This window comes from Clostridium sp. AN503 (genome assembly GCF_040719375.1).
Taxonomy (GTDB): Bacteria; Bacillota; Clostridia; order Lachnospirales; family Lachnospiraceae; genus Brotaphodocola.
Map to the genome: position 1 here is coordinate 2,362,353 of NZ_JBFDTP010000002.1, position 57,671 is coordinate 2,420,023.

The following is a 57,671-nucleotide window of genomic DNA, read 5'->3' on the forward strand; positions in this document are numbered from 1 at the left end:
AACTATGAAGCCATTAAGGGAACCCTGGTACGTTCCCATGTGGGTGAGATCACCCATGTATTTTTCCATTCCCTTGTTGTGGACAACAGTAAAGCTTTTGACGGGGACGATGATGAGAAGGGATATAACCAGGTGATGACCACTGTGGGGGAATTCAAAAAGATTTTACAGAATATGTACGATAAGGGCTATGTGCTGGTCCGACTCCACGATCTTGCCTACGAGACTACAGACGAGAGCGGCAACACGGTCATGAAGGCCGGAGACATCATGCTGCCGGAGGGCAAGACTGCCTTTGTCATGTCCCAGGACGACTTATGCTATTACCCTTACATGACCGGCGACGGTTTTGCCACCCGCATGGTCATCGGGGAGGACGGAAAACCCACCTGTGAGATGAAGATGGAGGACGGTTCTGTGTCCACCGGACCCTATGATCTGGTGCCGATCCTGGAGGAATTCATACAGGAGCACCCTGACTTTTCCTACAAGGGCGCCCGCGCTGTCCTTGCATTTACCGGATATGAAGGTATCTTAGGCTACCGCACCTCCTCCGCCTACAAGGATTCCGCGACCTACGAGCAGGACCGGGAAGCCGCCGCAAAGGTCGCCCAGTGCCTGAGGGACAACGGATGGGAGCTGGCCTCCCACAGCTGGGGACATTTGAATCTCGGCACGGTGGAGTGGGACCGCTTTAAGACCGACACGGATAAGTGGGAAACCGAGGTGGAATCGCTGATCGGCCCCACCGACATCATCCTCTACCCGTTTGGCGCCGATATCAATGACTGGCATCCCTACACCATGGAAAATGAGCGTTTCCGCTATCTGCACTCCGTCGGGTTCCGCTATTTCTGTAATGTGGATTCCAACAAGTACTGGGTACAGATCGGCGATGATTTCCTGCGCCAGGGCCGCCGCAACTTAGACGGCTACCGGATGTGGAAGGATATCACCGCGGAGGACCCGTCCCACCGGAAACTGGACGATCTGTTCCGGTCGGAGGATGTGTTTGATAAAGACAGGCCTACGCCGGTGCCGGAGATGTAGAACACTGCGCGTCCGCCGGGCGCACAAAAAACAAGAACTCCCTTTTGCGAAAGAGGGAGTTCTTGTTGATTTACTGATCCAGCTTATCTGCCAGATCCGCTTTTCCAGGCAAAATATCTTCCCGGAATATCCGTATCATCTTATCTGGCTCCTCATAACACGGGCTGTGTGCTGAGTCCTCAAATGTATAAAACCCTTTTACAGGAGCTTCTATGGCCTGAACAAAGTCTCCCACCAGCATACCTTAAATAACTGCTCCAACCCGGTCGGGTTATCCTGAGTAAAAGCGATCTCGGGGCTGCCCGGCCCTCCGTGCAGGAATAAAAGCACCGGGTTTTGGATATCATCCATATTCTTTTATTTTCGTTCCCGACAGGACTGTCAGACCACAAACCCACGCCTGCGGATATAATCCTTGATGGCCTCCACCGTGCCGTCCACCCCAAGCTTTGCCGTGTTCAGCATCAGATCGTAGTTCTCCACGTCCTCCCAGCTGCGCCCGGTATAATATCTGTGGTAGTCCCGGCGCTCCTTGTCGATCCGCTTAACATTCTTCACAAGATCCTTTTCTTCATACAGCTTCTTCTCCCGGATCCGCGCCACCCTTGCTTCCAGATCCGCATAGAGGAAGATCCTCACCAGATCCTCGCTTCCCTCCAGCACATAATCCGCACAGCGCCCGATGAACACGCAGGATTCCTCCGCCGCCAGCTTCCGGATAACCTCCGACTGGAAACGGAATAAGTTGTCCGCGGATACCAGGTCTGAACCGAAAGAAGGGGCGCCCCGGTCCGGCACCAGGCTGTCAATGATCTTGTAGAGCAGCTTGTTGCCTGCACGCTCGTCCGCCAGATGAAAATAGCTCTCCTTGATGCCGCTCTCCGTGGAATTCATGCGCAGAATGTCCTTGTCATAGCAATGAACCCCCAGGGCTTCGGCCAGTTTCTTACCAACCTCACTTCCGCCGCTTCCATACTGCCTGCCAATGGTCACAATCAGTTTCTTTCCTTCCATAACCGCAGCCTCCTTTCTCCATTTCCCCTGACGTTGCCTATTTCACTGCCTGTTCCCCTGCCCGTATATGGTGCAGCGGTTCTTCCCCTCACGCATCCCTGCGAGCAGGACCCTCCTGATGTCTTCCGGAGAAAGCACAAACCCCTGTTCTCCGATCCCAATCCCGATCACCTGATCTGAAATACAGCGAAATACCTTATCGATATCCTGGGACACCAGACCGCCATCCACAAAGTCCTGGAAAACCATCTTGATCCGCTCTTTGTCCGTCATATGAATCCCCTCGCCCTCTCTTTCTTTCATTATATCTTTTCGGTATTGGTTTTGCAAGGCGATATCCGCTTGAATTTCCGCATTTTGCAGCGGCATAAGGACCGTATGAGGAGTATGAGGATAGAAAACAGCAAGAAAAATACCCTTCCCGCGACAGACCGCTTTCTCCACAGCGGTCCGTCACAGGAAGGGCCTGCCAGCACAGCTCCTGTCACATTTTCTCTAGTTTTCCACGCTCATAGCCAGGTAACGGATCGCATTCTGATGAAAGGCATCCATCCGGATGGCTTCTCCGAATGCCCCTGCCGCCGCATCTATATCTCCCATCCCAAGCCTTGCAAGACCGATCAGATAGTTGCAGTGCGCCTTATTCCTCCGGTTCAGGTCCTCATCAAAGATCAGGAATTCCGGCAGGGATACAGCAAAATACTCCACCCGCATCTCGTCAAACATATGCTGCTCTCCATAGTCGAGAAGCTTGTTAAACCGCGCCTTCGCCTCCACCGTCCGTCCCAGCTTTTCCTTCGCCAGGCCCTGGTAGTAGATCATGTCTGCCGGCTGGTCATTGTAGTACATCATACCGGCCGGTTCATCGGTTCCAACGCTGGCCTGCTCAAAATATTCCTTTGCCGCATCCAGATCTCCAAGCGCTTCCATCACCACACCCAGGTAATAATTGATATGGTTATCTTTACACCCGATCAGTTTTCCCTCTCCCAGGTTCTCCGGGTAATACAGAGCTTTTTTCAGATATTCCTCCGCCTGCTTCCACGCCTTATCCGCCATAGCTGCGCGGGCCAGCTCGATCAGGGCCACGGTGTACTGGGTCGTCACCTTCCCCTCGCCGCCCTCCCACGGGTGGAAGCGGTTGGCCATGATGAAACGGTACGCCTCCTCATAATGCCCCGTCAGGTTCAAAAGCGTTGCGTACTCGATCATCAAGTCGTCCCGCTGCATGAACACGCTTCTCTGCGCCTCATACCGCGCCAGACGCTCTTTGGCCGTCATCTCAAGCTTCTTGTAGAGCTGATCCAGCTCCAGGAAGATCCTCGGGTCCTCCGGGTTGATGTGGTAAGCCCGTTCCATAGCTTCTTTTGCCCGGTCCTTATCTCCGCGTTTGTTGTAATAAGCCAGGGACAAATTTCTCCACACGATCGCAAACTCCGGATCCCGCGCAGCGGAACGCTCCCAGTTATCGATCGCTTTATCATACTGATACTTGTCATAATACAGGTTGCCGAGATAATAATATGCATTGGCCCCATCGGGATTCCTGCGGATTGCCGCCTCAAGCGCCTGGATATCCTCCAGCTTGTTGGGGAAGCAGTAATCCGTGTCTGCAGCCCTCGGCCTGCGCCAAGATTTCTGTTACATCTGCGTCCACATCCATCAGCACCTGATAATAAGCCTTGTAATAGCCAAGCATGGGCCATTCCTCCGTGCAGAGATCCAGGGCGCCGATGGCGTCCTCATAGGCTCCGTACTCTGCATAGTCCCTGGCTGTCATCAGGATATTTTCATGGAAATCCCTCATCAGGCCGCAAACCTCTGCGATCACGCGGTCGTATTCCGCGGAATTGCTGCCGTTTTGACTCAGATCTGTCAGCTTTGCCAGTTCCGCCAGCTCCAGCCTGGACACATAATCGAAGGGATCTACCTTAAGATTTTCCCGGATCATCGTCTCCGCCTCGCTGTACCTTCCAAGCTTTCTCAGCACATAAACCTTCAGTCCCCTTGCCTTGATATTGTGCGCGTTCTTCACCAGCCCCTTTTCCACCAGCTCCAGAGCGCTCCCATAATTCCCACGCATGGACTCGATGCATGCCAGATAGTAAAAGCTCATCTCCTGCTGTTCATTGGACCAGGTAGCCTTATAGAATGCATCAAAGGCTTCCTCCATCCTGCGCTGATACCACAGCGACAGCCCCAGGTTGTAATACGGCTCAGAGTTGTAGGGATTCGGATTCTTCCAGGTGGCGCGTTTCAAAGCCCTGCGGAAGTATTTTTCAGATTCCTCAAAACAGCCTCTGCGCATCAGCAGGGACCCATAGGCATTGTTGAGCCTGATATCGCCGGGATCCCGTTTCAGCCCTTCCAGATAGTAGGGGTCCGGACGGTACGTGGCATGACGGTACTGCTCGATATGAAGCCCGGTTAAGTAAAGCTCCTCCGCGGTCATGATCTCTTCCGGCTCTTTCGCCGCCTGGGCCGGCTCCGGAAGCTGCGGGATCTCCTGCTTGAGCGGTGTGTAAGCGACCAGCTCCGCATCTCCGTCGAGTACCCTGAGGGTCAGTTTCGTATCGTCCTCCGCCGCCAATGGTATGGTTTTTTTGTAGGTATCCACGGGGGATAAATGCACCGTCTCATCTAAAACGGTATCGCCGTCATAAGTCAGAAGGATTCTCGCCTGCGGATAATCCTGTGTTCCGTATGCAGTCACCGTCACCGAATCTCCGGCGGTTTCTAAGTTCACGACCGCATGGATGGACGCATTCTTCACCGCGCCGACTGCTTTGTACGGCATGAAATACTGGGTGAAGGTCTTTTCCTCCATGGGCTTTAACCAGGTAAAGTCCGGCTGGTTATCCGTATACACCCCGGTCATCAGTTCAATGTAAGGGCCGTCCTCATCCGTCAGGTTGCGGTCCCAGGCTTTGCCGAAATCGCCGCAGCCCCAGGTCCACTGCTTTTTGCCTGGAGAGATATGGTGATCCGCCACATGCAGGATGCCCGCCTCTTTCTGGTAATCATAGCCGCCCACGAAATTGAACTCGCTCTTTTCCGCCATATAGGACGTGGGCACCGGGATATTTTTATACCGGGAAATATCCACCCCGGCGCTGTAATCGTACTTGTAATACACCCCGGTCGCGATCGGGAAACGGGACACATCCCGCTTGCCATGATCCATCACCGCATGGACATCCGGCGGGAAGACCGACTGGGTATGATCGTTGACCGGAACCGCCGGATTCGCCCACCAGAGGAAGGTCTGGGGGGTGGAGGTGCGGTTGTAGAGCTGCCCCCGGATCTCTATGTAGGCTTTTCCCGGATACAGGGTAAAGCTCGCCTCACCTTTGGTTCCATACATCTGGTCCACGTCGCAGACACGGCAGGTCACGGAACCGTCCTCATTCTCCATCAGCATATGGTCAACCGGCGAATAGGTGGTCGGGCGGTGGTGCTGCGGCCAGTTAAACTCGATGCCGCCGCTGATCCATGGCCCGCACAGGCCCACAAGGGCCGGCTTGATCACGTGGTTATAATACACAAAATCGTACTGGTTCGTTTTATCATAAGCCCTCTGGATCCTGCCGCCCAGCTCCGGAAGGACCATCACCTTTAAATATTCATTTTCCAGCCACACGGCCTGATAGGTCTTATCCACCCTGGTATCGGATATCTTCTCGACCGTGGGATAGGGATAGATCTTTCCGGAACTGCCCTGGTAGACACGGCTCTCTAAAAACATCGGGTTCTTATCCGCCTCGCCGATTTCATAAGTTGGGATCACAATGGATTCTTCCCAGATTTTTGCTGTTTTCATTTTCTGCTCCCTCCATCACATATGTTTCGCTCTTGCTCCATCCGTGGAAGCATTGCTGCTTCTTGCTTATACTATATAACCTTTATCCCCTGTTTTCATTATCTTTAGTTGCTTACTGATTTATAAAATTTGCTCTCATCGTCTTGACCTGTCCGCCGCCTTATCCTATAATGGTATTATTCAGGAAAAAGGAGGGACTGCTATGCTGTCTACGGAAAACGGAGTTGTCTCCGGCTCAGATTATTACATTTACACCCCCAGCACACTGGCACAGGAACTGTTCTTTTATCCTCTGATCACAGGCTGTTTCCAGTATCTTCCCGGCTACAGCATCCGGCGCAGCTCCTTTGACAGCTTCCTGATCATGTATATGCGAAGGGGCAGCTGTGACATCGACATCGGAGGGCGGCGCTACCATGCCCGCAGCGGCCAGGTGGTTTTCTTAGACTGCTATGCACCCCATGCCTACGGCACCACCACCGGATGGGAGGCGGAGTGGCTGCATTTCGACGGAAAAGCCGCACGAGGATATTTCGACGCGGTCTTAGCCGGCGGCAGCCCGGTCATCACCCTGCAGGACACCTACCGCTTTGAGCGTTACCTGCACAAGATCTACCTTCAGTTCCGGGACCGCATGTCCATCCGGGAAGCGCTTTTGAGCAACTACATCGTCAATATCCTGACCGAACTGTTAGTCAGTAAGGATGCCGAGTACTCTGTCAACGTCTCCTCCAGCATCATAGAGGACACCGTAGCGTACATCGGGGAACATCTGACAGAGAACCTCACCTTAGAGCAGTTAGCAGGACACGCCTCCCTAAGCCCGTTCTATTTCAGCCGCCTTTTTAAGCGAGAGACCGGTTTCTCACCCCATGGCTACCTGATTGCCACCCGGATCAACACTGCCAAATACCTGTTAAAATCCACGGACGAATCCATCAAGAACATCTGCTTCGCCACCGGGTTCGCCAGCGAGAGCAGCTTCTGCACCACCTTTAAGAAAGTAACCGGGTTCACCCCTTCCGAATACCGGATCGAGGCCCAGGATCAGACGCACTGACTAAAGGGCGCCCCCTCAGGCCATCTCATGGCCCTGCGGGACGCCCTTTTAGACTGGATTCCTGCTCTTTACTCTGCCGCTTTCCCCATAACTTCCTTGTAGTTCTCCGGAGTGACCACAACTGCGTCAACTGCGGTCTCCATGGTAACATCGCCGCCGTTTATCATGTCATATAACACTTCAACGGAGCCTGCGCCTACAGAGTCGGAGGAGAAGTAAGCGGAAGCCTTTACACAGGTACCGTCAGCACCCTTGTTGTTCCACTCGTCTTTTGCCATGTATCCGCCAAGGCCAACCACACATGCATCTGCATCCAGGCCTGCGCTTTCCAGAGCGCGCGCCGCACCGATACAGCCCTCTTCGTTGGCGCCGGTTACCAGCCATTTCTTGATCTCCGGATGTGCAGTGATCACAGAAGTCGCCGCCACATTGCCCTTCTCAGTGGTCCCGTCATAATCTGCTTTGAAGATCCTGTCGGTTGCAAAATCCGGGCAGGCTGCGGTAAAGTTGTCATATTCACCTTCTGCACGCGGTACACAGGAGGAAACGGTATCCATGGTCATGATCAGCAGTCCGCACTCCTCGTCTGCCACCAGGTTATTGGCCTTTGCATACTCTGCCAGCCAGTCGCCGTTTGCCTGACCGATCACATAGGCGTTGATGCCGACCCACGGAGCGATCTTCTCGCCGGACTCTGTCTGCAGCGCATCATCCGCAGCTACGATCGGAATCCCCGCTTCTTTACATTTATCAACCACTGCCTGCGACATGGTCTGGTCCGGGATACAGGTAACGATACCCTTCGCCTGGTTCGCGATCGCGTTATCGATCGCCTTTAAATATTCTTCCGGGCTCATCTTTGCATCCACGAAGATAAACTCGTCGCCCTGTGCCTCTACCGCTTTCTGTGCCGCAGCGCCCTCATCGATGAACCAGCTCTGGTCCCCTGCTTTATAGATGCCGTAAACTACGCCTTTTTCACCTGCTGCCGGAGCCGCCGCTTCTTTTGCCTCCTCCCCTTTCGTGTCTGCCGGGGCCGCAGCCTCTTTTGCTGCTGTGGTCGCTGCCGCGGTTGTCTCCTCTGTCTCAAAACCGCTGCATGCGGTCAGGCTTGCCATCATTGCTGCTGCCAGTACCAGTGCCATTCTTTTTTTCATGTTACAATCCCTCCTGTTTTTGCTTGTTTTTGTGTTTTGGTCTTTCGTCCCCAATTTAAGTTCTATCTCAACGGAAATCCACCGATTCCCGGATCGATCCCGGTCACACTGCCGCCGTCAAAGATTCTTCATGGACGCCGCCAGCAGGTCTTTTTCTCTCTTCTGCTTTCTGATATAGTCTGTAGTCAGTGCAAACAACAGCAGTCCGCCCTTCGCCACATACTGCCAGAAGCTCGGTACATTTACCATGGTAAGCCCTGTGTTGAATGCCTGGATCAGGATGATGCCCAGGATGGTGCCTCCCATATCGCCGACGCCGCCCGCAAAGGACACGCCGCCTAAGATAACCGCGGTGATGGCATCGAACTCCAGGTTCACGTTTGCCGCCGGCTGTCCGGAGTTCATACGTGCGGCAAATATGATACCGCCGATGGAACAGAGGATACCCATCATGATATAGCAGGTGGTGATGATCCGCTTGGGATTCAGCCCCGCCAGCCGCGCCGCATCAATGCTTCCGCCGATCGCATACACGCTTCTGCCGAACTTGGTCTTTGCCAGGATGATCCCAAATACGATGATGCAGATCAGCATGATCCACACGGAAAGCGGGATATTGGCGATCCTTGCTTTTCCCAGCACCAGAAATACCTTGTTGCTGATGGACACCGGCTTGCCGCCGCAGATGATGTAGGCAAACCCTCTGACGATCGACTGAGTCACCAGGGTCGCGATAAAGGCTTCCAGATGGATCTTATTGACCATAAATGCATTGAAGCAGCCTACCGCCACGCCGCAGCAGATCGTGAGGATCACAGCCAGCCCGAAGGGGACACCCTTGCTCACCAAAAGGGCAGCAACAACGCCGGAAAACGCCGCCAGGGAACCGGGTGACAAGTCATTCTGCCCCGCAATGATCAGATAGGTATGTCCGATCGCAACCAGTCCCACTAAGGATGCCGCGATCAGGATATTGATGATATTGGTAACCGTAAGGAAATTCTTGTTCAGCAGTGTAAACATGATGAACACCACCACAATGGCGGCCATCAGGACCAGTTTGTCCCCGCTGATCTGAAGTCTGTTCTTTTTATTCGCGTTCATGCTTCCTGTACCTCCCCAATCATGCCCAGGCTCAGAAGCTTACTTTCCGTAGCTTCCTCCCTGGAAACTTCTCCTGCAATCTGCAATGATTTCATAACGATGATCCTGTCGGAAAGCCCGATCACTTCAGGAAGCTCAGAGGACACCAGGATCACGCCCAGCCCCTGCTTTGCAAACTCACAGATCATCTGATAAAATTCCGACTTTGCCCCTACGTCGATGCCCTTGGTCGGCTCGTCTAAGATCAGGACCTTCGGATTGGTGCTGATCCAGCGCGCCACGATGCATTTCTGCTGGTTGCCTCCGGACAGCTCTACGATCTTTTTATCCTTAGACGGCGTCTTGATCTTAAACTTGCGGATTCCGTCTTCCGCGTTTTTATCCTCTTTTGCCGTGCTGACGAACCCCAGCCTGTTGGAGTGTTCATCCAGCAGGGAGATATTGATATTCTCACTTACACTCAAGTTTGAAAGGATCCCCTGGAGTTTTCTGTCCTCCGGTACCAAAACAATGCCGTGCTCCATGGCCTCATGAGGAGACCGGTTCTGGATCCGTTTCCCCTCCAGATACACCTCTCCGGTCCTCAAAGGGTCCGCCCCGATGATGGCGCGCATCAGCTCTGTGCGTCCGGCCCCGACCAGTCCTGAGAATCCCAGCACCTCGCCTGCCCTCAGTACAAAGGAATTGGCTTTTACATAATCCGAGGAGACATTCTTCACCTCTAAAAGCACCTCGCCGATCTTCTTGTCCCGGTCCAGATTTTTGTAGATATCTCCCAGATCGCGTCCTACCATCATGCGGATCATCTCCGCCTCCGGGACAACGCCCGTCTTCACCGTATCTACATAACGCCCGTCCTTAAAGATCGCCACCTTGTCCGTGATCCTCTGGATCTCATCCATACGGTGGGAAACATAAATGATGATCTTCCCCTCCGCTTTCAGCTTTGCAATGATCTTAAACAGGGACTCGATCTCTGAATCTGACAAAGAAGCGGTCGGTTCGTCAAAACATATGACCTTTAAATTCTCTCTGGAATACGCCTTCATGATCTCAACCATCTGCTGGTAAGCAATGCTTAAATCCTTTACCTTTGTGGATGGGCTGATCGGCAGCCCAAAGTCCTCGATGATCTGAAGCGCCATCTCATTGGCCCTGCGCTTGTCAATAAATCCGAACCGGTTGACCGGCATCCTGCCAAGATAGATATTCTCCGCCACGGAAAGCTCCAGTAATATCTGACGTTCCTGATAGATAATGGATATCCCTTCCTCTATGGCTTCATGCGGGGACTGAAAATGTTTCTCCACTCCGTCTAACAGGTATTTGCCGCTGGTCGGCTGATAATCTCCGTTCAGCACCTTAAGGAGCGTTGACTTTCCAGCGCCGTTTTCTCCAAGAAAGGCTAAGACCTCCCCGGACCGGGCCTGAAAGGATACATCGTCCAGGGCTTTTACTCCCGGAAAATATTTGGAAATATGCTGAAACTCCAATACGCTGTCCATTTTTGTTACCTCCTCCCCTTTTTGTTTCTGCTTTTCTCTCAAGTCAACTCGTTATCGTAATTTTATTATAACGCGAATTTTATTTTCATCATTACATCAACTTGCCCAGTCGTTTTTAAAAATTGCTCTCACACCTGTTTTTTATTTCATTTTCTTTCTTTTTCCTTTATACTGAAGATGTAATGGAGGGCAAAGAAAATGAAGGTAATAACCAGAAATATGCCAAATAAAAGCAGATATTCCTATTCTATTTATGACATAACCACCAACCTCGGATTGACGGTCTCAATCCTGGAGCTGGGAGCTTCTATTCAAAAAATTGCTATCACATCCCCGGGCGGGGAACCGGTTTATATCGCGCTTGGCTCTCCCGTCATATCCTTTTATGAAGAATGCTGCTGTTATGCCGGCGCAACACTTGCGCCGAATGCAGGCCGGATCCGCGGCGGAAGCCTGCCCGTGGACGGACAGATGTTCCAGCTGAGCCAAAACGACCAGGACAACCAGCTTCACGGAGGATTTCACAATCTCTCCGCCGCGCCCTGGCATACGGATTCCGTCACCTGTACCCAGGATACCGCCGCAGTCATCCTGTCGGCTTTCCAGCCGGACGGCACGGACGGATATCCGGGAAACCGCAGTTATCAGGTGCGCTACTGCCTGGAGGACACCAACTGGCTGACCATAGAGTACCGGGCTTTTACGGACCGTCCGACCTATATCAACATGTCCGGCCACACCTACTGGAACTTGGCCGGAGATTTTACAAAGCCGGCTGCAGACCAGGAGCTGACGCTGTTTGCAAACAATGTCTGCATCAACGATCCCTGCCATCTGCCCGTAGATATCATCCCAGTCGCCAAAACCAGGTTTGATTTCCGGGAGAGCAGGAAGGTCAGGGCCCCATGGGGCTACAACCATGCATTTTTATTGAACCGCAGCCAGCCGTTCCGCACCCTGCGGGATATCCCCGCAGGCAGCCCTTAAAAAAAGCGGCTGTCCTTTTGGACCCTGCAAGCGGACGCACCATGAGGATGATGACGGACGCGCCGGCCCTGGTCCTGTATTCAGGCGATTTTCTTCCGGATGGGATCATGCTTCACGGAGGCCAGCGCTCCTGCGCTTCCTGCGCCATCGCCTTAGAAGCCCAGGATCTCCCGGATGTCATGCACCTGCTTCCGGACTCTTATGTGCTTACCACGCCGGAGCGCCCCTTTCACCGCATCATCCGGTATCACATCATTTGACTGTAAAACAGCCTCTGTTCACACCGCGTTTTCTCTCCACAGCTTCCGGTATTCCGCAGGCGTCGTTCCCGTCTGTCTGCGGAACACCCTGCAAAAGTACTGGGAGCTGGAGAAGCCGCTCATGAGCGCTACCTCTGTCACGGAATATTCCGGGCGCCATAACAGCTGCTTTGCCCTCCCGATCCTGAGCATCGTGATATACTCGTTGCTGCCCATTCCCATCTGTTCCTGGAAAAACCGCCGCACATAGCGGGAACTGATGCCATATTCTGCCGCCAGCTCCTCCATATTCAGCTCCTGGTCCAGGTTTTCATGGATGTGGCGGATGATCTCCCCGACCTGTCCCATCTCCTTTTCACGATCTTCTGCTCCGCCGCACTGCCCTGCAAACTCCTCAGAAAGCATCGCATAGAGCTCCAACAGTCCAAAGTCAAGCTGTACCTGATCTGCCTCCGACAGCTCACCCGCCCTGTGAAAATAGCTGATCCGCTCCAACAGAGGCAGCAGCTTCTCACAGCCGTGAAGCTTACAATAGGGGGAGTCCATGGCAGGAAACGGCAGTCCCTCCGCCATAGCTTCCGGAAACCGGATGACGGCTTCCAGCTGCGTGATCTTACAGGCCTTCTGCATATCCACTATAAAACAGTGGGACTGGCCCGGGGCAATCACGATGCATTCTCCCTGGCGGAGCGGCACATAGTTTTCCTCCACTCCCATAATACAGCATCCCGTATTGATATAATTGATCTCATATTCCCGATGGGCATGGCTCTCAAACCGGTAATTGGACGGAAAACGGAAGATACCGGCTTTCCGGATCCGCGTTTCATACTGCTCTGAGCCAAGCAGTGCAAACAATCTCTGCTCCATTTGATTCATCATAAGCATCTCCCTGTCTTTGAACAGTTATGTTACATGATCCCGTGCCGCTCAAAGGATTCCTTTGCTCCCATACCGCCCCGGATCGCCTCCGCCACCATCTTTTCCCCAGTCGCCTTTTCGTAAGCGCGGGTAATGACCTCATGCTCGATCTCCTTTGGGATGACCAGCACACCATCCAGATCCCCAAACACGATATCTCCTGGATTCACACGGACGCCCTCGATCTCGATCGGCACCCGAAAGTCGATGACCTTTCCCCGCGGCCCCTGATCCTGGGCGTACCTGCCATAAGAAAAGCACGGGAATCCCAGTTCCAGGATCCCTTTGGTATCCCGGTGGAATCCGTTTACTACTGCGCCTGCCGCCTTTAAGATCTGCATCCGGGTGCACATCAGCTCCCCCACCAGAGCATAGGACGGCGATGACCCGGTGCAGATATAGACTTCATTTTCCTTTAGGTCATCCAGCGCCTCCAACATCAGGCCAAAGGGCTTTTTCATGACCGGATTCTGCCCGTCAGAAAGCTCCTCAAATGCATCTGCCTCCAGCACCGTCATGGCCCGGCCTGCCACGACCATATTAAGATCCAGAGGCTGGATCCGCCACGGCAGGAACTGGTGCAGATATCCCATTTTATCCAGGATATCTCCCAGCACTGCAGAGTACAGCTCCTTTTTCATCATCTCAAACAATTCCCTGTCATTTTCCCATGCAACCATTTCACGTACCTCCTCCTTCTACTCCACGACCGCGCCTTCCGCCGCCGATCTCCCGATCCTGCGGTAGGTCTTCAGATATCCGTCCGGAATCTCCTTTTCAGGCCTTACAAAATGCTGTCTTCTCTCTTCCAGCTCTGCGTCGCTCACGCAAAGCCCCAGCCTCCGCTTTGGCACATCGATCACGATCTCATCCCCATCCTCCACCAGGGCTAAGGTCCCCCCTTCATATGCCTCCGGCGAGATATGGCCCACAAAGCATCCCCGGTTGGAACCGGAAAATCTCCCGTCCGTGATGATGGCACAGCTGTCGGACAGGCCCATTCCCTCCAGGCATTTCATCGGACGGTACATCTCCGGCATCCCCGGTCCGCCCTTGGGCCCCTCATAGCGCAGCACCACCATACTGCCCGGCTCCACCCTGCCGTCCAAAACTGCATGGCAGGCTTCCTGTTCACTGTGGAATACCCTGGCCTTTCCGCTCACCTTCATCAGATGCTCCGGGATCGCCGCCGGCTTCACCACCGCACCGAGGGGAGCCAGATTCCCCTTCAGGACCGCCACTCCGCCGGTCCGGGCAAATGGATCTTTGGCTGTGCGTATCACTTCCCGGCGGGCGCTCTCCTGCGCCTTAAGCACATAGTCGGCAACCGTATCCTTCGTCACGGTCAGGCAGTCCGGATGAAGGTATGCACTCAGCTCTTTCATCACTGCGGGAACGCCGCCCGCCTCGTAAAAGTCCACCATATCATAAGGCGACGCCGGATACACCGACGCTATCTGGGGAACCCTTCGGCTGAGCGCATCGAACACATCCAAGTCCAGCCTGCCAAGCCCCGCCTCCTTATGGATCGCCTGCAGGTGCATGATCGCATTGGTGGAGCCTCCGATCCCCATCAGCACCGCAATGGCGTTCTCGATGGACCTGCGTGTGATGATCTGGCGCGCAGAGATCCCTGCCTCCACCAGCTTCATCACTGCCCGCCCCGTCTCATAGGCCATCTGCATCCGCTCGGCGTAGACGGCTGGTATCACGGCGCTCCCCGGCAGACTCATGCCCATGGCTTCCGCCATACATCCCATGGTATTGGCTGTCCCCAGCATGGCGCAGGAACCGCAGCACGGCTCCGCCAGATTTTCAATCCGCTCAAATTCCGCCTCATCGATCTCGCCGCGCTTCTTCCAGCCAACCGCTTCTGTGACAATATTCCCGTCGTAGTGTTTTCCCTTGTAGGAGGCAGGCATCATAGGCCCGCTGTTGCAGAACACCGCGGGAATATCCAGCCGCGCCGCCGCCATGAGCAGTCCCGGCACGATCTTGTCGCAGGACCCCAGGAGCACCATGCCGTCAAACCGGTGCGCCCGGACCATACATTCCACGGAGGACGTGATCAAATCCCGCGACGGCAGGATATAGCGCATTCCGTCATGCCCCTCAGCGATCCCGTCACAGGGTGCAATGGTTCCAAAGGTCATGGCGGTGCCGCCTGCTGCCCGGATCCCACGCTCTGCCTGGGCACAGACTTCATTTAGATTGTAATGTCCCGGCGTCGCGTTGGTGTAAGTATTAACAATGGCGATCAGCGGCTTTTCCAGGGCCTCATCCGTGAATCCCATAGATTTGTAAAGCGCGCGCTTCAGCGCTCCCTCATCCCCCTGGAGCAGGGTATTGTAGTACGTTCTCTCTTTCATGGCTTTCCCCTTTTCTCTGTCCGCTCCACCTTACACAAAGTCATTGGCCGCCACTACCGGGAGCGTGGCTCCCCCGTCGATCGTCAGCGTAGTCCCGGTGATATAATCCGCGTCCTCCGACGCCAGATACACGACGCCCCTTGCGATCTCTGTGGTTGTTGCGAACCGTTTAAACGGCAGCCGCGCTGCAGCCTCGAGACGGATGTCTCCCGGTTCCCAGCCCACATCCGTGTATCCCGGCGCAACCGCGACCATGCGGATGCCCTTCTGCGACAACTCCATTGCGGCATTTTTCGTAAATTTGGAGACAGCCGCTTTTGTGGGGCCATAGATGGTCGCCCGGGGCCAGGAGCCGTCCACCTGGTTGGAGGAAACATTGACGATCACGCCCCGGATCCCTTTCTCCACCATATGAAGAGCCGCGATCTGGCTGCTGAAGTAGAGTCCCTTCCAGTCAATAGCGGTCATCCTGTCAAACATCTCCTCCGTCGCCTCCAGAAAATAGACCTCCGAACTGATCCCTGCATTGTTGACCACCACATCCAGATGGTCAAACGCCCCGATTGCCTCCCGGTACATCTTCCTGATATCCTCCACCACGGATATGTCCGCATATATTGGGAGCGCCCTCGCCCCCCACGCTTCTGCCTGACGGCATACCTCGTCTGCCGCCAGCCTGTCACTGCGGTAATTTACCACGATATTGTATCCCGCCTTCGCCAGCTCCAGCGCGATCTGCCTGCCGATTCCCTTTGCCGCGCCGGTAATCAGCGCCGTTTTTCTGTCCATTTTAAGTCTCCCGATCTCATGATCATTATTTTTCTATGCCGTACCGGTAGCGCCTGCCGCCCCTGATCCCGGTCTCTGCCCGGTAGATCTGCCCGCCGGTCCCGTCCTCCGCCCGCGCCGTGGTGATAAACAGACTCGTTCCATCCCTGCCGCCAAAACAACAGCAGGACACATAAGGTTCCGGCACCTCTACCTCCTCCAGCTTCCTTCCGGTAGACGCCTCAAAGCATACGACCTTGGAGCCGCCCCACATGGCAGTCCAGAGGTTCCCATTCTCATCTGCACACATCCCGTCCGGGCTTCCGTCTCCTTCTGAAACCTGCACGATGGGATGACGGTTTTTTAAATGGATCTGGTCTTCCACCTCATAGGCATCGATCCGGCGCAGCGGCGTATCAATATGATAGAAGATACTTCCGTCCTCATTCCAGTCCAGGCCATTTGGTATGGTGTAGCCCGGATACTCTGCCACGGCCTTTCCATCCCGGATACAGTAAAGGCTCCCGCAGCCCTGGGCGCCGGGCAGATCCTGGGATACTGCCATCGTGCCCACCCAGAGATTCCCGTACCGGTCACATTTCCCATCGTTGTAACGGATCATATCGGGAAAGTCCTGGCGCAGAAGCACCTCTTTTCTCCCGTCAGACCAATTCTGGTACACCAGCTTGTCCGTCACCGCCGCAACCAGCCCGCCATCTCTGTGAAACACCATACACCCGGTCCTTCCATCCTGACGGCGGCTTCGGACCGGCAGATCCTCCGGCTTCACGGACATCTGGTCCGTATCCAGTGCATAGATCACCCCGGCTTCGATATCCGTGAAATACAGCAATCCCTCCTGTTCATTCCACATGCACCCCTCTCCAAGAATACAATTCGGCATATAAACGAGCTCTGCCTTTTTCACGTTTTCCACCTCCCCATTCCTGTCTGTTACTGTTACTATAGCATTTTCCGTGCCTTCTGTCTGTCAATAATTGGACTGCGCGAAAATGTAATTGTAAAATTCGGAACAAAAAAAGAAGCAATGATCACCAAATGATGACCATTGCCATAAAACCATTTAGTATACTGCCCGCTCCCGTACCATCATGGTTGGATATCCCATGCTCCTCAGGGTCTTCTCCATCCATGCCGCATTGTCCAGGTTTAGATACGCGCCGACGCGCACCTTATAAAGCCCGTCGTCCGCCACAATAAATGCCGGCATGCCTTCCGCCTGGAGCTGCTTAAGAAGCTGCTCCGCCATATCACGGTTCTCATAGGCTCCGACCTGAATCTGATAATATTCCGGTCCCGCTTCTGCCTCACGCAGCGTTTCCAACACCCCGTCTGCAATGGCCTGCGCCACCTTCTGGAAATTGGCGTCAAAGAACATGTTGTCTGCCTCATTGTCGATGAAGCCAGCCTCCACCAGCACAGCCGGCATCTCTGTCCGGCGAAGTACGATCAGCCCTGGCCGCTCAATGATGCCTAAGTCCTTCCAGCCCATATCCCTCAGCTGTTCATTGATATTGGAAGCCAGCATCGCCGCCTCCCCCTCATTTGCATATACAAGACTCTCCGTCCCGGAAGCCGTCCCCGGAACCGGCATGGCATTGCGGTGCAGGGACAGGAAAAAATCAGCCCCCCACTGGTTCGCCATCTGCGCCTTCTCAAACGGGCTCTGATAAACGTCCGTCACTCTTGTATATCCAACATCCACACCATTTTCACTTAAAATCTGGCCTACCGCCAGCGCCAGCCTCAATGTATCTGTCTTCTCCTGCCTGCCCTGATAGATGGCGCCCGGTTCCTGGCCGCCATGTCCGGCATCGATGATAACCTTTCTGGAATCCGCCAAAACAAAAAGCTCCTTTCCGCATACTGCTCTACAATACAGTATGGGAAAAGAGCTTAAAATGTTCAATTTCCTGTGTAATTATTCAAATCTTCCCTTCATGAGCAGCTCTCCCTTCCAGAGGGCCCGCTGCCCCCTGGCGATCAGGCTGTCAATCTCAAGCCCGTCCCCCAGGATCAGAAGGTCCGCATCCGCGCCTTCCGCCACACATCCCTTCCTTCCCTCCTGTCCCAGAAGGACCGCCGGGGTGGAGGTCAGAAGCTTCAGCGCTTCCTCAAGCGCCATACCTCTGCCCACCAGGCTCTGGATCGTCCTGTGAAGATACTTGGGGGATGCATAGGTCAGGCCAATGCACTCACCATTTTCATTAAAACGAGGCTGGCTTCCATATGCATCGCTTGATAATGTCACATGGTCGGCCGTGACGCCGTCCCGGCTCAATAACTCCATCAGCTTTTCCGCCTCTGTCTCCAGCTCCTCGTCGTCGCCGCCAGCCGTGCAGTCCATATAACCGCCGCGCCGCACCAGCTCTGCACCCTGGTCGATCAGCTCCGGTGTGCGGAGCATATGGGTGGGAAGCAGATTCTTCACCGGCACGTCCGAGTTGTCCAGCACATAGAATATTGGGTCTAAACCGCCTTTTCCGGAACCCATATGCATGGTCACCAGTCCCGGCGTACAGCTCAAAAGCCCGGCGCGCCGCGCCGCTGTCGCAAGCCGTACCAACTCCTCCCCTGTAGGATTGGAACTTCTGTGGTCAGACACAGCAACCTTTACGCCGATCATCGGCGGGATCATCATGATGTCCTTTTCCACACTCCCCGTGATCGTAGTTGGCGGATAACCATAAGCGCTGGTCAGTGTGTAGGCGGTCATCCCCTCCTCGGTCAGGGCACGGGCCTTCGCCACCAGATTCTCCACGCTGCGGGTCACGCCGTCTGTGCCCAAAAGCCCGACCACCGTGGTGATCCCATTTACCAGGAACACACTGAGCTGGGATTCCGGTACGCGGGATGTCGGTCCCTGCTCCCCACCGCCGCCTGTGATATGCACATGCAGGTCGATATAGCCCGGAACCAGGGTTTTCCCCTCCAGGTCATAGACCTCCACATCAGGAAGCCCGTCATAGCCGGAGATACAGTCATCCATCCGCAGGATCTTCTCACCCTCGATCAGGATATCCTTTTTCCCCAGCGGCTCCGGCGCATATACATTTGCATTTTTAAGTAATTTTATCATATTCTGTCAATCTCCCTCCCTGGCTTCTATTCCTCAAACGTTCCCTTAACCTTCACGGCGCCGCCTTCCACCATGATCCTGCCCTTCGCTACCACCGTATCGATCTCAAAACCATCATCCAGGATCAGCAGATCCCCGTCGCTGCCTGGATGGATACAGCCCTTCCGGGGCCACAGTCCGTTTGCCCGGGCCGGATTCTCCCCACAGACGCGGACCGCCGTCTCCACCGGCACACCGGCAGATACCGCGTCCCGGATCTCCTCGTGCAGGGAGGACAGCCTTGTGACCAGAAGCCGCGCGCTCCCGTCCGGCAGAGGCACGCTCATGCTGCCGTTGCCGTCGGAGCTCATGGTCAGACGGTCCATGGGCACTCCCTCCTCCATGCAGATCCGGATGGCCTCACTGGGTTTGATACAGTCAGAAAACCCGTCGCTCTCCCGGATGCCGGAAGTCAGATCAATATAACCGCCCCTGCGCGCAAATTCCTTTGCCTGCTCAAACAGCGGGAACGCACGGTTCACATGGGTCGGAATAAAATGCCTTGCGGGAATCTCCGTCTCCTCCAGGATCTCAAACAGCAGCTTGAGGCCGGCCTTCCCCACTCCCATATGGAACTGGACCACCCCCGCTTTCCCGGAGAGCATACCGCCCAGCCGCGCCTGGGTCAGGATACGTTTTAACTCATCCTTCGCAGGCTGGGAAGACCGGTGGTCTGAAAGAGCGATCTCTCCGATCCCCAGCACCTTGTCGATCAGGATGATATCCCGGCGCGCATCCCCGGTCATGGTCCGCAGCGGAAGCTCATAGGAACCGGTCAGGATGTAGGCGCTGACGCCCTCCGTCTCCAGCCCTCTGGCCTTTGCCAGAAGTGACTCCGGATGGCGCCCTGTCCCATCGGTGCCAAGGACTCCCACTAGCGTTGTCACCCCGGCGGAAACCACATCGCTTAGGACCACCTCCGGCGTGCGGCTGTAAGGCCCCGCCTCACCGCCTCCGCCGATGATATGCACATGCTGGTCCACATAGCCGGGTATCACCCTCCGCCCGGCTGCGTCCAGTACCCTGACCGGGACGCCGCAAAGGTTGAATCCATCCACAATGCTGTCTGCCATGGGTGTCTCTGTCACCGCCAGGACCTCCCCGTTCACGATCAGGATATCCCTGCGTCCCAGATGCTCCGGAGCATACAGATCCGCATTTTTAACCAGTAATATACCCGGCATCCTACTTCTCCTTCTTCTCCTCATCCTCTAACTTTGCAATACCGAATCCGGTAAAGCCCCAGATGATCGCGAAAATAAATCCTGTATAGCACAGCACCGCCCACGGCAGATAATCCAGGACCTCAACCCCCAGCGTAGCCGTCATATAAGCGCCCGCTGCGGACCAGGGAACCAGCGGGACAAACACCGTACCTGCATCCTCCAGGGTCCGGGACAGGTTCTTTGCCGCAAGCCCTCTCTCCTTGTAAGCATCCCGGAACATCTCGCCTGGGATCAGGATGGACAGATAAGAGTTTCCGGTGGTCAGCGCCATGGTGATACAGGCGGCTACCGTTGCCGTGATCAGCGCGCCGGTGCTCTTTGCAACGCTTAAGATCTTCTGTAAAACAACATCCAGGCAGCCCGCCCGGCTCATGATCCCGGCAAAACAGAATGCACAGAATACCAGAAGCGTAGTGCTCATGATGCCGTTCATTCCGCCGCGGTTTAAAAGCTGGGTCACTGCCCCTGAACAGGAAGCCGGGTCAAACCCTGCCCGCTCGATCATGGAAACATTGAATCCGCTCACAGTGCTTGCCAGCACATTCTTTAACGTCACATTCTGAAGGAACAGCCCTTCCAGCCCAGCCACAAACGTAGATAAGAGCATCACCGGGATGGTCGGCTTGCGCAGGACGGAACCTGCCAGCACGATGACAACCGGAATCAGCAGCAGCCAGTTCCAGTGATACATGGAAGAAAGCTGGTTTAACATGGTCATAACCGTATCGGAGGTAACATCCACCGTAGTGTCCGCATTCAACCCCGCGATCGCATAAACGATCAATGAAAGGATCGTCGCAGGGATCGTAGTGTAAAACATATGTCCGATATGGTCATACAAGTTACTTCCCGCCGCGATGGGCGCCAGGTTGGTCGTATCAGAAAGCGGAGACATCTTGTCTCCGAAGTAAGAGCCTGCAATGACTGCGCCTGCCGTAGCCGGAAGGGATACGCCCAGTGCGCCTGCAATCCCCATCAGAGCCACGCCCATCGTCGCAACGGACCCCCACGAGGTACCGGTCACCACGGAAACCACCGCCGTGATCAAAAATGCCGTAACCAGCAAAAACTTCGGATTCACGATCTGGATCCCATAGTAGATCATCATTGGGATCGTACCTGCGGACATCCATGCCCCCACCATAGCACCCACACAGATCAATATGAGGATCGCCGGCATTCCTTTGGCGATCTTTTCAGAAATCTCCTGCAGCATCTCATCCCAGGTAACTCCCACCCGGAACGCCACAAACGCGGCAACTGCCGCAACCATGATGAGCAGCGGCTCCGTGCTGTACCCGAATACGCCTTTTCCGATCGTCAGGATCACCAGCATGGCGATGATCGGAATCACTGATTCCAGAAATGTCGGCATCCTTCTCCTGCGTTCCTTCTCCTGTTTCATAAGCAAAATCCCCCTTTGTCTTTTTTGTATGTACAAGGATCATTATATCAAAAAAAGCAGGACGCCTCAAGTGCTACATCGTACTAAGGGCAATTCCTGCTTTTTCTGATTTTCTGTTATTTACTTTCCTGTCGCAGCAGTCACTTCCTGCCGCTCACGCTTTTTGTTTTACCAGTAAGGCTTCCAATCCCGCCAAAGACGTACCAGACCCTCCAGGTAATAATAATCCCCCCAGGTGTTGCACTCATCCACACCGCGGTTTGTGCAGGGATTGTTGACTGAATCACGCGCATAAGTCCCGTGGAGCAGCAGGCCGTTGGACTGGGATCTGTTCTTCACCGCGCAGTGCTCCCACAGGGCCAGCATCAGCCGTTTTGCCATATCCGTATAATAGCCAGCCTGCTCTCCCGGCAGATACTTTGCCATCTCAAGCATTCCGCAGGCAGCGATCGCCGCGGAGGAGGAGTCTCTCGGCTCCTCACTTCCATCGTCAAAATCAAAATCCCAGTAAGGGATCAGATCCTGCGGCAGATGCTCCAGGAAATACCCCGTCACCTTCTCAAAGACCTCAATATACTCCGGGTCCCGGATGTAGCGGTATGCCATGGCGGAGCCATAGATGCCCCATGCCTGGCCCCTCGCCCATGCGGACCCGTCCCGGTTGCCCTGGTGGGTCACGCCGCGGAGCGCAGCCCCAGTCTCAGGATCAAAAAAGTAGGTGTGATAGGTAGAGCAGTCCGGCCTGACAACGCATTTCATCGCCGTCGTGATATGAGCCAGCGCTTTTTCCCGGTATTGTGGCTGGCCGGTGGTCTCCGACGCCCAGAACAACAGAGGCATGTTGAGAAGACAGTCGATGATCAGCCGGTAATTGTCCGGCGCCCCAAGCTCGCCCCAGGCCTGGAAAAACTGCCCTTTCTCATGAAACCGCCCCATCAGATTATCCGCCGCCATCAGAGCCGCCTTTTTGGCAGTCTCATTCCCCGTCAGCATATACGCCGCCACACAGGATGGAGAATATAAAAAGCCCATATCATGATGGTCCACATCCACCCTTCTCATGATCCGGTCCAGAAAACTCTCCACCTGGACTTCGCCTGCATGGCGGAGCGCTTCTTTTGCTTCCTCTGCCGCATGGCTTTCTTCCCTGCATGTTTCCTCATAAGCCAGCCAGATCTGGCCCGTCCAGAATCCGGTGGTCCACTCCACATTATCCGTCTGCGGATAAAAATTACCGCTGCTGTTGGAATCCGGGAATCTGTCTGTGAACTCCGCCAGATTTGCTTCCACCAGCTTCACCGCCAACTCCTTCGCCTCCCGGACCTGTTCTGCCGATATGACGCCGTAAGTCAGCAAATGTTCTCTTGTCTGCATGTTTGCCTGTTCCTCCTGTTCCTCTGAATGGTTCTACCACCGGAGCACCACCATCTGTGTCTGCCTTTCTCCGGCCTGCTCCGTTTCCTGCTGCCCTGTTTCCTGCGGCTCCTTCTCGGCCTGTCCCGGCTCTTTTATCTCCGCCGCCATCACCCGGCCAAGCCCATAACAGCCTTCGGCGCCAATATATTCGCAGTCCGCCCCGGCCTCCACATGGGCGTTGACCACCAGCCACGCGCGTCCGCCGCAGGTTACCTTTACCGCTTCCGCTTCCCGGTCCTCAAGCGTCCTGCCGGAAACCGGAGCTGCAACTGGTACCTTGACCGCTTCCACTGTCTCAATCTCCGAAACGCTTCCAGCTTCCGGCATGATCCCATCCACCGGCTCAGCCCCGCATTCCTTTTTCCGGCCGCCCACCTGCTGGCAGACGACCACTGTGATCAGGCTGAATGTCCCGCTCCCTTTCCCAGAAAACGTCACCATCCGGCCCGGTTCCTTCCGGTTATAATGCTGTGAGATGCCAAACTCCTCTTCTTCCATGGAAGCGCCGTCCGATACGCACCGAAACGTCACCAGGCTGCTCTTTCCTCTCACAGAAAATCCACGTTTCTCCCGAACCGGAGTAAGCCCCGGAGCCAGATGAAAGTGCTGCTGAAAACTATGTTCGCCAAAGGCAGAATCCTGAGCAGCTCCATGGACATTTTCACTGGAAGCCCCATAACAGGTATCCATAACCAGATAGATCCCTGTTCCGATGGCGAGTATCCTCCGCTCCACAAAAACACCGCGGTCCATATACCCCAGATGGCTGCACTCGATCAGGGTATACTCCCCTTTTCTGCACAGATTGCCCGGCAGCGCGGGGAGCAGTCCATCCACTCCCCAGGAATCCAGGCACCGGGTATATTCTGCCCCGTCCACGGTCACGCTGTTGTGAGCCTTCGCACTCTTGAACGCGCGCCGCTCTCTGCCGTCCACATAGGTATACCTGCCCGGATCGATGAGGATATCCTCCCCGCCGACTACCAGATCCATGTGGCATTTGTCAAAATGCCCATGGCCTCCGCCCAGGCTGCCGCAGCGCACATGCAGGTAATCCGCGTCTGTTCCCCACGAAGAACGCAGATACCAGTTGCCGCTGTCTTTCAGCCAGGCATAGGTCGTCTCCGGCTCCCTGGAAGCGAGCGCCTCATATTCTGCCGCCGCATCCATACCGTAGTCCCAGGCCCCCTCATACTCCATGTGTTCAAATCCGCCGGATTTCAGCACCGGGTCCGAAAGCCAGTACCCGCAGACCGTCAGCACGTCCCGGAGGTCCGTCACGTCGCTGTCCCCGCACGGAGGCTGGCTGCCGTCAGGCTTCTGCCAGATCCGGTCCGCATATGCCATGGTTTTCACTTTTTCCGTCACCGAAGAAGGGAATGTGTCACCGCACAGCCTTGCCACCCGCAGCGCCTCCAGATAGCATTTCAAAACCTCGTTGTGATACATGGGCGACTGCTCCCAGTGCACGCCGTCGTCCATCACCTGAACCTCGATCTGCCTGGTCAGCCGTTCCTTCGCAATCTCAGCATACCGCTCCCCCTCCGGATAGCCGCCCACAAAAGCAAGCATTTTTCCAATCGCATACAGACCGCTGTTCTCCAATACGCCCCAGTTGCTCTTGGTGGAAAACGGCACGTCGCAGGCCGCAAGATACGCCCCGTGGCACGCCATGGAATCCAGAAACCGTTCAAAGACCTCATTACTCACAGAAGGGCTTGACACGAAATACCCCATGGCTTTGATCCAGCTCTCCGCCCGCAGCCCCGCCTCGATGGTCCTCCAGGTCTTCGGCTTTAACTCCTCCGTAATTGGATTTTTTAAGATCCAGCGGGAAAGCTGGGATGCAAACGCCCTCGCATAATGCTCCGCCCCGCTCATGGCATAGGCCTGCCCCATGCACACCCAGTAACGGTGCCGGTTCATCTGATAGATAAACTCCGGATCATCTCCCGGCTGGTACGTCCAGTCGATCTCCTCCGGAAACGTGACCGGCGCTGCCGTCTGCTCCATATCCCAGGGAAGATCGAACAGGAAGGTCCGCCCCATCACCTCATCCGCGATCCGGATCCGGTGCGCGGCTTCCTCCGGCCACCATTTCTTCACATAAGCAGCACACGCCGAAGTTTCCTCCGGCGTTTTTCCATACCTCTCTGCAAATCTTGCACGCTGCAAACTCATCATCATCCTTTGACGCCTCCTGCCGTGATCCCTTCCACAAACCAGCGCTGGCAGATGATGAAGATCGCGAGCACTGGTACCAGGGAACAGACGGACGCAGCCATGATCAGAGCATAGTCTGCTCCGTACTGGGAGATAAACATGCGGATACCAAGCTGGATCGTCTTTAACTCCGTGCTGTTCAAATAGATCATCGGCCCCATAAAATCATTCCAGATACTTACAAAGGTAAAGATGATCAGGGTTGCGATACCCGGCTTTACAAGCGGCAGCGCGATCCTTGCAAAGATCCCGTACTCGGAAAGCCCGTCGATCCTGGCCGCCTCCAAAAGCTCATTGGGGATCCCCATCATAAACTGGCGCATCAGGAATACGCCGAACGCGGAGAACGCCTGCATCAGGATCAGCCCCAGATGGGAGTTGGTCAGATGCATCTTGCTCATCAGGGCGAACTGCGGGACCATGTACACCTGCCAGGGCACCGCGATCGTGGTGACATAGACCACAAACAGCAGGTCTCTTCCTTTAAATTTCACCTTTGCAAATCCATAAGCTGCAAAACAGCTGGTGAACACCTGGATGACCGTCGTGATGACCGTCAGCTTTGTGGTATTCTTAAAAAATGTGAGAAGCGTGATCTTCTCCCAGATGTTCTGGTAGTTCTCAAAATGCCACACCGTAGGCAGGATCTTCATGGGGATGCTGAACACCTCATTGCTGTTCTTAAAGGACGCCAGCACCATCCAGAAAAACGGGATGATCATCAGCACCGTAAGGACGGACAGAACCACATAAACGATAGCCTTGCTTTTGAATGTTTTTGTACTCATGTCTCCTCCTTATACGAAATCCGTAAATTTTTTCTCGCCGCGAAGCTGGATCAGCGTGACCACCAGCACAATGGCAAACAGCACCAGGGCCGACGCACTCGCATAACCGAACTTGAAGTCCACGAACGCCGCATTGTAGATATGGTTTACCAATACGTTGGTCGCCCGTCCCGGACCGCCTCCGGTCATGACATAGATAAGATCAAACACCTTGAAGCACTGGATCGTCAGCATGATGACCACGAAGAAGGTGGTGGGTGTCAGCATCGGGATCGTGATGTACCACAGTTTCTTAAGCCCTGTGGCCCCGTCGATGCTGGCCGCCTCATACAGATCCCCGGAGATCCCCTGCAGGGCTGCCAAATAAACCACCATATAATAGCCCATGTATTTCCATACGCTGACGATGATGATGACCCACATAGCCCAGTCCGTGGATGCGCACCACTTGGGCGGGTTTGCCACGCCGATCCATTTTAAAAACTCATTGATCGGGCCGAACTCCGGCTGGAACAGCATGTTCCACACAGCGCCTACCGCAACTAAAGAAGCCACATACGGGAAGAAAAATGCGGTACGGTACACCACCATGCCTTTGATCTTGGAGTTTAAGAGCACCGCGATCAAAAGCGCTGCCACCAGGGTCAGCGGCACGGTAAAGATCGCATACCAGAAGGTATTTTGCAGGGAAATGATAAACGTGCTGTCCCCGAACAGCTTTGCAAAGTTCTTTAATCCCACAAACTGCATCGGAGCGTCCGAGCCGTCCCACTTCATCACGCTGAGCACAAACGAAAAGCACACCGGGATAAAGATAAAGACAAAGTATCCGATAAAGTTCGGAATGATGAAAGAATAGCCGACCAGGTTGGTCCGCAGTTCCTTTTTCTGCCTTCCTGTCATGATTTTTCTCCTCCTTGGGCATAAAAGGACGTCCCCTCTCCCGAAAGGGACGTCCTTATGAATTTCAGTTTATTCTTCCATAGCTTCCTTTGCACGCTCGTTCATGTTGGCGATACCGGTGTCGATATCCTCCTCGCCGATCATGATCAGGTCATGCTCTTCCTCGATCACTTTGCGGACAGAAGGCATCTTGGCATCCAGCGGACGGTCGAACACGAAGTTCTTAACCTCCAGAGCGGTCTTGCCATCCTCCGGGAATCCTTCGATGGAAGAAAGCTTCTCGGTAACTGCGTCAGAAGAGATTGCCGGGAATACGCTGTTGTCTGCAAGGATCTCTGCGCCTTCCTCACTGGTAGCGAACTTCACGAACTCCCATGCGGTATCCGGTACGTCGCTCTTTGCGTTGATCGCGATCGGGGTAACAGAACCAACAGTGCTTCCTGCCTCTACGCCTTCCGGATGCGGGATCTTGGTCACACCCCAGTTAAAGTCGAACTTTCCGTCCTTCTTATCCTGGATCAGGGTTGCGATAAACCAGGTACCCATGGGAACCATCGCACACTGCTGCTGCTCAAATACGCTGATGTAGTGGATGCTGCCGGTCTTTAAGTTCGCATAGCTCTGAAGAGTGCCCTCATCCTGCATGCGCAGAGCCTGCTCGTAGTAGGGTTTTAAGAAGGAATAATCCTCGGACAGCAGGGTGTTCTTGCCATCCTGGAGCGCCCAGTTGGCAACCATAGCCATCCAGGTGTGGTTGTGGGTGCCGTATACCTTGGCGCTGCCCTCGCCGCTTGTCATCTGCTTTGCCAGTGCCTCATACTCATCCCAGGTCATGTCATCCTTCGGATACTCCACGCCTGCTTTGTCAAACAGATCTTTGTTGTAGAAAAGGGTGTACCAGTCGCGGCGGAACGGAAGGGTGTACTGCTTCCCATCCATCTGAAGCTGCTCTGCTGCGCCGTTGTACAGGCTTAAATCAATGCCGTCTTTTGCAATGTAGTCAGTCAGATCCAGAAGCTGGTTCTTGTCCTTCATCGCCACCTGGGTGTCGGCATCCTTTACCATGATCACGTCCGGATCCGTGTCGCCGCCTGCCAGCATAACGGTGATCTTGTTGTTATACTCATCCGCCTGGGTGTCAATTAACTCCACCTCGACGTTCTCGTTCTTTGCCATAAATGCATCTGCCATCGCCTGGAACTGCGGGGAGCTTGCATTGTCCCATACGGAAACGGTCAGCTTCACCTTCTCGCCGCTTGCCGCTGCCGCTGTGGTCTCAGCAGCGCCGCCTGCTGCCGCCGTGGTCTCTGCCGCGCCGCCTGCCGCTGTTGTAGCCTCCGCCGGTTTGGAACCGCCGCCGCAGCCTGCCAGTGAAACGGCCGCTGTCACAAATGCCAGTGAAAGTGCTGTGATTCTTTTCTTCATAATGAAACCCTCCTGTTAAACTTGTTTTTGTAACTTATGAAACAAGTATAACAGGAGGGCTTTTTCATACCAATCGAGCCAATTACGAATTTTTATAATATCTTTCACTGTCCGGATTTACTTTTTATAATTTTTTACACTTTTTATAATTTCTTCATCTTTTATGCACCAGGCTACAGCGTCCTCGCCAGCGCCTCATATTCCTTTGGAGTGAACCCCGTGATCTTCTTAAAGACCGTGCTGAAATAATACTGGGTATCAAACCCCAGCATATCGGAGATCTCATACATCATATACTGATGGGTGGCGATCAGTTCCTTGGCCTTCTCCACCCGGAAATGATTGACATAGTCGGTAAAATTCTGCCCCGTCTGTTTCTTGAAGCTGCTGCTCAAATACCCCTGGCTGATGCCAAGCTGGTCAGCCAGCTGCGCCAGGGAGATCTTCTCCCGGTAATGCTCCTCCACATATTTCTGCGCCAGCTCCACGTTGCGGTCGGTCTTCCCGTCTGCGCGCTGCTCCAACACCTTCACCACCTCGCCGCTGAAGCTGCCGATCCAGCGGATGATGTCATTTAAAGTTCCCATACGGTTTAACTGCCCGATGATGTCCACCGCATAGGGGAACGCGCTCTCCTCCTGCTCCTCAAAAAAGGACGTGATAAAATAATACAGGCTGCTGCACCCGTTGATGGCCTGGGCGCGGGACGGCTTGTGCTCCATCAAAAGCTCCTCCACCTGTTCCATGATCCCGGTGAACTTCTCTCCGTCATTGGACTGGATGCTCTGTCCCAGATCCTTTTTCAGGAAGCTGATATTGAAGTTGCTGCTGTGGCGGTTGCTGGCCTCGCACTCCTCCGAGTAGAACACGATCGGCTCCGCCCACTCATAGTAAGTGTAATTCATGGCGCTCATCACCTGATACAAAAGCTCCGGAAACTCCTCGATCCCCTGTCCCTTCCTGCTGACCGCCACCGAAGCGGACACTTCAAAATAATCCTTGATGACCGACAAAAATTTTCCGCCCATCTTCCGGATCCGCTCCTGATAGTCCGGGATCCCGAAGGCGGAAAGCACCAGGATAAACCCGTTCTGATCCCTCCGCACCAGACAGCTGTGGTCAAAAAAGCCTTTCACCATCTCCGTGATAATATCCTCCGCGAACCCCATCATCTTTTTCTGGTCGTCCCTGGTAAATGCCGGAGAAAACCCTTCAAACCCATAGTTAAAATGGATCAGCATCAGCACCGGCTCCTGAAACTGCTCCCGGATCACCTGTTTTAAAGGTTCCTGGGCATTCCCTTCCAGATCGAACACCAGCACCCGCCTGAAATAGTTTCTTATGCTGTCCGCCATGGTCATCCCATACTGTGTTTCCCTATCTGAAAGCACCCCCCCTACTGGGTTTTTTTCGCGACATTTCTCCACAGCGCGGTCCAGGGTCTCTGCAAGCTTCTCTTCGTCCAGCTCCAGCTTCACCAGGTAATCCAGCGCCCCCAGCCGCACCGCTTCCCTTGCCAGGGAAAAATCCTCCAGGTTCGTCAAAAGGATAAACTGAGCCTGGCACTGGTTTTCCCTCGCTCTCCGCATGAATTCTATCCCATCCATGGCCGGCATCTTGATATCGGTTATGATGATATCCGGCTTCAGCTCGTCAAGCTGCTCCAAAGCCTGCTGGCCGTTGGTGGCCTTTCCCACAATCCTGCAATCCTGCTGTTCCCAGTCCAGCATGGACGCGATCCCCGCCAGGATCAGCGGCTCGTCGTCTACCAGCATCACTCGATACATGTTAAATCCTCCTTAAGCTCCGTAAACTACTCCTTGTCTAAAGCAGGCAGGCCTTCTGTCTCAAATTCCAGCGGAACCACGATCGTGATCTCCGTATAGACACCCACCTCACTCGTGATGGACAGCCCGTATTCCTCCCCGTAGGTCAGCTTGATCCTGCGGTCCACATTGGCGATCCCGATACTGCTCATCCGGTCGCCTTTCAGCTTCTCCGTATCCTCCAAAAGGTGCTTAAGCTTCTCCGGTTCGATCCCCACGCCGTCATCCCGGACCACCAGATACATTAGGCCGTCCTCCCGGTAAATATGGATAAGGATCATCCCACTCTTGCCGCTCGGCTCGATGCCGCTGAAGATGGCGTTCTCCACCAAAGGCTGCAGCGTCAGCTTCACGATCTTTGCCCTGACAAGCTCCGGATCGTCCATCTGGATCTGCAAATCAAACAGCTCCGCGTATTTGAGTTTCTCAATGGTCACATAATCCCGAACAAACTCCAGCTCCTTTTCCATGGTCACCTTTTCATGGAACCCCTTAGCCATATTTTTAAGAAGGCCCGACAACGCGGTGACCGCCTTGACAATACCGCTGTTTTTCTGAATGACCGCAATCCACTTGATCGAGTCCAGGGTATTATAGAGGAAATGCGGATTGATCTGCGCCTGGAGCATTTTCAGCTCCAGACTGCCCTTTTCCTTCTCATCCTCCAGCCGCTGCTGCATCAGCTGTTCAATCTGTCCCGCCATATTGTTGACCACTCTGCCGACGGTCCCGATCTCATCCCCACTTTCAATGGCCGGATCCTGGGAGAAATCCCCCTCCGCGATCCTTCCGATATGGCGCACCAGCCGGTCTATGGGCTTCCTGACCTGACTGCCAAAAATAAAGCTCAAAACAAAACCGATGAACAGGCAGGCCGCAAAAATCAGGATAACGGTCTGAAGCAGCATGAGCCTGTCATTTTTAAGCGTGTCCAGATCCAGGATCTCCACTACGGTGATCCCGCTTCTCGCATAAGTCTCGTATGTAATCTTGCTGTCTGCCCCATGGATCAAACGGTCAAAGGTTCCCCGTCCCTTGCCCGCCTTTAAAATCCCCGCGATCAGCCTGTCATTCTCCTCCCGGTGTCCCGGGTCCTCATGGAGAGCGGCGACCCGCTCGCCGTCCGCAGTCACCACGATCACCTCGTTGCCGTTGTCGTTGCTTGCCAGCTCATCCTGGAACAGCTTTGGAGACAAAAACACCGCCGCCCATTCCTGCCCGCCCGACCCGGATATAGGATGGATGATCGGCAGGCTCTGCTCCCGCTCCCCGTAAAACAGCGGATCCCGGAGTTTTAACTGATACCGGTCCATCTCCTTCGCCTGCTCCTCAAAGAACCAGGGCGCGCCGCAGATCCGCTGTCCATCGTCCGTACTGGAAAGAGCCGTCCCCGCCTGGACCATAACGCCGTCATCACTGAACACAGACAAACGTTTGATATAACTCCCATACCCGGTGATCGCACAATAACTGCTGGCAAGGCTGGCATACTCAATACCGTTCCTGCGCTGTGCAGCGGTCTTCATCCTTCCGACCTGCTTTAAGTTGAAGGCGCCGCGCTCCGTACAGTTCAATATAATATTGACCATTTCCTCATACGCCATCTTATAGCGGTAGGAAAGGCTCTCCACATGATAAGTCAGGGAATTGGTGGCAACCTCCACCGCCTTTTTGTTGGCAGTCAGATAACTGCTGACGCTGAAAATAACAGCTATGATACAGATAATACATAAATTGTACCAGAGAAGCCTGGCTTTAATGGTCTTTGCATGAAACAATCTTCTCATTGGTTCCCCCATAGTGCCCCCGCGAAGAAGTCCCAGTCATCACGATTCTGAAGGGGGGCTTTCCGCCATTCTACCATATAATTCCAATAAAATCTAGTATATAGGAGGGGACGCAGCCGGGGCAGAGGTAGCGCAGAGAGAAGAGCGGGGGAGGAGGCGGGCGGAGATGCTTCCGTTTCGGTCATAAGGGGCACTAACGCAAACGGAGACGGAAATCGGGGCAACGCTCCAGCTACGGAGAACTCCTGATGAGTTCTCCTCCGCGTCGCGCTCCGCCTGGGTCCTGTAAACCCAGGCTCCGGCCCCCGATTTCCGCCTCCATTTGTGTAAGTGCCCCTAATAACCTGCAAAAGTCACATCTCCGCCCGCCTCCTCCCCCGCCCTTCTCTCCCCATAAGTCTTCCTCCCGGCTGCTGTGCACTGGCCACTTGAGGTAAAAAAGCAAAAAACAAAACCAGACCGTAAAAACCTTACCACAAAAAAACAACCCGGTATTTTCTTTCCGCAACCACTATTCCAACCTCAGCCAGAGACGCTTTTCCTTCCCACCAACGAGGCAGATAGGAACAAGTAGCGGCAGCCAGAGCACAGGCCGGGAAGGGGCGCCCCTTCCCGACCGTCCCCCTGTCACCCTAATTTCCAAATATCCCTGTTATACTCCTGAATAGTACGGTCCGAAGAGAAGAACCCTGCCCTGCTGATATTGGCAAGCATCTTCTTCGCCCACTCTGTCCGGTTCTCATAATCGTGATATGCAGCTTCCTTCGTTTCGCAGTAAGCAGCAAAATCAGGGAATGTCATAAACCAGTCCTTTGTCAGCAGTTCGTGATAGATGTTTTCCAGGTTCTCTCTGCATCCCACCGCCATCATCTGATCGCCGACAATGAAATCCACGGCTTCTTTGATCGCCGGATCATTCTCATAGTAATCCCTGGGGCAGTAGGTTCCCTCCTGATACCGCTCAATCACCGTTTCGCTGGAATCGCCGAAGATATAGATATTCTCATCGCCCACCAGACGATGGATCTCCATGTTGGCCCCGTCCTCCGTTCCCAGGGTGACTGCACCGTTCAGCATGAATTTCATATTTCCTGTGCCGCTTGCCTCCTTCGACGCCAGGGAGATCTGTTCCGAGATATCACAGGCCGGGATCAGCTTCTCAGCCAGGGTGACATTATAATTGCTGACCATGACTACTTTCAGATATGGGCTGACCTCCGGATCGTTGTCGATGATCTGCTGCATACAGAGGATCATGTGGATAATGTCCTTGGCAATGGTATAGGCCGGGGCTGCCTTGGCTCCGAAGATCGCGGTGATCGGGGTCTGGGGCTTTTTGCCTCCCTTGATCTCCAGATATTTATGCACCAGATACAAAGCGTTCATCTGCTGTCTCTTGTATTCATGGAGCCTTTTTATCTGAATATCAAAAATGGAAGCCGGACTGATCTCCATATCCTGAGTTTCTTTCAGATAGCGGGCCAGCTCCATTTTTTTGCTGTCTTTGATCTGAAGGAGTTTAAAAAGGACTGCCTCATCCTCTTTGATCTCCCTGCAATCCAGCTTTTCCAGCTCCATGGCATCCTTCTTATATCCGTCTCCGATCAATGCGGTGATAAAGGATGCCAGCTCCGGATTGCAGTGCAGGAGCCATCTGCGGAATGTGATCCCATTTGTCTTATTATTGAATTTCTCCGGATAAATGGCATAAAAATTATGCAATTCCGTTTCCTTCAGGATATCCGTATGAAGGGCGGCCACCCCATTGACGCTGAAGCCGTAATGGATATCCATATGAGCCATATGGACCCGGTCCTCTTTATCGATGATGTACACGGACGGATCGTCAAATTTCCTGCGCACTTTATCATCCAGCACCTCGATGATCGGGATCAGCTGAGGAACCGTTTCCTTGAAATAATCCACAGGCCAGGTTTCCAGTGCTTCTGCCAGGATGGTGTGGTTCGTGTACGCACAGGTCCTGCTTACGATCTCGATGGCTTCATCCATCTCCATCCCATGTTCCGCTGTCAAAAGCCGGATCAGCTCCGGGATGATCATGGTAGGATGGGTATCGTTGATCTGGACCGCAACGTAATCCGGCAGGTCATGAAGGTCAGAGCCCTTTTCCATAGCCTCATTTAAGATCAGCCGCGCTCCGCTGCTCACCATAAAATACTGCTGGTAGATACGCAGCACCTGGCCGGCCCGGTCGCTGTCATCCGGATAAAGGAACAGGGTTAAGTTTCTCTCGATATCCGATTTGTCGAATGTGATTCCCTCCTGTACCAGGGACTCATCCACCGTGTCCACATCAAAAAGATGGAGCTTGTTGGTCCGGTTGTTGTATCCGGTCACTTCGATATCATACATTCTGGAAATCAGTGTAAAATTCTTATAAGGGATCTGGTACGTTACATCTGTTTTCGTCAGCCAGGAGGTGTCTGTGATCCACGGGTTGGGCTGTTCATCCTGTTTATTGTCCTTAAAATACTGCTTAAATAATCCAAAATGATAGTTTAAGCCGATGCCGTCCCCATTCAGTCCAAGGGATGCGATGGAATCCAGGAAACATGCCGCCAGGCGTCCCAGCCCTCCGTTGCCCAGGGACGGTTCCGGCTCCACCTCTTCGATGGAGCTTAACGCTTTTCCGTGATCTTCCAGGATCGTCTTTACATCCTCGTAGATTCCCAGGTTGATCATATTGTTGGAAAGCAGTTTTCCAATCAGGAATTCCGCAGAAATATAATAGAGCTTCTTTTTTCCGGTGTTGGCTTCTTTCTCCCGAGCCATATCCTGCACCATGGATAAAAGTCCTGTATAAAGTTCCTCGTTGGTGCAGTTTTCAATCACTTTACCGCACCTGTCTTTTAACTGTTTTTCTAATTCCTGTTTATTCATAATCTGATTTTCCTCTCTCTTAGTTTACCCAGGTATCTCCGCTCCCGCTTCCATCAGGATCCTTTAATCCCGCCAGTTCCATCGCCCATACCGCAGCGTAACAGAGCCGATCGATTTTATCACCTTTTCTGACAGCTGCCCCGGCATAAGACGCCATTTCCAGTTATCCCCCACCGTGGAAGGCGTGTTGATCCGCGCGCTATTATCCAGCCCCAGATAATCCTGAAGGGGGATGATGCAGATCCTGGCCTGGCTGCGCATGACCAGACTGATAAAGGAATGATGCAGCTCGTTCTCCGGCGTGTAATAATCATTCAGATAATCGCGGGCCAGCTTACGTTCCTCCGGCTGAATGGAATGATACCAGCCAGCGATCGTTTCATTGTCATGGGTTCCCGTATAAACCACGCAGTTTTCAGGATAATTATGAGGGAGATAATCGCTTGCGCATCCTGAATCCCTGGAATCAAATGCAAATTCCAGCACCTTCATTCCCGGAAACCCGCTCTCCTTTACCAACTGCCTGACAGAATCCGTCACATATCCCAGATCCTCCGCGATGATCTCCTTTTCCCCCAGCGCCGACTTGACTCTGTAAAACAGATCCATGCCGGGTCCCTGTTCCCAATGTCCGTCCACCGCCGTTTTCGCGTCGGCAGCAACGGAAAAGTACTGGTCAAATCCGCGGAAATGATCGATCCGGACCACGTCGTATAATTGGTAGCAGTAAGACAACCGCTCCAGCCACCATTTAAATCCCGTATCCCTGTGGTAATCCCACCGGTAAAGGGGATTCCCCCACAACTGTCCGACAGTCGAGAATCCATCTGGAGGGCATCCCGCAACTGCAACCGGGGCGTTGTCCTCATCCAGCTGGAACAGTTCCGGATGAGCCCAGGTATCTGCGCTGTCCATCGCCACATAGATGGGAATATCCCCAATAATGCGGATTCCCTGACTGTTGGCGTACTCCTTAAGCTTCTTCCACTGTTTCATAAAGGTGAACTGTAAATATTCATGGAATTCAATATCAAAATACAGCTCTTTCCTGTAATAATCCAAAGCATTCTGCCGCCGGAGCCTGATATCCTCCGCCCACTCGGTCCACGCCTTTTCTTCAAATCTTGTTTTCACCGCCCGAAACAGCGCATAATCCTGGAGCCACCACCGATTTTCCTCCTTAAACCGGAGAAAATCCGCATTTTCATTGATCCGGCTCCGCTCATAGGCCTTGCGGAGCAGTCCGAAACGCGCTTTATAGATCCTGGCATAATCCACGCTCTGAGGGTCCTCTCCAAAGTCAGCCGCGTCACATTCCTTCCGGCTTAATAAGCCTTCCTCGATCAGATCTTCCAGACTGATAAAGTAAGGGTTCCCCGCAAATGTGGAAAAAGACTGGTAAGGGGAATCCCCATAGCTGGTAGGGCCCAGGGGCAGGATCTGCCAGTAAGACTGCCCGGACACCTTCAGCTGGTCTACAAACTCATAGGCCTCCCTGGAAAAACATCCAATCCCGTACCTGGAAGGCAGACTGGCGACCGATAATAAAATACCGCTTTCACGTTTCATACTATTCCTCATTTCCATGCGGACGCTCCCGCATACAAGCTTCCCCGCACTCTGCTAATACTCCAAAATGATCCGACACCACAGGATGGTCCTTCCCGTTAAATATAACGCGGGAGCTTTTTACCGGCATTTTTTCAGACGTCCAGATATAATCAATCCTCATGCCCGGCTCTTTTCTTTTATCCTTCCAGCCGTCTATGGAATGATCCACCGTAATCCCGTCATCCTTCTGGACTGCCAGTTCATAGGTATCCAGCCAGCCGGACCACCTGATCATGTCATATCCTTCGCCGGAAATATTGGATGGGGAGTTGAAATCCCCCATCAGCCAGATCGGTTTTTCCCCATCCGTTTTAAGCAGGCTGCTGATCCGGCTCCACTGCTTTTCAAACGGCTCATCATCATCCTTCCACCAGCCCATATGGACGCTGTAAAACCATTCCGGACCGCGCTCAGTCTCAGCCAAAATCCCCAATATCTTTCTGGTCTTCCAGTTCTGATAGTCATGGCTTCCGGTTATGAAACATTGTCTGCTATCCAGTACCGGAAAGCGGCAAAGTAACGCCAGCCCTTCATCGTATTTTCCATATCCCAGTTTAGCAGACACACAAGTCCAGGAATAGGATAGCCCACGTTCTTCCAGCATCCCGGCAACCCGGTATCCATGATTGTCCTCCCGAATCACCGTCTCTGTACAGTCCGCACCGGACTCACAGGGTATGTAGCCTGACACTTCCAAAAGGCCTGCGTCCACACCTCTTGCAGTCCGGGTCTGATTCACTTCCTGAAGGGCGATCACATCCGGCTTTTCCCGGCAAATGCCTTCCACAAAGGCTTTCAATTTCTCCTCATAGTCCGCTTCCTCCAGACTATGGCTGTTTAAAGTTAAGATCTTCATATTTTCCCCTACAAGATATCATTGATATCTGATTTCAGCACATCCGCCTTCGGGCCGTAGACCGCCTGGATCCCCTGATCCTTCTTGATCAGGCCCATAGCTCCCTCTGACTTCCACGCCGCCTGTTCCGCCACTTGATCCACATCCTTGACCGTGACTCGAAGCCTGGTCATGCACGCATCCACCAAAACGATATTATCCCTTCCGCCAAGCAGACCGATGATCCGCTCCGCCTGGCTGTCGCCTCCTGCCGTCGCGTTCAGATTCGCCGTGTTCGGATTCGCCTCTTCCGACCCGCCCTCGTCTGTATAATTGCCCAGGCGTCCCGGCGTAGCGAAATGAAACTTTCCAATCATAAAATATGCAATCCCGTAACCCACTACGAAAAACACTGCAATGCAGATAACAAAATTAATAATGTCTCCCGTCAGTCCCGCTTTTACCGACATGGGAATCCGTGTTAAAAACTCCAGATTTCCGAAGGAATGAAGCCGCAAATGGATGATCCCCGACAGAGCAAACGCGCATCCCTGCAAAACTGCATATATTAGATAAAGCGGCAGTGCGCAGAACATGAACATAAACTCTAACGGCTCTGTAACACCGGTCAAAAATACAGCCAGCGCAGTTGAAACAAACATGGAACGGTAATTCTGCCTCTTATCCGCATCCACTCTGCGGTACATAGCCAAAGTAATCCCAAGAAGAAGCCCCGTAGCGCCGATCATCTGTCCCACCTTGAATCTGGCTGGTGTAACTGTGGTGAGAAGCTGCTGATACCCGGCCATATCCCCGGCGTCCTTTAAGTTGATCAGGTCAGTAGCCCACGCCAGCCACAGAGGATCCTGTCCGAACACCTGGGAACCGGCGTTCACTCCGCTGAGGATCGTATAGGTTCCGCCAAAGGACGTGTAGTTCATCGGTATGGTCAGCATATGGTGCAGCCCAAACGGGAGTAAAAGCCGTTCCAGCGTACCGTAGATAAACGGCGCCAGCACCGGGGAGGTATCTGATGAGTTGGCGATCCAGACACCGAAATCATTGATCCCGGTCTGTACTAACGGCCACACAAGGGCCAGCACAACGGAGATGACCACCGACCAGGCGATCACCACCATGGGAACAAACCGTTTTCCGTTAAAGAAAGCCAGTGCATCCGGAAGCTTTCTATAATTATAATATTTATTGTAGATCACCCCGCCTGTAAATCCGGCTATGATTCCCACGAACACCCCCATATTGAGAGCCGGAGCGCCAAGCACAGAGGTAAAGTAACCATTCACTAATATTTCCTGTCCCAGCAGAGTGTGGGTAACCGCATCCGGATTTGCAAGGTCTGCGCTGCTCACTCCAAACAAAGCGCCTGTAATGACATTGATCAGGATAAACGCGATCACCGCCGCAAAGGCTCCGCCTGCCTTTTCCTTGGCCCAGGAACCGCCGATGGCAACGGCAAACAGGATGTGCAGGTTATTAATGATCGCCCAGCCGATATTCTCCATGGTGCTTCCGATGGTCAGTACCATGTCCATATTGCCGCCCGACATCTGTACCAGCTTGCCTACGCTTATCATCAGTCCTGCCGCAGGCATAACCGCAATGACCGTCATCAGGACTTTCCCCAGCTTCTGAAGGAAGTCGAAATTGATGATCGATCTTCTCTTAGCCTTTTTCGCCTGCTTTTCTGATTTTTCTGGTTTCTCTAGTTTCTCCGGTTTCTCTCGTTTCTCCGGCGGAACGGCCTTATCCGGGACGCTTTTCTCCTCCCAGGCATCTGTTTTTTTCGAAATCGCTTGCGTAGATTTTGCATTATCCTGTCTCATAATGATAACCACCGCATCCTTCCCGGCCTTCACTCCACCGGTCCTGGCTTCCATACCGCACCCTTCCGCTCCGCCACAGATAATGACAGGCGTTATGGGATTCACCTGCAGCTCCAGCAAGCCTTTTAAATCCGCCTCCGCGATCAGATCCCCCGCTTTTACCTTATCCCCCACGTTCACATGACAGGTAAAAAATTCCCCCTTCAAAGATACGGTCTCCAAACCAAAGTGCACCAGCACTTCCAGTCCGTCCTCAGACCGGAATCCATATGCATGCAGTGTTTCCGCTACGGAAATCACCTCCCCGTCCACCGGGCTTACCAGTCTTCCATCCTCCGGGATGACGGCGATTCCATCTCCTATGATCTTCTGGGAAAATACCGGATCGGGAACTTCTTCCATAGGCACTGCCTTTCCGGTCAATGGTGACAGGATCTTGATTTCACACACTCCACATTTCTTCTCTTTCATCGTTTCCTCCTAAAAGCTCTTTGCATCACTTGTGCAACCGCTTGCGTTAAATATAAAATAATTGCACAGACTTTTCAACTGTTTTTTTGATTTTTTCATGTTTTCTACTTTATGCACAAAATATGCCTCTGTTTTTTGTGCACTTCTCAATGCAAACGAGCATTTTTTATTGCGCATTTTACGCAAATATATTTGACAAAGTTTGCATAAAAATATACAATAATAGGTAACAGTTCAGACGGCGGGGGAATTAATACAAAAAACGGCGTCAAGCTTGCTTGAAAGCAGTTTTCTGCACCAGTTTCCACATTGGATGTCTGAACTATTACAGGAAAAGCACTATATGATTTTATTTAAGGAGATTATTATGCCCGTTACGATCAAAGATGTCGCCGCTCTTGCAGGCGTTTCACCCTCTACCGTGTCACGAACCTGTAAAGACCATCCTTCCATCAGCAAACAGACAAAGGATAAAGTCCGTTCCGCGATGGAAAAGCTTGGATATGAACCGAACTTTCAGGCCAGCAGCTTAGCCACGCAAAATTCCCGCACCATCGGAATCATACTGCCTCCATCGGAAAAAGAAGCATACCAGAATTCTTTTTACCTGGAAGTGATCCGTGGGATCAGCCAGTACTGCAACCAGAAGCAGTACATCAACACGGTTATTACAGGTCAGAACGAAGCAGAGATCCTGCAGGCCATCAAAACCATGTCTAAAACAGGACTGGCAGAAGGTTATATTGTGCTGTACTCCAGGGAGCAGGACCCGGTTCTGGACTATCTCTATGAAGAAGGGCTTTTGTACGTATTGATCGGCAAAGCTTACCGCAATATAAACCAAACCATCTATGTAGATAACGACAACATTCTGGCCGGCAAGGAGGCTGCCGACTATCTGATCAGCCTGGGCCACAAAAGGATCGCCTATCTGTCAGGAGACCACTCCCTTCTGTTCAACAGCGACAGAAAGACAGGATACATCCTGTCCCTTACGGAGCATCAGATCCCATTCCTCCCAGACTTCTGCGTAGAAGTGCCGGAGGTTCCAGAAGCCCAGAACCAGACCTTAAATGAGCTTTTAACACGGCCAGACCGTCCCACTGCAGTTCTAGTCAGCGATGACATCCTGGCTATGGCGCTGGAAAAAGTATGCATCCGCCTGGGGATCTCCATCCCCGGAGGATTGTCCATTATCTCATTCAATAATTCGCTGTTTGCACGGCTTTCCTCACCGCCCCTGACCTCCATGGACATCAATTCCTGTCAATTGGGAATCGAGGCGGCTTCCCAGATGATCAGCCATATCGAAAAACCCGATCTCATGGCAACGAAGATCATCGTGCCCCATCATATGGTGGAGCGGGAGAGCTGTGGAACGCAGCCGGGACAGAGTTAACGCAGAGAGAAGGGCGGGGGAGGAGGCGGGCGGAGATGCTTCCGTTTCGGTCATAAGGGGCACTAACGCAAACGGAGACGGAAATCGGGGCAACGCTCCAGCTACGGAGAACTCCTGATGATTTCTCCTCCGCGTCGCGCTCCGCCTGGGTCCTGTAAACCCAGGCTCCGGCCCCGATTTCCGCCTCCGTTTGTGTAAGTGCCCCTAATAACCTGCAAAAGTCACATCTCCGCCCGCCTCCTCCCCCGCCCTTCTCTCCCCACAAGTCTTCCTCCCGGCTGCTGTGCACTGGCTCCCCTAACGTAAAAAACAAAAACCAAAAGCAAAATTTGTAAGTTATTGACAAAATGACATTAGTGTCATAAAATATAAATGACACCAATGTCATTTTTTGAGAGGTGAAGAATGTGGCTAAAAAGTCATTGGAAAAACGAAATCTAATTTTAGAGCGTGCAGAACAAGTGTTCAGCAAAAAAGGTTTTTCAGCCGTTACCATGAAAGACATCATAGATGCTTGTAATATTAGCCGAGGGGGAATTTATCTTTATTTTAATTCAACAGACGAAATATTTATGGAGGTAATAAAATCACATCATCAGACCTGTATGCAAAAAACCAAGCATAACATTTATGATCTCCAAGATTTTCAGACAGTAGTTAATGCTTATTTTGAAAATCTGGAACAAGAAATGATAAATGTTAAAGGCAGTTTGAAATTGGCTATGATTGAGTTTTTCATAGCGCATAAAGCAGAAACCGATAATAATTTTTTCGTAAAGGCAATGGACGGATTAAAAACCCCTATTCTCGAAATATTATCTTTAGGAAAAAAACTACAAGAGATTTCCTATGATAATCTATCCGAAGTAGCGGATTTAGTTTTTTATTGGCAAATAGGTCTTGAGGAAATAATGCTTTCTACAAATGTACCGATAGAGAATTTGTACTTGCAAATTGATTTAATGAAAAAGTTGATATTTACAGGGCATTTAGAGGGAGTTGTTAAAAATGAAAGAAATATTTGAACGTAGAAGCATACGGAAATACCAAAGCAGAACTATTCCTTTTGAAGTATTAAAGAAAATAATTTATGCAGCTCTTAAAGCTCCGTCAGCTAAAAACAGACAACCTTGGAAGTTTATTGTTTTAACTTCCGAAGCAAAGGAAAAATTTGTGAGCATAATGCGCCAAGGAATAGAAAAAGAAGAAAACACTAAATCGCTTTTGCCCAATAGCGGTAGTTATATTGCAGGTGCTAAACATACCACTACGATTATGGCGCAGGCTTCGGCTTTAATTGTAATATGCAATCCCACAGGACATTCATTATACGAAAATTTGACGCTTGAAGAAAAGATTTATGAGCGCGCGGATATTCAGTCAATCGGTGCTGCAATCCAAAATATGCTGTTAGAAGCAACCGCATTAGGAATAGGAACATTATGGATTTGCGATACATATTTTGCCTATGATGATTTGAAAAATTATTTTGGAGATAAAGGCGAAATAATTGCAGCAGTTGCATTAGGCTACCCCGCCGAAAATCCTTCTGAACGACCAAGAAAAAGTTTTGAAGAAATGGCTGTTATGCCCTGTTTGCAAAAGTAAGACGCGGATAAAGTTGCGAGAAGATACGATACTTGAAAATTTCCCGCTGTTTTGTCCAAAGTGTAAGCAGGAAACCTTAATCAAAGTAAAGCCATTCAATATATCCGTTATCACAGAGCCAGACGCACAGACGCAGAGCCGATAATACGCAGATAAAAATGCGGTTATCGGCTTTTTTTATTAGTTTTTATTGCTTCTTCCAGCAATTATCCCCATCACATTTCAACGCAGTACTATCATTTTACAATTCACTCCGTATCGACATCTCTTTAACTCCACATCACTCCACACAACAAGCCAGTTTTTTATTCCCCCAACGAGACCGCGTCGGATCAGGTAGTGGCAGCCAGTGCACAGTCCGGGAAGGGGCTCCGTGGATTGGACGGTGAGATGGGATTACCTCTTGCGGAGGCCTGGAAGCGCTTAGGTCCTGGCAGCAGAAAAAGCGGGGGTGCATTTTGACGCACCACGTCAAAATGCAAAGGGACCGGAGAGGCGGATTCATCAAGAATCCGGCTCGACTGTCCCTGGTCCCCTGTTTTTTCTGTTGTCAGGGCCTTAGCGCTTCCCGCCGACGACAAACCAGTAATCCCGGCTCACCGTCCAATCCACGGAGCCCCTTCCCGGACGTTCCCCTCCGCTCCCCTCCCCTCCCCAGACGCCATCTCCTCCTTTACATTTGCACCCCCCGCGGCCCCACATGGGTAGAAAACACGATCTGCGTACTGGTCTTCCCATACTTCTGCAGCTCCCCGATAAACACATCCAATTCTACGGTACTCTGAAACGCCACCTTCAGCAGCATGGAATAATCCCCGGTCACACAGCTGCACTCCAGCACATTGGGAATACTTTCCGCATAAGCATAGAACTTGGGCTTATCCTCCGGCAGCACGTTCAGATTGATAAACGCAATGATGTGATACCCCAGCTTCATCGGGTCCACAACGGCATGATAGCCCGAAATGAAACCTTCCCGCTCCAGTTTATCAATCCTGGCAGATACTGCTGGAGATGACAAAAACGTACTCTCTGCTATGGCTTTCAGAGATATCCTCGCGTTTTCCTGGAGAAGCTTTAATATTTTTCTGTCGATGTCATCCATACTTCCATCCTCCGTAAATGTAAAAAGCGTCCGAACCTGTCATGTCCGAACGCCATTGTCCTCAATCTTTTTTATATTGGTATGATAACCGCTATCCGGCAACTTGTCAATGCTTTATTCTGCTTGAGTTTCCGTTGTGGTGTTTTCTAAAAAAGAAAGGTCGATCTCACCGCTGTACACCTCCACTGCCGGTCCCGTCATATACACATGTCCGCTCTCCCGGTCCCAGTGGATCGTAAGGCTGCCGCCTCTTAGCTGTACCTCCACAGTATCCTCAGCCAGCCCCAGCATGATCGCCGCGACTGCACTGGCTGTGGCTCCCGTGCCGCAGGCCTGAGTCTCTCCGCTGCCACGTTCCCAGACGCGCATTTTCAAATGGGTTCTGTCCAGCACCTCGATAAATTCTGAGTTCACCCGGTCTGGGAACCGCTCATGGTTCTCGAAGGACGGTCCGATCTTTTCCAGATCCAGGCTGTCGATCCCCTCCTGGAAGTACACCGCATGGGGATTCCCAACGCTGATCCCGGTAAACTGATAAGCCTGCCCGCCCACCGTAATATCCTCCGGCAGCCGGCTGGTCAGCTCCGGCACGCCCATGTCTACCTTCACAGACGCAACCTTTCCATCCTCCACATGCAGCTCTAAATATTTGATACCGCCCAGGGTCTCCACCGATATCCTGGTCTTATCCACGATCCCGTGGTCATAGACATACTTGCCCACACACCGGACACCATTCCCACACATAGAGCCCTCGCTGCCATCCTCATTAAACATACGCATCCTGCAGTCCGCCTTGTCAGACGGACAGATCAGGATAAGCCCGTCTGAACCGATCCCGAAATGACGGTTGCTGATAAATTCCGAAATCCGGCCCGGATTCTCCACCTGCTCCTCAAAACAGTTGACGTATACATAATCATTGCCAATTCCCTGCATTTTGGTAAATTTCATAAGTTCCCCCTAAATATTGATCAGGCTGATCACCATCTGGGCAGTCTCAACCAGATTGGTCCCGCTGTCCATACTGCATTTCTGTATGTACCGGTGCGCCTCCTCCTCCGTCATGCTATTGCGCTCCATCAAAAGGTTCTTGGCCTGTGCAAGCAGAACGCGCTCCTCTTCATTCCGCTGTTTCGGCTGCTGGCGCTGTCTCTTGCGCCTCCGCGACTGTGCCTGCACCATCATCTCCAGAGTGCTGACCAGATCATGGACCTTCAGCGGCATCGGAAGACAGATCATGTCATCCGGCATCTGGGCCGCCCATTTGCTGGGAGATCCAACCATAAGCATATTGAACTTTGGCGGCATATATTCATGCAGCTCCGTAAAAAGCATATCCGCCATACGGTATCCGCATACGATGATCCCACTGCTTAAATCCTCTGCCAGCGACAGCGCCTGGGCGCCGGAAGTGCAGGCGGCGATTACTTGAAACCCGCTTCTCATCAGTATATTCTTTATGCTTTTAGCATCCTCCGGTTTTGAAAATGCCACGATCACATTCGCCAAACACTCACCTCCAAGTAATCGAATCAGGTGATTCTGATGCGCTTAAAACTGTCCGGACTGCGGTTTGGCTTCTAGTATTTATACAAATACTCCTCCACTTCCCAGTCGGTCACTTCTGCCCGAAACTTCTTCCATTCTGAGTTCTTTGCCTCCAGATACTTCGTATAAATATGTTTTCCCAGCAGTTCCCGAACAAACACACTTCGCTCAAATGCCTCCAGTGCCTCCCCCAGCGTTTCCGGAAGCTGTTCAATGCCGCGCAGCCGCATCTCATCTTCAGACATGGCGAAAATATTGTTGTCAACGCTTGCCGGCGGTACCATCTCATTCTTGATCCCATCCAGCCCCGCCGCCAGACATGCCGCCAGCGCCAGGTACGGGTTCACAGCCGTATCAGGGCATCGAAGCTCGATCCGCGTACTGCTCCCCCTTGATGACGGGATCCGTATCAATGGACTGCGGTTGGCTGAGGCCGACCATGCAATATAAACCGGCGCGTCATACCCCGGAACGAGACGCTTGTAGGAATTGACCAGGGGATTGGTCAGGATCGTGATCTCCCTGATATGCGTTAAAATCCCCGCCATAAACTGATACGCCACCCGGCTCAGCCCCAGAGTATCGCTCTCGTCGATAAAGGCATTATGACCGCTCTTATCTGCCAGGGACATATTGATATGCATGCCGGAACCATTGACCCCCGCCTTCGGCTTCGGCATAAAGGTCGCATGAAGCCCGTGGCGTTTCGCGATCGCCTTTACCGCCATCTTGAAGGTCATGATATTGTCCGCGGCATTTAAACCTTCCATATATTCCAGATCGATCTCATGCTGGGCCGGAGCGATCTCATGGTGGGACGCCTCCACACCAAAGCCCATCTCCTCTAAGTTCAGAACAATATCCCGGCGCACGTTCTCCGCCATATCAATAGGCGCCACGTCGAAGTATCCGGCAGTCTCATGGGTCTCGGTAGTCGGCTTCCCGTCGTCATCCGTGTGGAACAGGAAGAACTCGCACTCCGGCCCCACATGAAAGGTATATCCCATGTCGGACGCTTCCTTCAAAACTTTTTTCAGTACATATCTGGGGTCTCCCTCAAACGGCTCCCCGTTAGGGCGGTAGACATCACAGACCAGGCGAGCCACCTTGCCCTGCTGCGGCCTCCATGGGAATATCTCAAAGGTGTCGTAATCAGGATACAGATACATGTCAGACTCCTCGATCCGGACAAATCCCTCGATAGCAGAGCCATCAAACATACAGCGGTTATCCAGAGCCTTCTCCAGCTGGCTCGCCGTAATCGCCACATTTTTCAGCATGCCGAAAATGTCCGTAAACTGAAGGCGTATAAACTCTACGTCCTCCTCTTCCACCATGCGGATGATGTCTTCCTTGCTATAATTACTCATTACTTTTCTCCCTTCCTTCTCACAGGCTTCATTAAAAGTTCCGCTTGCAGAACTTTCGCGCTGCCGCGCGGCTGCTTCAGCAACCATCTGCCTCTGCGGGGCGGCATTGGTTCACTTGGCGAGTTTACGAGCCTGGTGAACAAGCCCACCGCGTGCTGCGCATCCTTACGGAGCGTTTTGATCCATAGAACGCATTTCCTATGAATCAAAAAGGATGTCGCCCAGAATGCAAAAGAGGGCGTCAGATAAGCCGCTGCATAAACGGCCTTCCATGTAACACCCTCGTTCCATGGTTTGATGATAGCAGTTCCGGGTTTTTTTGTCAATAAAATGTTCGTATTCATGCAGAGTGGTAACCACCAAATGTTTACACTCGGTCAGTCCCCACATCAACCCCTGCTTTTGCAGCCTCTTTCCAATACGCTGTCAGGTATTCTTCCGCAATGTCAGCGCTCACCGAAAACTTTCGCTGAAGCCGCTCTCCCACCGCCTCACGGGAAAGTCCAAACTCCTGACAGGTCTCCACAAGAGCTCTTGCACCTTTGGCAATACCGATTGCCTCTCCTTTCGCTTCCCACTCTTCCCGTTCCATCTCCATATGGCGTTCTTCGTCATATTCTGTCAGAAACATTGTCATCACCTCCGCTTTATGACCGGACAATAGATCCTCTAAGATACCTTCCCGGATACAGTCATTAACCGCCTGGTCCAACGCAGTTTCCACAGGCAGCCCGCTCCTCTGATAATCCCGGATCTTCTCAACAAACTGGGCGTACTCCTTAAGCCTCCTGCAGCTCTCCATCAACTCCCGGTTGTGACCGCTGTTGATGTTCAGCATCGTAGCCCGCACCTCCAGACACGGTATCCTGGATATCCTCTCACTGTTTTCCCCACGCCCGTTTACAGATATCTTAAATGCATCCGAAAGCAGCAGTTCTTTCCGGTCAGGCGCTTCCTGAGATCCGTTATAGAATACAAAATACTGCGGAAACGGCAGCTGTTTTAAACTGGTGCTGAATATATTGATCTTATGCTGATCAATATATTTCTGATACAGCTTCGCAAAATAAGAAAGCCCTCGCACCGGCATGTTAGGGTTGTAGGAGCTTTGATGTTCCCACAGGTTTAGGGTATTATCGATCAGGAACGATATATCATTCTTCATATGGATGTAAATGGCATCCTCCAGTGTCGTGATCTCCAGATCGTCGGGATTGTCATAATGGCTTTTATTCAGGCCGTTGTACAGATCCAGCAGATCCTCCGGCCTCTTAAAAACCATCACAAATACTTTATCCTTGTGTTTTCTGTTTCTTCTCATTACTGCTACCTCCATTATAAGATGTTTTAGATGTGTTTTCAATCATGAAATCCGCGTAAGACAAAAGAAATGTCCCGACAGCAAAACCTGTAAAACGCTGAAAAAATAGTAAAACCAACTAAAAGCTGCTGCATAAACTCATGTGCCACATAGAGCCAGGAAATCTTTGGCGAACCGCCATTAAATTACACACTAAAGATTTCGGAAACCGACGCAGAAAAGAATTCCGCGGGAAACTTCCCTTACTATACAATATCCACGGAGGGTTGTCAAGAAACGATTTTGACACGAAAGCCTGTTGTCGGCCATTCCATAATATGATAAGATGAAACTGTTAAATCGGAACTTGCCGAGGTGAGAAATGGAAATTCGATATATGATATCTGCCGATGATAGAATGGAGATAAGTAAGATATATGAAGAAAGTTGGAAATATGCATATAAAGGCATAATACCTCAAGACAATCTTGATTCGATTCCTAAAGGACGCTGGTCGACAAACTTAGATAACCCAAACTGGAAAACATTGATTTGCATTGACGATGGCAAAATTGTGGGAACAAGCAGTTTTTGTAAATCCCGTTTTAAGCAGTTTCCCGACTGGGGTGAGATTATATCAATATATCTGCTGCCGAATTATATGGGTAAAGGTTATGGAAAAACTCTTATGAAGTCCACTCTTTCAGAATTGAAAAGGCTGGGATATAAAAATATCTTTTTATGGGTACTGGAAGAAAACATCAGAGCACGGCATTTTTATGAACAATTTGGTTTTTCACCGACTAATGATTTTATAAATGATAATATCGGGGGGAAAGAATTGCGGGAAATCCGATATGTTTACAAATAACTCTAGCTACATTTCATCAGATATGCTTTGGATGAGTGACAATGATATTGCAGTAATTCACTATAATAATGTTCCCCTTATTGGGGAAGTGCGTCTCAGGCAGACAAAGCATGCTCGACAAATCGAAATCTAAAGGAGGACATTAGCATATGAAGTTTCGAAAAAAAGACATTCAGTTAATGACCGATGGAATGGGGATTGTGTTCTATTCACCTAAAACGAATAAGAATATTCCTGAAGGTTCCAACTTTCTTGACGAAGAATATTCAAACCCAGAGGATGTGGCAAAGCACATCAAAAAGGGGGATGTAGTAGGCTTTTGCACCGGGAGCAGCGGAAATTACACACTCAAATTTAGAGAGGGCTACCCAGAAGAAAACCTGCTGGAAGAATACCCTGTTGCGATTCGTTTAGGTATTGATATTCAAGACGAAAAGTTATGCGTAATTGATTTATTTTGGTTGTCGGAGTGGGGTGCGGAGTGTCCTCTGGAACAAACTATCCCTATAGATTCGGGATATTATCATATTACTTTATGCACGAGAAAACCTGATTCAGGAATTTGGGGCGATAAGCAGACTATATTTGTCTATTTAAATAAATTGGATTCCATGCCAGAATTGACCTGGCCTGGCGTACCCCAGCTGCTTCCTCGATGATCAGTCAGCAACATAACTTCCAGTTCGTTTAGTAGCTGAGTAAATCTAAATTTGCAGGAATCAGGAGACGATAATGATGGCTAAGCAATTAAGCGCAGCGCAGTACCTTTGGTAAATATTTGGAACTATGCAGAGCAGTTGTTGGAAGATAACTTGATTTCAAAACATGGATTTTCTAAAAATAATGAACATACATATCAACATATTTTGCTCTTTACCAACCAAAAAAACTCTTACATTGTAATTATCATTGATATACTTCACAAAACCATCTTAGGTCATTACATTCTTGACTTAAATGAAAAATAAGTTTCTTTTTGCTCCGGATCATAAAACGGATCCCATCAGCTTTGGGGGCAGCAACCTTGACGGCATTCTGCGGCAGCTAAAGGAACAGCAACTCATACCATAAAAATGGAGGAATTTATGAAACATTTTATACTACTAGCATTTGCAAAAACACTTGTCATCACGATAGGAAGCAGCTTGATATATGTTCTATACGGCCTAATATCCGGCAACCCTTTTGATATAACCCTGAAATTTGAAATCATATTTTTCCTGGCAATATTTATTTCCAGTTTAATTGGATATGTATGGAAGGATCGAAAAAAGTAACGTAATACCTTGTCATATGATTTTAGCAAATAATACTGACAAATCAGAATATACCGGGGGCATAGTATGAATAAAGAGCACTATCTCACTTGCGATGAATGTGGGAGCGAATTTCTAAAATCCTCTTCAAAAATGATGGCATTGTGTCCCGAATGTGCCCACATTCTGTATGGCTATCCCAATTGTCCACACACTTTTAAAAATGGACGCTGTATATATTGTCATTGGGATGGAAGCCAGAGTGAGTATATTAAATGGAAAAAGAAAGATCAACCATAAGATTGTCACTTCAAAAATCACCATATCGATCTGAAAGGAACATCTGATGAGGCGATTTCGAAAAATAACAGTTGTTAACATAGAATATAAATGGCTCTTCAGATACGATCATTATGATTATATCAATTATCCCTATCTGCTAATCGTAATGAACGCTTCTCCAAAAGCAGCATTGCGTATAACTTTTCCGCTCACAGACCATTTTTTATTAAACAGCGGTTTACCCGCAACTTTTCACGGACAAAAGTTGAACTGTCCCCCTTGTCAAGGACATTTTTAAAAGTGGGGCAGTTTATTTTTCCTCCTCTTTTACCTACATCCTGTTCTCAGATGTCCTGTTTTCTATTATTATGGTATTCTATGATAGTTTTAAGTAATCTTGTTACTTTGAAGTATTCTGCCTCCTAATTCCTCCGGCCTTTTTGTAATCACCGGACAGGACGGCCTGTTGGGGATATCCAGTGGATACTTCCCAGTGATGAAAAAGTCATAAAACTCGTTTGGGGCTAACTTTGCAAGTTTCCATTGGTAACGCTCATTATTGTAGTACTCCATATAGTCATCTATCACACACTTTACTTCGATGAACGCAGCACAATCCGCCAGGTTTCCCCTGATGTGGTCCTTCATATGCCCGAAGAAGCTTTCCTGCGGGGCATTGTCCCAGCAGCAGCCCTTGCGGGACATGGACTGGCGCAGTTTTCTGTCATAAAGGATGTTGATAAAGCTTCGGCTGGTATAATGACAGCCCTGGTCGCTGTGGATAATTGTTTCGGCATGCAGGGAGATTCCATGGTCTGCGATCAGCCTCTCCACTGTTTCCAGTACGAAGTCCACTTCCAGCGATTCGCTGAGCACATAAGAGAGTATCTGTTTCGTAAAAGCATCCAGGATCGTAGACAGATAAGCAAACCTTCCGGCATAAGGCAGGTAAGTGATATCTGTCAGCAACACCATCCTCGGCCCATAACTTTCGAACTCACGGCGGAGCAGGTTATCCGAAACACTTCCGGTCCGGAGCGCTTTTGCGAGTCTCTTATTGGGATTCGGGCCCCGGTATGGGCAGGACAGCCGGAACTTTTCCATCAGCCTGCGGATCTTTTTCAGGTTCATGATGACCGGAGGGTCACTGTGGAGCAGAGCCATATGGATGCCCCGGGCTCCTTTGGGATAACCGTGCTGCTTATAAGCGGACAATACCAGCTCGAAATCCCGGCGGTCCTCCTCTTCCTTCTGCTCACGGACCGGGGCAGCTTTCAGCCAGGCATAATAGCCGCTCCTGGAAACCCCGGCTGCCGAACAGAGTTCTTTGGCGGAGAGGGTGTTCCCGTTCTGTGCTAGGGTCTGCTGAATAATCTCAAAAATACACGAAGAGTCGTTCATGAGCAGTGCACCTACTTTCTGGTAGTTCTGACTGCAGAAATTTTTTTTAAAAACTCCACTTCCTGTTTCAGGTAATCGACCTCATGCCGAAGCTGTTTCAGTTCTTCTTTTTCAGATGCATGGTTATCACCCGTCTGCTCCTGGGGCTGCCTCTTTCCATGTGTGTAGTTCCCTTCGTAGAAACAGCCGTATTTCTTGTACTGTTCCCGGATGTGGCCGGAAATACTCCAGATCCTGCGCTCCCCCAGGATGGCCGGGTTATAGCCGTGATCCTCCAGAATCTTCCGGGGAAGTTCCCCTTTCTGGTATTCTGAATAAAAGATCTCTTTGAACTCTTTGGTAAGGTTCAATTGAAACTGGGTCACGCTGTAGGTGTAAGGGTTTTGTCGCAGCAACAGTATTTCTTCTTCGGTAAAGGGTTTTCTGCTCATGGTATTCCTCCTGTTGTTCTTAATTTAAGAATACCATAAGGAAAGTGAATATGCCAAAAGAAAACGGGGGCCAGGCTAAAGTTCCGGGGTGCAGTCCAATAAACCGGGTACACCAGCAGAGTGTGTGCATTATAAGGGGACGGGAATGCAGGGGGCTGTTCATATTTAAGGGGCTGACAAGGCGGTCTGTCTAAAAAGAGGGTCCCCCACTTTCCAATGTGTCCACACTTATGGGTACATTATAAGTTGTAATTAACCTCCCCCCACCACCATCCCCCATCCCCCAGCCAGCCCTTTTCCATCCCCCAAAGCGGCGCAGTTTTTTCCCAGCGGCAGCCAGTACACAGGCCGGGAAGGGGCAGCGGGAACTGGGCGGTGAGATGGGATTGCATATTGCGGAGGCCTGGAAGCGCTTAGGTCCTGGCAGCAGAAAAAGCGGGGGCGCAGTTTGACGCACCACGTCAAACTGCGAAGGGACCGGAGAGGCGGATTCATCAAGAATCCGGCTCGACTGTCCCTTGCACCCCCGCTTTTTCTGTTGTCAGGGCCTTAGCGCTTCCCGCCGACGACAAACAGCAATCCCGGCTCACCGCCCAGTTCCCGCTGCCCCTTCCCGGCCGTACTTCCGCCACTAAAACCCCCCGCTTTCCACCTCATTTTTTATAGGACAACGCCCGGATCGCATTCAGGATCGCCAGCACCGACACGCCCACATCTCCGAACACCGCCGCCCACATGGACGCGAAGCCCAGCGCAACCAGGATCAATACCAGGATCTTCACCCCAATCGCAAACACAATATTCTGCCGCACGATCTTCATGGTCTTCCTTGCAATCTGGATCGCATCCACGATCTTGGACGGTTCATCATCCATGATCACCACATCCGCCGCCTCGACCGCCGCGTCAGAACCAATCCCGCCCATGGCGATTCCCACATCGGCCCTCGCCAGCACCGGCGCATCATTGATGCCGTCGCCCACAAATGCCAGAGTCTTTCCAATCGTCTTTTTCGAGAGCAGTTCCTCCACCTTTGCCACTTTATCACCCGGCAGAAGATTTCCGAACACCTGGGTGATACCGATCTTTGCAGCTACCTTTTTGCCTACTTCTTCCTTGTCGCCAGTCAGCATAACCAGATTGTGCACGCCCTGTTCTTTAAGCCCAAGAAGGGCCTCCGGCACATCCGCGCGGACCGTATCAGCGATCACGATCGCCCCCAGATACTCGGTCCCCTCCGCAAGATAGAGTGTCGTTCCCAATACCTCTGCCGGAGTGTCGATGACCACCTGCTGCTGGTCCATCAGCTTCTGGTTGCCGATATAAAGATCCTTCCAAACTCCATCCACCTGAATCTGCGCATGAATTCCCCGACCGGAAAGCTCCTCCACCTGACCGATCCGCCCGGTGTCGATCTCTTTTCCGTATGCCTCTTTTACAGAGAACGCGATCGGATGATTGGAATGGTACTCTCCCAACGCTGCCAGCTCCAAAAGCTCCGTCCTGCTGCCATGCACCGGAGAAACCTCCGTCACCTGGAATTTCCCGGTGGTCAGAGTTCCCGTCTTATCAAATACCACCGTGTCCAGGCTGCCCACTGCCTCCAGATAGTTGCTTCCCTTCATCAGGATACCATTCTTCGACGCAGCGCCCAAACCTCCGAAAAAGCTCAAAGGTACCGAGATCACAAGAGCACATGGACAGGATACCACCAGAAAACTGCATGCACGGTATACCCAGGTGCTCCACGCCCCGCCCAAAAACAGCGGCGGCACCAGTGCCAGGAGCAGCGCTAAAACTACCACAATAGGAGTATACACTCTGGCAAACCGGGTGATAAAGGTCTCCGCCTTCGCCTTTCTGGAGCTTGCATTCTCCACCAGCTCCAGGATCTTCGCTACGGTAGAATCATCAAATAATTTTGTGGTCTGCACCTCGATCACACCGTTGATGTTAATGGAGCCGCTGACAACCTTTTCCCCGGCCTCCACCTCTACCGGCATGGATTCCCCGGTCAGCGCTTTGGTGTCCAGGCTGGTGCTTCCCCTGGTGACCACACCGTCAAGCGGCACTTTCTCTCCGGGACGGATAATGATCGTATCACCTACCGCCACCTCATACGGATCTACCTGCCGCTCCTGTCCGTTTTCAAGGAGATTGGCATATTCCGGGTTGATATCCATTAAGTCCGTGATGGATTTGCGGGATTTGTTTACCGCATAATCGCTGAACAGTTCGCCCACCTGGTAAAACAGCATGACCGCAACCGCTTCCTCTAAAGACCCAACCACGATCGCACCGATCGTAGCTACCGTCATCAGAAAATTCTCATCAAACACCTGTCCCTTTGTGATATTACGGGCGGCTCTGAGCGGAATGTCATATCCGGCAAGCAGATATGCGATAATAAATGGAATCCATGCCGGACCACCGCTATGCTCCAACAAAATGGCGAGAATAAAGAATACAGCACTGGCCGCCAGCCGAAGTACCATCTTTTTCTGCTTCTTTGTCATATTACCTCCTAATTATGGTTTTACTTATCACGGCTTTATCAGCCGTGATCTTATTTATGATGATGTTACCGCAGCACCTTGAACTCTGCTTCCGGCTCAATCTTATCTGCCAGTACCCTTGCTGCCTCAACCATCTCGTCCTCTCTGCCGTCCTCCACTTCCATGGTAAGACGCTGGGTCATAAAGCTCAGAGAAGCATCCTTCACACCGCTTAGTTTCTTTACGCCCTCTTCAATCTTTGCAGCACAGTTGGCACAGCACAATCCTTCCAGCTTGATTATTTTTTTCATTCCTTTACTCTCCTTTTTCATTGATATAATTTGTTTTTCCCGGTATTCTTATCCGTTTCTTTTTCCTCAGCATCATTCACTGATATGTTCCATACCCTGTGCCAGGATTGTCTGGATATGGGCATCTGCCAGGCTGTAAAACACAGTCTTGCCTTCCCGCCGGAAGGATACCAGACGCATCTGCTTTAATATCCTGAGCTGATGAGAGATTGCCGACTGGCCCATCTGGAGCAAAGTCGCAATATCGCACACACACAGCTCCGACTGGCTGAGCGCATACAGGATCTTGATCCTGGTCGAATCACCAAAGACCCGGAAAAACTCCGACAGATCCAAAAGCCTGCTCCCCTGGCATAACCCCTTCTACCTTTTGGACAATCTCCTCATGCACATGCATGAACTCACAAGTGCCTTCCTTTACTTCCTGTTCAATCATCTCTTTTTCTTCCTGGGTCATGTAGTTCCTCCATTTCTTTCTATAATAAACTCTAAAGACTGCCAAAAACATATGAACAACTATTCATATGTTTATATTACCACATATTCTTATATTGTCAATAGGTTCTGCCCATTTTTATTATTCTTACAAAAAATCATATAACAAAAGGGCATGAGATCACCCACGCCCTTCACATTTCACATTTCAAAATTAATTACACAGTCCACTATTCCTGCTCCCGATCACTTTAACGCCCGAAGCTGCTGGCTCAGCTCCTCTCCCAGTGTCATCCTGCCCACATACAGCACCTCTCCGGTCATCAGAACGCTGTTATCCTCTTTGATCTCGATCTCCAGAGTGCCTCCCGGCATTTCCACATAGGTCTTGGGATCTGTCAGCCCCATACGGTAAGCTACGCCTGCCGCCGCACAGCAGCTGGTCCCGGATGCCAGGGTATATCCCGCTCCCCGCTCATAGGTCTCAATCTGGATATGGGTCCGGTCGATCACATTCATAATGGTCGTATTGATCCGCTCCGGGAAATATTCCGCATTCTCCGAATACCGCCCGATCCTGCACACGATCTTTTTGGAGATCTCATTTAAGAAGATCACCAGATGGGGATTGCCAATGGAAACGCAGGTTGCCTTGTACGGGATCTCATGGAATACCATGGTCTCATCAACAACCTCACGCCGTTTTCCTGCCACAGGAATCTCATCGCTCCAAAAGGACAGCTTCCCCATGGAAACAGTCAGCCTGGCGCCCGTCTCATTTAAGAACTGCACGTCCACCGGACCACCCTCAGTCTGGATAATGGCATGTTTCTTTCCCACATATCCTGCGTCCTTTAAGTATTTCGCGTAAATACGGATTCCATTTCCGCTGGATTTGGACCGGCTTCCGTCCGGATTCCAGATCCTCACGTCCACTCCGCTCTCATCAAACAGCGGCCCCTCCAGGATCCCGTCAGCTCCCACGCCGAAATTCCGGTTGCAGATCAAACGCACCCGTTCCTCCGTTAGGGGAAATGGATTGTGCTGTGTATTGTAGATGAGATAATCATTTCCCAGTCCATGATATTTTTCAAGTGTGATATTCATAAGAAATTCCTCCGTTTTTCTCCAAAAACCTTCTGTTACCTTCTATTAAACCATCACTTTCCTGCAATTAATTCATGATTTGTGCTTTATTTATTGCAGATTGTGCTATATAATAGAAAAAATGGGTTTTTGAGCCGAACGAAAAAATCAGAAAAGAAAGATCAGGAAACTGATCGGAAAGGAGCAGCCTTGCCAAAGATGCCACAGACCTGTCCGCTGGTCGGCGACGCCGACAATTATGATAAACGAGGTTATCTGACGGAAGATTTCCGCCTGTTCCATTTGAAGGATACCGGTGTGCAGGAGATCTCCTTTCACTACCATGATTTCGATAAGATCATCCTGTTTTTATCCGGGGATGTGACCTACCTGATCGAAGGCCGATCCTACAGGCTCCAGCCCTGGGATATCGTGCTGGTGAACCGCAATGAGATCCATCGGCCTGTCATCAGCCCAGAGGAGCCCTATGAACGGATGGTCATCTACTTATCCCCCGGATTCCTCTCCGACTACCGGACAGATGCCTATGACTTATCCGACTGCTTCCGGACCGCCCGCGAGAACCATACCCATGTCCTGAGAATGCACCGGTCTGCCCGGCGCTCCCTGACGGATTCCATCGAAAGGCTGGAAGCCTCCGTCGCCGACACGGGCTATGCCCATCCGCTGTACCAGCGGGTCCTGTTTCTGGAGTTTTTGATCCAGCTCAACCGGATCGCAGGAAGCAGGAAGCTGGACTATCCGGAGACCCCGGGATCTGACAGCCGGATTCTGGAAGTCATGGATTACATACGGGACCATTTATCCGAGCCGTTGTCCATAGATTCTCTGGCGTGCCGTTTCCATTTCAGCCGTTACCACCTGATGCGGCTTTTCAAGCAGGAAACCGGCTACACCCTCAGCCGTTACATTACGAATAAGCGGCTTCTGTCCG

49 protein-coding genes and 2 pseudogenes (2 of these 51 cut by a window edge) are annotated in these 57,671 nt (G+C 51.8%); 12 read left to right on the forward strand and 39 right to left on the reverse strand.

All coding sequences use genetic code 11. The annotated features are described in order from the left end of the window. Nucleotides 1-1,050, forward strand: partial view of a polysaccharide deacetylase gene (locus AB1I67_RS18395; RefSeq protein ID WP_367031509.1) — the 3' portion only. It extends 402 nt beyond the left edge of the window; 1,050 of the gene's 1,452 nt are visible here — the last part of the coding sequence; its start codon lies beyond the left edge, outside the window; its stop codon occupies nt 1,048-1,050. A 70-nt stretch (nt 1,051-1,120) separates the two neighbouring features. Here the strand turns inward: AB1I67_RS18395 and AB1I67_RS18400 are convergent, their stop codons facing one another. From AB1I67_RS18400 to AB1I67_RS18420, 5 genes are all read right to left on the reverse strand, one after another. Continuing rightward, entirely contained in the window at nt 1,121-1,291 is a 171-nt protein-coding gene (locus AB1I67_RS18400) for a hypothetical protein (RefSeq protein WP_367031511.1), read from the reverse strand. A gap of 140 nt (nt 1,292-1,431) precedes the next feature. Next, the gene (locus AB1I67_RS18405; protein WP_367031513.1) at nt 1,432-2,064 is read right to left on the reverse strand and encodes a cytidylate kinase-like family protein; all 633 of its coding nucleotides are present in this window, start codon (nt 2,062-2,064) and stop codon (nt 1,432-1,434) included. Nucleotides 2,065-2,106: 42 nt separating this feature from the next. Then, on the reverse strand, nt 2,107-2,367 hold the full coding sequence (locus AB1I67_RS18410) for a hypothetical protein (RefSeq protein ID WP_367031514.1): 261 nt from the start codon (nt 2,365-2,367) through the stop codon (nt 2,107-2,109). A 192-nt stretch (nt 2,368-2,559) separates the two neighbouring features. After that, on the reverse strand, nt 2,560-3,648 hold the full coding sequence (locus AB1I67_RS18415) for a tetratricopeptide repeat protein (protein WP_367032654.1): 1,089 nt from the start codon (nt 3,646-3,648) through the stop codon (nt 2,560-2,562). After that, a complete protein-coding gene (locus tag AB1I67_RS18420) occupies nt 3,626-5,884 on the reverse strand; it encodes a DUF5107 domain-containing protein (protein WP_367031515.1) in 2,259 nt (752 codons plus the stop codon). Before AB1I67_RS18420 ends, AB1I67_RS18415 begins: the two co-directional genes overlap by 23 nt. 202 nt (nt 5,885-6,086) lie before the next feature. Between AB1I67_RS18420 and AB1I67_RS18425 the strand changes: the two genes are divergently transcribed. Further along, nucleotides 6,087-6,944 (forward strand): AraC family transcriptional regulator, encoded by an 858-nt coding sequence (locus AB1I67_RS18425; protein ID WP_367031517.1) that lies wholly within the window; start codon nt 6,087-6,089, stop codon nt 6,942-6,944. Nucleotides 6,945-7,012: 68 nt separating this feature from the next. Here AB1I67_RS18425 and AB1I67_RS18430 read toward each other — a convergent pair whose 3' ends face one another. The 3 genes from AB1I67_RS18430 to AB1I67_RS18440 all read right to left on the reverse strand — a co-directional run bounded on the left by AB1I67_RS18430 (nt 7,013) and on the right by AB1I67_RS18440 (nt 10,710). Further along, nucleotides 7,013-8,101: an arabinose ABC transporter substrate-binding protein gene (locus AB1I67_RS18430; protein WP_367031519.1), complete on the reverse strand. Its 1,089-nt coding sequence runs from the start codon at nt 8,099-8,101 to the stop codon at nt 7,013-7,015. Nucleotides 8,102-8,218: 117 nt separating this feature from the next. Then, on the reverse strand, nt 8,219-9,205 hold the full coding sequence (locus AB1I67_RS18435) for an ABC transporter permease (RefSeq protein WP_367031521.1): 987 nt from the start codon (nt 9,203-9,205) through the stop codon (nt 8,219-8,221). Then, nucleotides 9,202-10,710 (reverse strand): sugar ABC transporter ATP-binding protein, encoded by a 1,509-nt coding sequence (locus tag AB1I67_RS18440; RefSeq protein WP_367031522.1) that lies wholly within the window; start codon nt 10,708-10,710, stop codon nt 9,202-9,204. Before AB1I67_RS18440 ends, AB1I67_RS18435 begins: the two co-directional genes overlap by 4 nt. Nucleotides 10,711-10,908: 198 nt before the next feature. On the opposite strand from AB1I67_RS18440, the gene AB1I67_RS18445 reads away from it, so the two are divergent. Then, on the forward strand, nt 10,909-11,697 hold the full coding sequence (locus tag AB1I67_RS18445; RefSeq protein WP_367031523.1) for a hypothetical protein: 789 nt from the start codon (nt 10,909-10,911) through the stop codon (nt 11,695-11,697). A 41-nt stretch (nt 11,698-11,738) separates the two neighbouring features. Then, nucleotides 11,739-11,957 (forward strand): hypothetical protein, encoded by a 219-nt coding sequence (locus tag AB1I67_RS18450; protein ID WP_367031524.1) that lies wholly within the window; start codon nt 11,739-11,741, stop codon nt 11,955-11,957. An 18-nt stretch (nt 11,958-11,975) separates the two neighbouring features. On the opposite strand, the gene AB1I67_RS18455 is transcribed toward AB1I67_RS18450, so the two are convergent. The 20 genes from AB1I67_RS18455 to AB1I67_RS18550 all read right to left on the reverse strand — a co-directional run bounded on the left by AB1I67_RS18455 (nt 11,976) and on the right by AB1I67_RS18550 (nt 39,815). After that, the gene (locus AB1I67_RS18455) at nt 11,976-12,839 is read right to left on the reverse strand and encodes a helix-turn-helix domain-containing protein (protein ID WP_367031526.1); all 864 of its coding nucleotides are present in this window, start codon (nt 12,837-12,839) and stop codon (nt 11,976-11,978) included. Between the two features lie 29 nt (nt 12,840-12,868). After that, nucleotides 12,869-13,558, reverse strand: coding sequence for an RraA family protein (locus AB1I67_RS18460; protein WP_367031528.1), 690 nt, complete (start codon nt 13,556-13,558; stop codon nt 12,869-12,871). Between the two features lie 18 nt (nt 13,559-13,576). Then, nucleotides 13,577-15,247, reverse strand: coding sequence for a dihydroxy-acid dehydratase (gene ilvD / locus AB1I67_RS18465; RefSeq protein ID WP_367031530.1), 1,671 nt, complete (start codon nt 15,245-15,247; stop codon nt 13,577-13,579). A gap of 30 nt (nt 15,248-15,277) precedes the next feature. Further along, a complete protein-coding gene (locus AB1I67_RS18470) occupies nt 15,278-16,036 on the reverse strand; it encodes an SDR family oxidoreductase (RefSeq protein WP_367031531.1) in 759 nt (252 codons plus the stop codon). Between the two features lie 25 nt (nt 16,037-16,061). After that, on the reverse strand, nt 16,062-16,919 hold the full coding sequence (locus tag AB1I67_RS18475; RefSeq protein WP_367032656.1) for an SMP-30/gluconolactonase/LRE family protein: 858 nt from the start codon (nt 16,917-16,919) through the stop codon (nt 16,062-16,064). A gap of 180 nt (nt 16,920-17,099) precedes the next feature. Further along, entirely contained in the window at nt 17,100-17,879 is a 780-nt protein-coding gene (locus AB1I67_RS18480; protein WP_367031533.1) for an N-acetylmuramoyl-L-alanine amidase, read from the reverse strand. A 78-nt stretch (nt 17,880-17,957) separates the two neighbouring features. Beyond that, nucleotides 17,958-19,115 carry a beta-aspartyl-peptidase gene (gene iadA / locus AB1I67_RS18485; protein ID WP_367031534.1) on the reverse strand — a complete coding sequence of 386 codons (1,158 nt, stop codon included), beginning with the start codon at nt 19,113-19,115 and terminating at the stop codon, nt 17,958-17,960. A 26-nt stretch (nt 19,116-19,141) separates the two neighbouring features. Continuing rightward, complete coding sequence (gene iadA / locus AB1I67_RS18490; protein ID WP_367031536.1) at nt 19,142-20,338, reverse strand: beta-aspartyl-peptidase; 1,197 nt, start codon at nt 20,336-20,338, stop codon at nt 19,142-19,144. 1 nt (nt 20,339) lies between these two features. Next, complete coding sequence (gene nhaC / locus AB1I67_RS18495; protein ID WP_367031537.1) at nt 20,340-21,785, reverse strand: Na+/H+ antiporter NhaC; 1,446 nt, start codon at nt 21,783-21,785, stop codon at nt 20,340-20,342. 168 nt (nt 21,786-21,953) lie between these two features. Further along, nucleotides 21,954-23,159, reverse strand: coding sequence for a glycoside hydrolase family 88 protein (locus AB1I67_RS18500; protein WP_367031538.1), 1,206 nt, complete (start codon nt 23,157-23,159; stop codon nt 21,954-21,956). Nucleotides 23,160-23,192: 33 nt separating this feature from the next. Continuing rightward, nucleotides 23,193-25,388 (reverse strand): alginate lyase family protein, encoded by a 2,196-nt coding sequence (locus AB1I67_RS18505; protein ID WP_367031539.1) that lies wholly within the window; start codon nt 25,386-25,388, stop codon nt 23,193-23,195. Continuing rightward, complete coding sequence (locus AB1I67_RS18510) at nt 25,385-26,212, reverse strand: carbohydrate ABC transporter permease (RefSeq protein WP_367031541.1); 828 nt, start codon at nt 26,210-26,212, stop codon at nt 25,385-25,387. The genes AB1I67_RS18505 and AB1I67_RS18510 overlap by 4 nt, the downstream gene beginning before the upstream one ends. Before the next feature lie 9 nt (nt 26,213-26,221). Continuing rightward, entirely contained in the window at nt 26,222-27,115 is an 894-nt protein-coding gene (locus tag AB1I67_RS18515; RefSeq protein WP_367031543.1) for a sugar ABC transporter permease, read from the reverse strand. A 69-nt stretch (nt 27,116-27,184) separates the two neighbouring features. Further along, entirely contained in the window at nt 27,185-28,540 is a 1,356-nt protein-coding gene (locus tag AB1I67_RS18520; RefSeq protein WP_367031545.1) for a sugar ABC transporter substrate-binding protein, read from the reverse strand. Between the two features lie 173 nt (nt 28,541-28,713). After that, entirely contained in the window at nt 28,714-30,327 is a 1,614-nt protein-coding gene (locus AB1I67_RS18525) for a response regulator (protein ID WP_367031546.1), read from the reverse strand. Between the two features lie 26 nt (nt 30,328-30,353). Next, nucleotides 30,354-32,153 carry a sensor histidine kinase gene (locus AB1I67_RS18530; protein WP_367031548.1) on the reverse strand — a complete coding sequence of 600 codons (1,800 nt, stop codon included), beginning with the start codon at nt 32,151-32,153 and terminating at the stop codon, nt 30,354-30,356. Nucleotides 32,154-32,780: 627 nt separating this feature from the next. Next, entirely contained in the window at nt 32,781-35,054 is a 2,274-nt protein-coding gene (locus AB1I67_RS18535; protein ID WP_367031549.1) for a glycogen/starch/alpha-glucan phosphorylase, read from the reverse strand. A 63-nt stretch (nt 35,055-35,117) separates the two neighbouring features. Next, nucleotides 35,118-36,623: a 4-alpha-glucanotransferase gene (malQ, locus tag AB1I67_RS18540; protein ID WP_367031551.1), complete on the reverse strand. Its 1,506-nt coding sequence runs from the start codon at nt 36,621-36,623 to the stop codon at nt 35,118-35,120. Nucleotide 36,624: 1 nt separating this feature from the next. After that, on the reverse strand, nt 36,625-37,521 hold the full coding sequence (locus tag AB1I67_RS18545) for an endonuclease/exonuclease/phosphatase family protein (protein ID WP_367031552.1): 897 nt from the start codon (nt 37,519-37,521) through the stop codon (nt 36,625-36,627). Nucleotides 37,522-37,529: 8 nt separating this feature from the next. Next, a complete protein-coding gene (locus tag AB1I67_RS18550; protein WP_367031555.1) occupies nt 37,530-39,815 on the reverse strand; it encodes a PTS transporter subunit IIBC in 2,286 nt (761 codons plus the stop codon). A 343-nt stretch (nt 39,816-40,158) separates the two neighbouring features. Between AB1I67_RS18550 and AB1I67_RS18555 the strand changes: the two genes are divergently transcribed. From AB1I67_RS18555 to AB1I67_RS18570, 4 genes are all read left to right on the forward strand, one after another. Beyond that, the gene (locus AB1I67_RS18555; protein WP_367031557.1) at nt 40,159-41,214 is read left to right on the forward strand and encodes a LacI family DNA-binding transcriptional regulator; all 1,056 of its coding nucleotides are present in this window, start codon (nt 40,159-40,161) and stop codon (nt 41,212-41,214) included. Nucleotides 41,215-41,621: 407 nt separating this feature from the next. Next, a complete protein-coding gene (locus tag AB1I67_RS18560; protein WP_367031559.1) occupies nt 41,622-42,239 on the forward strand; it encodes a TetR/AcrR family transcriptional regulator in 618 nt (205 codons plus the stop codon). Continuing rightward, complete coding sequence (locus AB1I67_RS18565; protein WP_367031561.1) at nt 42,223-42,822, forward strand: nitroreductase family protein; 600 nt, start codon at nt 42,223-42,225, stop codon at nt 42,820-42,822. The genes AB1I67_RS18560 and AB1I67_RS18565 overlap by 17 nt, the downstream gene beginning before the upstream one ends. After that, a complete protein-coding gene (locus tag AB1I67_RS18570; protein ID WP_367032657.1) occupies nt 42,764-42,967 on the forward strand; it encodes a cysteine-rich KTR domain-containing protein in 204 nt (67 codons plus the stop codon). The genes AB1I67_RS18565 and AB1I67_RS18570 overlap by 59 nt, the downstream gene beginning before the upstream one ends. Nucleotides 42,968-43,495: 528 nt before the next feature. On the opposite strand, the gene AB1I67_RS18575 is transcribed toward AB1I67_RS18570, so the two are convergent. From AB1I67_RS18575 to AB1I67_RS18595, 5 genes are all read right to left on the reverse strand, one after another. Continuing rightward, nucleotides 43,496-43,927 carry an Lrp/AsnC family transcriptional regulator gene (locus AB1I67_RS18575; protein WP_367031562.1) on the reverse strand — a complete coding sequence of 144 codons (432 nt, stop codon included), beginning with the start codon at nt 43,925-43,927 and terminating at the stop codon, nt 43,496-43,498. A 114-nt stretch (nt 43,928-44,041) separates the two neighbouring features. Beyond that, complete coding sequence (gene dapF / locus AB1I67_RS18580; protein ID WP_367031564.1) at nt 44,042-44,881, reverse strand: diaminopimelate epimerase; 840 nt, start codon at nt 44,879-44,881, stop codon at nt 44,042-44,044. Between the two features lie 9 nt (nt 44,882-44,890). Next, complete coding sequence (locus AB1I67_RS18585) at nt 44,891-45,430, reverse strand: response regulator (RefSeq protein WP_367032658.1); 540 nt, start codon at nt 45,428-45,430, stop codon at nt 44,891-44,893. An 80-nt stretch (nt 45,431-45,510) separates the two neighbouring features. Further along, a complete protein-coding gene (gene glnA / locus AB1I67_RS18590; protein ID WP_367031566.1) occupies nt 45,511-46,848 on the reverse strand; it encodes a type I glutamate--ammonia ligase in 1,338 nt (445 codons plus the stop codon). A 367-nt stretch (nt 46,849-47,215) separates the two neighbouring features. Then, nucleotides 47,216-48,169 carry a hypothetical protein gene (locus tag AB1I67_RS18595; protein ID WP_367031568.1) on the reverse strand — a complete coding sequence of 318 codons (954 nt, stop codon included), beginning with the start codon at nt 48,167-48,169 and terminating at the stop codon, nt 47,216-47,218. Between the two features lie 361 nt (nt 48,170-48,530). Here AB1I67_RS18595 and AB1I67_RS18600 point away from each other — a divergent pair, with 361 nt between their 5' ends. The 3 genes and pseudogenes from AB1I67_RS18600 to AB1I67_RS18610 form a co-directional block, all read left to right on the forward strand. Then, on the forward strand, nt 48,531-49,019 hold the full coding sequence (locus AB1I67_RS18600; protein WP_367031569.1) for a GNAT family N-acetyltransferase: 489 nt from the start codon (nt 48,531-48,533) through the stop codon (nt 49,017-49,019). 149 nt (nt 49,020-49,168) lie between these two features. Beyond that, the gene (locus tag AB1I67_RS18605; protein ID WP_367031571.1) at nt 49,169-49,678 is read left to right on the forward strand and encodes a hypothetical protein; all 510 of its coding nucleotides are present in this window, start codon (nt 49,169-49,171) and stop codon (nt 49,676-49,678) included. Nucleotides 49,679-50,362: 684 nt separating this feature from the next. Then, nucleotides 50,363-50,551: pseudogene (locus tag AB1I67_RS18610) on the forward strand (DUF4241 domain-containing protein); the annotation flags it as partial. Between the two features lie 393 nt (nt 50,552-50,944). Here the strand turns inward: AB1I67_RS18610 and AB1I67_RS18615 are convergent. The 6 genes and pseudogenes from AB1I67_RS18615 to dapF (AB1I67_RS18640) all read right to left on the reverse strand — a co-directional run bounded on the left by AB1I67_RS18615 (nt 50,945) and on the right by dapF (AB1I67_RS18640) (nt 56,737). Then, complete coding sequence (locus tag AB1I67_RS18615) at nt 50,945-51,958, reverse strand: IS3 family transposase (RefSeq protein ID WP_367029303.1); 1,014 nt, start codon at nt 51,956-51,958, stop codon at nt 50,945-50,947. An 11-nt stretch (nt 51,959-51,969) separates the two neighbouring features. Next, the gene (locus AB1I67_RS18620) at nt 51,970-52,389 is read right to left on the reverse strand and encodes an HTH domain-containing protein (protein ID WP_367029304.1); all 420 of its coding nucleotides are present in this window, start codon (nt 52,387-52,389) and stop codon (nt 51,970-51,972) included. 653 nt (nt 52,390-53,042) lie between these two features. Beyond that, nucleotides 53,043-54,905: a heavy metal translocating P-type ATPase gene (locus tag AB1I67_RS18625; protein WP_367031573.1), complete on the reverse strand. Its 1,863-nt coding sequence runs from the start codon at nt 54,903-54,905 to the stop codon at nt 53,043-53,045. A 65-nt stretch (nt 54,906-54,970) separates the two neighbouring features. Further along, nucleotides 54,971-55,195, reverse strand: a complete 225-nt coding sequence (locus AB1I67_RS18630) for a cation transporter (protein WP_367031574.1) — start codon at nt 55,193-55,195, stop codon at nt 54,971-54,973. Nucleotides 55,196-55,267: 72 nt separating this feature from the next. After that, nucleotides 55,268-55,631 (reverse strand): annotated as a pseudogene (locus AB1I67_RS18635) (metalloregulator ArsR/SmtB family transcription factor). Between the two features lie 245 nt (nt 55,632-55,876). Continuing rightward, nucleotides 55,877-56,737 (reverse strand): diaminopimelate epimerase, encoded by an 861-nt coding sequence (gene dapF, locus AB1I67_RS18640; protein ID WP_367031576.1) that lies wholly within the window; start codon nt 56,735-56,737, stop codon nt 55,877-55,879. 198 nt (nt 56,738-56,935) lie between these two features. Between dapF (AB1I67_RS18640) and AB1I67_RS18645 the strand changes: the two genes are divergently transcribed. Continuing rightward, a protein-coding gene (locus AB1I67_RS18645) for an AraC family transcriptional regulator (RefSeq protein ID WP_367031578.1) crosses the window boundary here: on the forward strand, nt 56,936-57,671 show its 5' portion. Its footprint extends 140 nt past the window's final position; the window shows 736 of its 876 coding nt (coding positions 1-736); it begins with the start codon at nt 56,936-56,938; the stop codon falls past the right edge of the window.

Coding starts and splice junctions, on each gene's coding strand:
- AB1I67_RS18475 (WP_367032656.1), bottom strand. CDS start 16,919: ATGCCGAATTGTATTCTTGGAGAGGGGTGCATGTGGAATGAACAGGAG.
- AB1I67_RS18420 (WP_367031515.1), bottom strand. CDS start 5,884: ATGAAAACAGCAAAAATCTGGGAAGAATCCATTGTGATCCCAACTTAT.
- AB1I67_RS18400 (WP_367031511.1), bottom strand. CDS start 1,291: ATGCTGGTGGGAGACTTTGTTCAGGCCATAGAAGCTCCTGTAAAAGGG.
- dapF (WP_367031564.1), bottom strand. CDS start 44,881: ATGAAATTTACCAAAATGCAGGGAATTGGCAATGATTATGTATACGTC.
- AB1I67_RS18425 (WP_367031517.1), top strand. CDS start 6,087: ATGCTGTCTACGGAAAACGGAGTTGTCTCCGGCTCAGATTATTACATT.
- AB1I67_RS18555 (WP_367031557.1), top strand. CDS start 40,159: ATGATTTTATTTAAGGAGATTATTATGCCCGTTACGATCAAAGATGTC.
- AB1I67_RS18530 (WP_367031548.1), bottom strand. CDS start 32,153: ATGAGAAGATTGTTTCATGCAAAGACCATTAAAGCCAGGCTTCTCTGG.
- AB1I67_RS18405 (WP_367031513.1), bottom strand. CDS start 2,064: ATGGAAGGAAAGAAACTGATTGTGACCATTGGCAGGCAGTATGGAAGC.
- AB1I67_RS18520 (WP_367031545.1), bottom strand. CDS start 28,540: ATGAAGAAAAGAATCACAGCACTTTCACTGGCATTTGTGACAGCGGCC.
- AB1I67_RS18525 (WP_367031546.1), bottom strand. CDS start 30,327: ATGTATCGAGTGATGCTGGTAGACGACGAGCCGCTGATCCTGGCGGGG.
- AB1I67_RS18460 (WP_367031528.1), bottom strand. CDS start 13,558: ATGGTTGCATGGGAAAATGACAGGGAATTGTTTGAGATGATGAAAAAG.
- iadA (WP_367031534.1), bottom strand. CDS start 19,115: ATGATAAAATTACTTAAAAATGCAAATGTATATGCGCCGGAGCCGCTG.
- AB1I67_RS18410 (WP_367031514.1), bottom strand. CDS start 2,367: ATGAAAGAAAGAGAGGGCGAGGGGATTCATATGACGGACAAAGAGCGG.
- nhaC (WP_367031537.1), bottom strand. CDS start 21,785: ATGAAACAGGAGAAGGAACGCAGGAGAAGGATGCCGACATTTCTGGAA.
- AB1I67_RS18620 (WP_367029304.1), bottom strand. CDS start 52,389: ATGAGCAGAAAACCCTTTACCGAAGAAGAAATACTGTTGCTGCGACAA.
- AB1I67_RS18515 (WP_367031543.1), bottom strand. CDS start 27,115: ATGACAGGAAGGCAGAAAAAGGAACTGCGGACCAACCTGGTCGGCTAT.
- ilvD (WP_367031530.1), bottom strand. CDS start 15,247: ATGAAAGAGAGAACGTACTACAATACCCTGCTCCAGGGGGATGAGGGA.
- glnA (WP_367031566.1), bottom strand. CDS start 46,848: ATGAGTAATTATAGCAAGGAAGACATCATCCGCATGGTGGAAGAGGAG.
- AB1I67_RS18630 (WP_367031574.1), bottom strand. CDS start 55,195: ATGAAAAAAATAATCAAGCTGGAAGGATTGTGCTGTGCCAACTGTGCT.
- AB1I67_RS18545 (WP_367031552.1), bottom strand. CDS start 37,521: ATGAAGATCTTAACTTTAAACAGCCATAGTCTGGAGGAAGCGGACTAT.
- iadA (WP_367031536.1), bottom strand. CDS start 20,338: ATGCCGGGTATATTACTGGTTAAAAATGCGGATCTGTATGCTCCGGAG.
- dapF (WP_367031576.1), bottom strand. CDS start 56,737: ATGAATATCACACTTGAAAAATATCATGGACTGGGAAATGATTATCTC.
- AB1I67_RS18505 (WP_367031539.1), bottom strand. CDS start 25,388: ATGATGATGAGTTTGCAGCGTGCAAGATTTGCAGAGAGGTATGGAAAA.
- AB1I67_RS18535 (WP_367031549.1), bottom strand. CDS start 35,054: ATGAATAAACAGGAATTAGAAAAACAGTTAAAAGACAGGTGCGGTAAA.
- AB1I67_RS18595 (WP_367031568.1), bottom strand. CDS start 48,169: ATGAGAAGAAACAGAAAACACAAGGATAAAGTATTTGTGATGGTTTTT.
- AB1I67_RS18615 (WP_367029303.1), bottom strand. CDS start 51,958: ATGAACGACTCTTCGTGTATTTTTGAGATTATTCAGCAGACCCTAGCA.
- AB1I67_RS18575 (WP_367031562.1), bottom strand. CDS start 43,927: ATGGATGACATCGACAGAAAAATATTAAAGCTTCTCCAGGAAAACGCG.
- AB1I67_RS18470 (WP_367031531.1), bottom strand. CDS start 16,036: ATGGACAGAAAAACGGCGCTGATTACCGGCGCGGCAAAGGGAATCGGC.
- AB1I67_RS18605 (WP_367031571.1), top strand. CDS start 49,169: ATGAAGTTTCGAAAAAAAGACATTCAGTTAATGACCGATGGAATGGGG.
- AB1I67_RS18455 (WP_367031526.1), bottom strand. CDS start 12,839: ATGATGAATCAAATGGAGCAGAGATTGTTTGCACTGCTTGGCTCAGAG.
- AB1I67_RS18440 (WP_367031522.1), bottom strand. CDS start 10,710: ATGGACAGCGTATTGGAGTTTCAGCATATTTCCAAATATTTTCCGGGA.
- AB1I67_RS18435 (WP_367031521.1), bottom strand. CDS start 9,205: ATGAACGCGAATAAAAAGAACAGACTTCAGATCAGCGGGGACAAACTG.
- AB1I67_RS18550 (WP_367031555.1), bottom strand. CDS start 39,815: ATGAAAGAGAAGAAATGTGGAGTGTGTGAAATCAAGATCCTGTCACCA.
- AB1I67_RS18625 (WP_367031573.1), bottom strand. CDS start 54,905: ATGACAAAGAAGCAGAAAAAGATGGTACTTCGGCTGGCGGCCAGTGCT.
- AB1I67_RS18445 (WP_367031523.1), top strand. CDS start 10,909: ATGAAGGTAATAACCAGAAATATGCCAAATAAAAGCAGATATTCCTAT.
- AB1I67_RS18565 (WP_367031561.1), top strand. CDS start 42,223: ATGAAAGAAATATTTGAACGTAGAAGCATACGGAAATACCAAAGCAGA.
- AB1I67_RS18500 (WP_367031538.1), bottom strand. CDS start 23,159: ATGCAGACAAGAGAACATTTGCTGACTTACGGCGTCATATCGGCAGAA.
- malQ (WP_367031551.1), bottom strand. CDS start 36,623: ATGAAACGTGAAAGCGGTATTTTATTATCGGTCGCCAGTCTGCCTTCC.
- AB1I67_RS18430 (WP_367031519.1), bottom strand. CDS start 8,101: ATGAAAAAAAGAATGGCACTGGTACTGGCAGCAGCAATGATGGCAAGC.
- AB1I67_RS18600 (WP_367031569.1), top strand. CDS start 48,531: ATGGAAATTCGATATATGATATCTGCCGATGATAGAATGGAGATAAGT.
- AB1I67_RS18450 (WP_367031524.1), top strand. CDS start 11,739: ATGAGGATGATGACGGACGCGCCGGCCCTGGTCCTGTATTCAGGCGAT.
- AB1I67_RS18510 (WP_367031541.1), bottom strand. CDS start 26,212: ATGAGTACAAAAACATTCAAAAGCAAGGCTATCGTTTATGTGGTTCTG.